This is a genomic window from Planifilum fimeticola (genome assembly GCF_003001905.1).
GTDB classification, from domain to species: domain Bacteria; phylum Bacillota; class Bacilli; order Thermoactinomycetales; family DSM-44946; genus Planifilum; species Planifilum fimeticola.
In genome coordinates, this window is the sequence record NZ_PVNE01000032.1 from 1 (window position 1) to 43,973 (window position 43,973).

41 protein-coding genes, 1 pseudogene and 2 riboswitches are annotated in these 43,973 nt (G+C 60.8%); of the genes and pseudogenes, 8 read left to right on the plus strand and 34 right to left on the minus strand.

Annotation, left to right across the window (positions count from 1 at the left end; all coding sequences use genetic code 11):
• Window positions 1-266: 266 nt before the first annotated feature.
• From CLV97_RS15570 to CLV97_RS15595, 6 genes and pseudogenes are all read right to left on the minus strand, one after another.
• A pseudogene (locus tag CLV97_RS15570) lies at window positions 267-1,863 on the minus strand (long-chain-fatty-acid--CoA ligase).
• A gap of 186 nt (window positions 1,864-2,049) precedes the next feature.
• A complete protein-coding gene (locus CLV97_RS15575; protein ID WP_106346455.1) occupies window positions 2,050-2,607 on the minus strand; it encodes a DUF1641 domain-containing protein in 558 nt (185 codons plus the stop codon).
• Window positions 2,608-2,619: 12 nt separating this feature from the next.
• Window positions 2,620-3,756: an NAD(P)/FAD-dependent oxidoreductase gene (locus tag CLV97_RS15580; protein ID WP_106346456.1), complete on the minus strand. Its 1,137-nt coding sequence runs from the start codon at window positions 3,754-3,756 to the stop codon at window positions 2,620-2,622.
• 173 nt (window positions 3,757-3,929) lie between these two features.
• Entirely contained in the window at window positions 3,930-5,582 is a 1,653-nt protein-coding gene (locus CLV97_RS15585; protein ID WP_106346457.1) for an FAD-dependent oxidoreductase, read from the minus strand.
• A gap of 58 nt (window positions 5,583-5,640) precedes the next feature.
• A complete protein-coding gene (locus tag CLV97_RS15590) occupies window positions 5,641-5,844 on the minus strand; it encodes a YgaP family membrane protein (protein WP_106346487.1) in 204 nt (67 codons plus the stop codon).
• 286 nt (window positions 5,845-6,130) lie between these two features.
• A complete protein-coding gene (locus tag CLV97_RS15595) occupies window positions 6,131-7,894 on the minus strand; it encodes an adenine deaminase C-terminal domain-containing protein (protein WP_170070570.1) in 1,764 nt (587 codons plus the stop codon).
• Between the two features lie 188 nt (window positions 7,895-8,082).
• Between CLV97_RS15595 and CLV97_RS15600 the strand changes: the two genes are divergently transcribed.
• Together CLV97_RS15600 and CLV97_RS18825 are read left to right on the plus strand one after the other, a co-directional pair.
• Window positions 8,083-8,349, plus strand: a complete 267-nt coding sequence (locus CLV97_RS15600; protein WP_106346459.1) for a YgaP family membrane protein — start codon at window positions 8,083-8,085, stop codon at window positions 8,347-8,349.
• Between the two features lie 12 nt (window positions 8,350-8,361).
• On the plus strand, window positions 8,362-8,487 hold the full coding sequence (locus CLV97_RS18825) for an EYxxD motif small membrane protein (protein WP_281257621.1): 126 nt from the start codon (window positions 8,362-8,364) through the stop codon (window positions 8,485-8,487).
• Window positions 8,488-8,525: 38 nt separating this feature from the next.
• On the opposite strand, the gene CLV97_RS15605 is transcribed toward CLV97_RS18825, so the two are convergent.
• From CLV97_RS15605 to CLV97_RS15625, 5 genes are all read right to left on the minus strand, one after another.
• Window positions 8,526-9,203 carry a Dph6-related ATP pyrophosphatase gene (locus tag CLV97_RS15605; protein WP_106346460.1) on the minus strand — a complete coding sequence of 226 codons (678 nt, stop codon included), beginning with the start codon at window positions 9,201-9,203 and terminating at the stop codon, window positions 8,526-8,528.
• Between the two features lie 55 nt (window positions 9,204-9,258).
• The gene (locus CLV97_RS18660) at window positions 9,259-9,456 is read right to left on the minus strand and encodes a sulfurtransferase TusA family protein (RefSeq protein ID WP_281257622.1); all 198 of its coding nucleotides are present in this window, start codon (window positions 9,454-9,456) and stop codon (window positions 9,259-9,261) included.
• Window positions 9,457-9,543: 87 nt separating this feature from the next.
• The gene (gene yedE, locus CLV97_RS15615; RefSeq protein WP_106346461.1) at window positions 9,544-10,791 is read right to left on the minus strand and encodes a selenium metabolism membrane protein YedE/FdhT; all 1,248 of its coding nucleotides are present in this window, start codon (window positions 10,789-10,791) and stop codon (window positions 9,544-9,546) included.
• 124 nt (window positions 10,792-10,915) lie between these two features.
• A complete protein-coding gene (locus tag CLV97_RS15620; protein ID WP_106346462.1) occupies window positions 10,916-11,326 on the minus strand; it encodes a FixH family protein in 411 nt (136 codons plus the stop codon).
• Window positions 11,327-11,436: 110 nt separating this feature from the next.
• On the minus strand, window positions 11,437-12,468 hold the full coding sequence (locus tag CLV97_RS15625; protein WP_106346463.1) for a carboxypeptidase-like regulatory domain-containing protein: 1,032 nt from the start codon (window positions 12,466-12,468) through the stop codon (window positions 11,437-11,439).
• Between the two features lie 128 nt (window positions 12,469-12,596).
• Here CLV97_RS15625 and CLV97_RS15630 point away from each other — a divergent pair, with 128 nt between their 5' ends.
• The gene (locus CLV97_RS15630; RefSeq protein WP_106346464.1) at window positions 12,597-13,199 is read left to right on the plus strand and encodes a hypothetical protein; all 603 of its coding nucleotides are present in this window, start codon (window positions 12,597-12,599) and stop codon (window positions 13,197-13,199) included.
• 167 nt (window positions 13,200-13,366) lie between these two features.
• Here CLV97_RS15630 and CLV97_RS15635 read toward each other — a convergent pair whose 3' ends face one another.
• The 8 genes from CLV97_RS15635 to CLV97_RS15670 form a co-directional block, all read right to left on the minus strand.
• Window positions 13,367-13,714: a metallophosphoesterase family protein gene (locus CLV97_RS15635; RefSeq protein ID WP_245891644.1), complete on the minus strand. Its 348-nt coding sequence runs from the start codon at window positions 13,712-13,714 to the stop codon at window positions 13,367-13,369.
• Between the two features lie 130 nt (window positions 13,715-13,844).
• On the minus strand, window positions 13,845-14,513 hold the full coding sequence (locus CLV97_RS15640) for a hypothetical protein (protein ID WP_106346465.1): 669 nt from the start codon (window positions 14,511-14,513) through the stop codon (window positions 13,845-13,847).
• 445 nt (window positions 14,514-14,958) lie between these two features.
• Window positions 14,959-15,726 carry an SDR family NAD(P)-dependent oxidoreductase gene (locus CLV97_RS15645; protein ID WP_106346466.1) on the minus strand — a complete coding sequence of 256 codons (768 nt, stop codon included), beginning with the start codon at window positions 15,724-15,726 and terminating at the stop codon, window positions 14,959-14,961.
• A 23-nt stretch (window positions 15,727-15,749) separates the two neighbouring features.
• Window positions 15,750-17,120, minus strand: a complete 1,371-nt coding sequence (locus CLV97_RS15650; protein WP_106346467.1) for a glutamine synthetase family protein — start codon at window positions 17,118-17,120, stop codon at window positions 15,750-15,752.
• A 110-nt stretch (window positions 17,121-17,230) separates the two neighbouring features.
• On the minus strand, window positions 17,231-18,697 hold the full coding sequence (locus CLV97_RS15655; protein ID WP_146130524.1) for an NAD-dependent succinate-semialdehyde dehydrogenase: 1,467 nt from the start codon (window positions 18,695-18,697) through the stop codon (window positions 17,231-17,233).
• 179 nt (window positions 18,698-18,876) lie between these two features.
• Window positions 18,877-20,043, minus strand: coding sequence for a M20 family metallopeptidase (locus tag CLV97_RS15660; protein ID WP_106346468.1), 1,167 nt, complete (start codon window positions 20,041-20,043; stop codon window positions 18,877-18,879).
• Window positions 20,044-20,084: 41 nt separating this feature from the next.
• Window positions 20,085-21,623, minus strand: coding sequence for an amino acid permease (locus CLV97_RS15665; protein WP_245891641.1), 1,539 nt, complete (start codon window positions 21,621-21,623; stop codon window positions 20,085-20,087).
• A complete protein-coding gene (locus CLV97_RS15670; RefSeq protein ID WP_092035684.1) occupies window positions 21,586-21,771 on the minus strand; it encodes a hypothetical protein in 186 nt (61 codons plus the stop codon). Before CLV97_RS15670 ends, CLV97_RS15665 begins: the two co-directional genes overlap by 38 nt.
• Window positions 21,772-22,187: 416 nt before the next feature.
• Between CLV97_RS15670 and CLV97_RS15675 the strand changes: the two genes are divergently transcribed.
• Window positions 22,188-22,406, plus strand: coding sequence for a hypothetical protein (locus tag CLV97_RS15675; RefSeq protein ID WP_106346470.1), 219 nt, complete (start codon window positions 22,188-22,190; stop codon window positions 22,404-22,406).
• A gap of 175 nt (window positions 22,407-22,581) precedes the next feature.
• Here CLV97_RS15675 and CLV97_RS15680 read toward each other — a convergent pair whose 3' ends face one another.
• Both CLV97_RS15680 and CLV97_RS15685 read right to left on the minus strand, forming a co-directional pair.
• Window positions 22,582-22,788 (minus strand): hypothetical protein, encoded by a 207-nt coding sequence (locus CLV97_RS15680; protein WP_106346471.1) that lies wholly within the window; start codon window positions 22,786-22,788, stop codon window positions 22,582-22,584.
• Window positions 22,789-22,909: 121 nt separating this feature from the next.
• Window positions 22,910-24,076 (minus strand): aminotransferase class I/II-fold pyridoxal phosphate-dependent enzyme, encoded by a 1,167-nt coding sequence (locus CLV97_RS15685; protein WP_106346472.1) that lies wholly within the window; start codon window positions 24,074-24,076, stop codon window positions 22,910-22,912.
• A gap of 213 nt (window positions 24,077-24,289) precedes the next feature.
• A riboswitch (cobalamin riboswitch) is annotated at window positions 24,290-24,497 on the plus strand.
• 41 nt (window positions 24,498-24,538) lie between these two features.
• Here CLV97_RS15685 and CLV97_RS15690 point away from each other — a divergent pair.
• The 3 genes from CLV97_RS15690 to CLV97_RS15700 are packed head-to-tail and all read left to right on the plus strand — an operon-like array spanning window position 24,539 to window position 28,331.
• A complete protein-coding gene (locus tag CLV97_RS15690) occupies window positions 24,539-26,881 on the plus strand; it encodes a ribonucleoside-diphosphate reductase subunit alpha (protein WP_425440579.1) in 2,343 nt (780 codons plus the stop codon).
• Complete coding sequence (locus tag CLV97_RS15695) at window positions 26,869-27,306, plus strand: flavodoxin (protein ID WP_106346473.1); 438 nt, start codon at window positions 26,869-26,871, stop codon at window positions 27,304-27,306. Before CLV97_RS15690 ends, CLV97_RS15695 begins: the two co-directional genes overlap by 13 nt.
• Window positions 27,291-28,331 carry a ribonucleotide-diphosphate reductase subunit beta gene (locus CLV97_RS15700; protein ID WP_106346474.1) on the plus strand — a complete coding sequence of 347 codons (1,041 nt, stop codon included), beginning with the start codon at window positions 27,291-27,293 and terminating at the stop codon, window positions 28,329-28,331. The genes CLV97_RS15695 and CLV97_RS15700 overlap by 16 nt, the downstream gene beginning before the upstream one ends.
• A gap of 160 nt (window positions 28,332-28,491) precedes the next feature.
• On the opposite strand, the gene CLV97_RS15705 is transcribed toward CLV97_RS15700, so the two are convergent.
• The 13 genes from CLV97_RS15705 to purE all read right to left on the minus strand — a co-directional run bounded on the left by CLV97_RS15705 (window position 28,492) and on the right by purE (window position 42,290).
• A complete protein-coding gene (locus tag CLV97_RS15705) occupies window positions 28,492-29,061 on the minus strand; it encodes a GNAT family N-acetyltransferase (protein WP_106346475.1) in 570 nt (189 codons plus the stop codon).
• 170 nt (window positions 29,062-29,231) lie between these two features.
• Window positions 29,232-30,497, minus strand: coding sequence for a phosphoribosylamine--glycine ligase (gene purD, locus CLV97_RS15710; RefSeq protein WP_106346476.1), 1,266 nt, complete (start codon window positions 30,495-30,497; stop codon window positions 29,232-29,234).
• A 13-nt stretch (window positions 30,498-30,510) separates the two neighbouring features.
• Window positions 30,511-32,064, minus strand: coding sequence for a bifunctional phosphoribosylaminoimidazolecarboxamide formyltransferase/IMP cyclohydrolase (purH, locus tag CLV97_RS15715; protein WP_106346477.1), 1,554 nt, complete (start codon window positions 32,062-32,064; stop codon window positions 30,511-30,513).
• Window positions 32,065-32,275: 211 nt separating this feature from the next.
• Window positions 32,276-32,863 carry a phosphoribosylglycinamide formyltransferase gene (purN, locus tag CLV97_RS15720; protein ID WP_106346478.1) on the minus strand — a complete coding sequence of 196 codons (588 nt, stop codon included), beginning with the start codon at window positions 32,861-32,863 and terminating at the stop codon, window positions 32,276-32,278.
• On the minus strand, window positions 32,860-33,900 hold the full coding sequence (gene purM, locus CLV97_RS15725) for a phosphoribosylformylglycinamidine cyclo-ligase (protein WP_106346479.1): 1,041 nt from the start codon (window positions 33,898-33,900) through the stop codon (window positions 32,860-32,862). The genes purN and purM overlap by 4 nt, the downstream gene beginning before the upstream one ends.
• Window positions 33,897-35,312, minus strand: a complete 1,416-nt coding sequence (purF, locus tag CLV97_RS15730; RefSeq protein WP_106346480.1) for an amidophosphoribosyltransferase — start codon at window positions 35,310-35,312, stop codon at window positions 33,897-33,899. The genes purM and purF overlap by 4 nt, the downstream gene beginning before the upstream one ends.
• The gene (gene purL, locus CLV97_RS15735) at window positions 35,282-37,498 is read right to left on the minus strand and encodes a phosphoribosylformylglycinamidine synthase subunit PurL (protein WP_106346491.1); all 2,217 of its coding nucleotides are present in this window, start codon (window positions 37,496-37,498) and stop codon (window positions 35,282-35,284) included. The genes purF and purL overlap by 31 nt, the downstream gene beginning before the upstream one ends.
• A gap of 34 nt (window positions 37,499-37,532) precedes the next feature.
• Complete coding sequence (gene purQ, locus CLV97_RS15740; protein ID WP_106346481.1) at window positions 37,533-38,213, minus strand: phosphoribosylformylglycinamidine synthase subunit PurQ; 681 nt, start codon at window positions 38,211-38,213, stop codon at window positions 37,533-37,535.
• Window positions 38,213-38,464, minus strand: coding sequence for a phosphoribosylformylglycinamidine synthase subunit PurS (purS, locus tag CLV97_RS15745; RefSeq protein ID WP_106346482.1), 252 nt, complete (start codon window positions 38,462-38,464; stop codon window positions 38,213-38,215). Before purS ends, purQ begins: the two co-directional genes overlap by 1 nt.
• A complete protein-coding gene (gene purC / locus CLV97_RS15750; protein ID WP_106346483.1) occupies window positions 38,457-39,176 on the minus strand; it encodes a phosphoribosylaminoimidazolesuccinocarboxamide synthase in 720 nt (239 codons plus the stop codon). The genes purS and purC overlap by 8 nt, the downstream gene beginning before the upstream one ends.
• A 37-nt stretch (window positions 39,177-39,213) precedes the next feature.
• Window positions 39,214-40,515: an adenylosuccinate lyase gene (gene purB / locus CLV97_RS15755; RefSeq protein WP_106346484.1), complete on the minus strand. Its 1,302-nt coding sequence runs from the start codon at window positions 40,513-40,515 to the stop codon at window positions 39,214-39,216.
• A 16-nt stretch (window positions 40,516-40,531) separates the two neighbouring features.
• A complete protein-coding gene (purK, locus tag CLV97_RS15760; RefSeq protein ID WP_106346485.1) occupies window positions 40,532-41,674 on the minus strand; it encodes a 5-(carboxyamino)imidazole ribonucleotide synthase in 1,143 nt (380 codons plus the stop codon).
• A gap of 118 nt (window positions 41,675-41,792) precedes the next feature.
• Window positions 41,793-42,290, minus strand: a complete 498-nt coding sequence (gene purE / locus CLV97_RS15765) for a 5-(carboxyamino)imidazole ribonucleotide mutase (RefSeq protein WP_106346486.1) — start codon at window positions 42,288-42,290, stop codon at window positions 41,793-41,795.
• 162 nt (window positions 42,291-42,452) lie between these two features.
• Window positions 42,453-42,554: riboswitch (purine riboswitch) on the minus strand.
• 253 nt (window positions 42,555-42,807) lie between these two features.
• Here purE and CLV97_RS15770 point away from each other — a divergent pair.
• The gene (locus CLV97_RS15770; protein WP_245891643.1) at window positions 42,808-43,791 is read left to right on the plus strand and encodes an MBL fold metallo-hydrolase; all 984 of its coding nucleotides are present in this window, start codon (window positions 42,808-42,810) and stop codon (window positions 43,789-43,791) included.
• Window positions 43,792-43,973 lie beyond the last annotated feature (182 nt).

Here is a 43,973-nt window from a genome sequence, read left to right on the forward strand (position 1 = left end):
TGGGTTCGTCCTGAACATATAAAAACCTTCCTTCGGAATTGTTTTATTCCGAATTCAACAAAAAAGGCTGTTGACCCTTCTTTGTCAACAGCCTCAGCGCTCTCCCAAGAGAGAGCGCCAGGCTATCAAGCAAGTGACAGGCGAGGCGATTTTTCGCGTCAGCTCCGCAGAGGCGAGCCGCACGACGAATCCAAATCGTTGCTTCGCTTTCCGGGCTTCGGTTTGTCAGCGGTCTCGCGCCCTCCTTCGGGAGGACGTCCCCAGCTTCAGTTGACCCTTCGCTCCCGTCCCTGCCAATACTTCTCCCGGAGCTTGAACTTCTGCAGCTTTCCGGTGGCGGTGCGGGGGAGGGAGTCGACGAACTCCACCGATTTGGGCGCCTTGAAATGGGCCATGCGGTCGCGGCAGAACCGGATCAATTCCTCTTCGGTGAGGGAGGCTCCCTCCTTCAACACCACCAGGGCCTTCGGCACCTCCCCCCACTTGTCGTCCGGCACGCCGATCACCGCCGCCTCCAGGACGGAGGGATGTTGGTAGATCACCCCTTCCACCTCGGTGGAGGAGATGTTTTCCCCGCCGGAGATGATCATATCCTTCAGGCGGTCCAGGATTTCGATATACCCGTCGGGGTGGACCACCGCCAGATCCCCCGTGTGGAACCAGCCGTTCCGGATCGCCTTGGCCGTCTCCTCCGGCTGCTTGTAATATCCCTTCATCACCACATTGCCGCGGGTGACGATTTCACCGATCTCCTTTCCGTTCCACTCCACCTCCTTCTCCTCGTCCTCCAGCCGCACCACCTTCGTCTCGCCGTTGAAGGCCAGCTCGATCCCCTGGCGCGCCTTGATCTTGGCCTGCTCTTCGGGGGAAAGCTTCTCCTTCTCCCGGGTCCACTCGCAGTACAGGATAAAGGGCGACACCTCCGTCAGCCCGTACACGTGCATCATTTCCAGCCCCAGCAATTTCTGGGCCCTCTCGATCAGCGCCGCCGGCGGCGGAGAGCCGGCCGTCGCCATCCTCCTTTTGAAGGAGGTGTTCACCCGATCGATCCCCTTGGCGTTGACCAGCATGTTCACCACCGTCGGGGCGCCGCAAAGAAGGGTGATCCCCTCCTCATCGAAGATCTTCAGAATCCGCTCCGGATCCACCTTCCGCAGACAGACGTGCGTCGCCCCCGCAGCGGTGATCGCCCAGATTCCTCCCCAGCCGTTGGCGTGAAACATGGGCAGGGTGTGCAGATAGACGTCATCGTGCTCCACCCGGAGATGGTACAGGAAATCCGCCGCATTCACCCAGTTGTTCCGATGGGTCAACATGACGCCCTTGGGGCGGGAGGTGGTGCCGCTGGTGTAGTTGATCGTCAGGGTGTCGTTTTCGTCCAGTTCCACCGCCGGCGGTGCTTCATCCCCCGCTCCGCTCAGGAACGCTTCATATTCCGTGAAGGAAAGGGAGGTCTCAAAACCGTCCCCGGAATTGGCCACCACGATCAGCCCGATTTGGGGAATCCGATCCCGGATCGCCTCGACCGGGACGACATATTCCGCATCGACGATCAGGGCCTTGCTGTCGCTGTGGTTGAGGATGTAGGCGATGTCATCGGCGGACAGCCGATAGTTCACCGGAACGGCCACCGCGCCGATCTGTCCGATGCCGTTCCAACATCTGATGGGTGTTGGTCATGATCAGGGCCACGTGGTCTCCCTTGCCGATCCCGGCCGAAAGGAGAGCGTTGGAGAGGCGGTTCACCCGCTCGTCAAACTGCTTGTAGGTCAATCGCTTCTCTCCGTCGATCACGGCCACCTTTTCCGGATAATACTTCACGGCTCTGCGCTTCCAATCCAGCGGGGTCAAAGGGGTGATCAAAAGAAACACGCTCCTTCCGGAATTGAATATTTTGTAAATTCCGATTACAAAGTGAAGCCTCCGGCGGTACTACTCTACAATTCTATTTTATACGGGAGTTTTCCGGGGCTCAATACTGCGCCGGGTTCGAAAAAGCGCACAAAAAAACCGCCTGCAAGCGGCGGGCGAAAAAATATCCGCACCTCGTCAGGATTGCCCGTCCTTCAGCCCCTTGGACAGGGCCTTGGCAAAGGAGAGCATGAAACGGATCCCTTCCCGAACCTCCGGATCCGACATCGAACGAAGGAGCCGGAAAAGAGAAGGGGAATCGCCGGCTCCCCGCAGTTCCTCGCGCGCCGACTCGACGGCCGTCAGGATTCCGTGCGCCAGCTCCGGAAATCCCTTCTGCACCAGGTCGTCTGCCGCTTCCACCGCCTTCCCCGCCTTCTCCGCCGCAGCCGCCGCCATCGGACCGGTCCAGGTGCTCCTCAGCCGGGCCAAAAGCTCCGCCAGTTCGGCCAGGGCGCTCAGCGCCCCGCTTTCCTCCAGCCGTTGCACAAGGTCCAAGACCCGGTGCAGGCTGTCGCTCGCTTCGGGCAGCCGGCGCAGAAGGGTCAGGGTTTCGGGCTGCAGGATGTCATCGAGCAGCTCCAGGGCGACAGCCCCCCTCTCGGCCAACCGGCCGACCATCTCCAGGGTCATCGACCGGAGGGCATCCTCTTCCCAGTCCCCTGCCCGGTCCCTTTTCCAAGTGATGTCTCCCATTTCTCCGCCCCCTCACAGGATTGCGCGGACATTCAGCCAGTACGCCGGCCCCTGCATGCCCTTGAACCACCGCAAAACTTCGGAGCTGGAAACGGATTTCGGAAAGCGGCTGTAATCAAAGGCGATGAAACCGGCATCCCGGAAGCTGTTTCCCAAAAAGAAGGCCCCTTTTCCGTCATAGACGGAAGTCTCCGGCAATCCCTTCAGCCGGCTGACCAAGTTTTGCACCAGGACCTCGCTCTGATAATAAGCCGAGCCGCCTTTCGGGAGCGGAAGATTGGTCGCATCCCCGAGGACGTAAACCCGGTCGTCGCCTTCCATCTTCAACGTGAGGCGGTCGGTGGGGACAAACCCCCTTTCGTCGCCGAGCCCGGAATCCGCGACGACGGGCGCTCCCCGATGGGCGGGAACGGCGACCAGCACATCGAAGGGATGCTCCTCTCCATCCGCGGTGAACACCCTTTTCCGAAGCGGATCCACCTTTTCCAGCCGGAAGAAGGGCTGATGGACGATGCCGCGCTGCTCAAATTGGGACAGGGCCCAATCGGCCACCGGTTGCATCCGGTGGAGCCGGCCGTCAGAATAGGCGTATTTCAGCCGGATCCCTTCCCGGATTCCCCGCCTCCTGAGATAATCGTCCAGCATCAAGGCGAATTCCAGGGGAGCTCCCGGCCCCTTGTGGGGCTGATCCACCGCGATGAGAATCCGTCCCTTTTTCACGGAAGCCAGCGCATCCCTCAGCCGCAGGGCACCTTCCAGGCTATAAAAATGGCGGGCGCTCTCCTTCAGCCCGGGGACACCGTCGAAATCCGGGCGGGACCCCGTGGCGATGACCAGGTAATCGTATGGATACTCCGTCGTCCGGGATTGCACGCAGCGTCGGTCCGGCCGGATTCTCTTGATCTCGTCGAAAACCAGCGTCACTCCCCGATGGACCAGGCTCTTTTCCTCCCGGACAATCTGTTCCGGAAATTTTTCGTTAAACACGACGGACAAAAAACCCGGCTGGTACAGATGCTGCTCGGAACGGGTGATCAACAGAATTTCCAACTCCCCGGACCGGATCGAATCCGTCAGCCGCCGCGCAAGCCGGTTGGCGACCATGGTGCCGGCCGCGCCTCCGCCGAGAACGACGATCCGCTTGCCCATGAATTCCTTTCCCTCCCCCCTGATGCCCTAATTCCTCCCAATTCCATTGTACCTCGTAAGGTTCCCGTCATTTTTGAAGTCCGTGGCAATCCATTGACGGAAACGGGAAGAAAAACGGACAAATAAAAAAAGACGCGGCCCTTGACCTGCCGCGCTTCTTCCGCCGCATAGCCTCAAAGTTTCCCGCCCTTGGCGTACGAATACAGTCGATACCCCCCGTCCAGGTTTTTCACCCGAAAACCGTTTTCCATGAGGATCCGGGACGCCAAATATCCGCGCAAGCCCACCGCGCACATCACACCAATCGTTTTGTCCTTCGGAAGCTCCCCCAACCGATCGCGCAGTTCATCCAGGGGGAGGTGAACGGCCCCGTCGATCCCCCCGCCTTCCACCTCCCGCGGCGTGCGCACATCGAGAAGGATGCCTCCGGAAGCGAGGTGGTCATCCAGCTCGTTCCACTGAAGGACCTCCACCAGCCGATCGAGGATGTTTGTCGCCGCATAACCGGCGATATTGACGGGATCCTTCGCAGAGGAAAAGGGAGGGGCATAGGCCAGTTCCAGGTCCGGCAGGTCCCGGACCGTGAGTCCCCCCTTGATCGCCGTTGCGATCACGTCGATTCGTTTGTCGACCCCCTCTTCTCCGACGGCCTGGGCGCCGAAGATCCTGCCCGTCTCCCGGTCAAAGATCAGTTTCAGCGCCAGCGGTGACGCGTTGGGATAATAGGCCGCGTGGCTGGATGGAAAGACGTGGACCGCTTCATGGGGGATCCCGAGCCGCTTCAGGGTTTTTTCGTTGTTGCCCGTCGCCGCGACGGTCAGCCCGAAAAGCTTCACGATGGCGGTGCCGAGGGTTCCCGCGTAATACACGTCAAAGCCGTGTATGATATCGGCCACCAGCCGTCCCTGCCTGTTGGCCGGCCAGGCGAGGGGGACATGGGTCGGAAATCCGTGAACATAGTCTTTCACTTCGACGGCATCCCCGATGGCATAGATGTCGGGATCGGAAGTCTGCAGGCGCGGATTCACCCGGATGGCGCCGCGGACTCCCAGCTCGAGGCCGGCCTTCCGGGCCAGCTCGTTTTCCGGTTGCACCCCGACCGCCAGGATGATCATGTCGGCTTCCAGGGTTTCTCCGCTGTGGAGGACAAGGCGTCGTCCCCCCTTTTCCAGGGCCTTCAGCCCGTCCTCCAGGTGCAGGCGGATGCCGCACTCCTTCAAATAAGCGTGAACCATGGCGGCCATCTCGCGGTCCAATGGCGGCAGCACCTGATCCGCCATCTCCACCAGCGACGCCTTCACGCCGCGCTCGACCAGATTCTCCGCCATCTCGAGACCCACAAACCCGCCGCCGATGATTGCGGCACTTGTCGGTTTTTCCCTCTCGACATAGGCTTTGATCCGGTCCGCGTCGGGAATGGTGCGAAGGGCAAACGCGGCCTTCGCCTGATCCATTCCCTCGATCGGCGGCAGGATCGGCCTGGCGCCGGGGGACAAGATCAACGTGTCGTAGGATTCTTCGTATTCCTCTCCCGTGCGGAGATCTCTCGCAGACACCGTTTTCCGCTCCCGGTGGATGGCCGTCACTTCGGTCAACATGCGAAGGTCGATCCGGAAACGCTTCGACATCCCTGAAGCGGTTTGAAGCAAGAGCCGATCCCGGTCCCGGATGACGCCGCCGACGTAATAGGGCAGGCCGCAGTTCGCAAAGGAAATGTGCTCCCCTCTTTCAAACAGGACGATCCGATACCGTTCGCTCAACCGGCGCAGGCGGGCCGCGGCCGTCGCGCCTCCCGCCACGCCGCCGACAATGACGATCTTTCGCATCGGTTCCCCTCCACCCCTTTTGACAAATCTTCATGCCCCTGAGCACCTGTTCGAGCGCTCACTTCGCTTTTTCCGAGGAACACGTTCGAATTCCGCACAAGGAATACAGGGGACACCGGCTCACCGCCGCCGTCAACAGCGGAACCAGGCCGAGCAGACCCAGCCACTTGAGGTTCCCTTCCGCAAACACCGGCAGGGACAGGAGAGCCAGGCCGATGATGACCCGAATCCAGCGATCGACACGCCCCACATTTTTGTCCATGCGCATTCACTCCCTCAACAGGAATAGCATACCCCCTACCCTATATGTTGAAGGCCGGCTTCACCCGTGTCAATCGGTGTCACCGTTTCTCAAAAGAGCTGTCACGCGATTTCATCAAAGCCTTCACAAAAAATCCCCAAAAAGAAAAAAGGCCGATGTGATCGGCCTCTCAAGTTTGGACAAAGCGCCGGGAAGAGGCGATTCCTTCGCCGAGCGCCCCCTCTCCAAACCGCCTTCCCGCTCCGGGTATGCGTTTTTCGTAGTCTCTGCCCGCAGTCATCCGCCTTTATTTCAACCGCTCCGCCGGGACCAGCACCCGCCCGTCCTTGATTCTCAGCAAGCCGCGGGCGGTCAGACGGACCTGCGGCAAATGGGTGGAGGAGAGGAACAAGAACGTATAAATCGGATCGTAGAAGGGGTGGCCGAAGGCCTTCAGCTCCCGGGTCAGCTGTTCCGTCAGGAATATCAGCTCGTCCACCGGCCGCTCGCTCATTCCACCGCCGATCGGCAGGGGAAGGTTGAAGCGCTCCTCGTCTCCCTGGATCCAGACGATCCCTCCCCCCTGTTCCAGCGCCCGGTTGGCGGCCTGGGCCATGGCGTCGGGCCTTTGCCCCAACACCAGCAGATCTCCGGAACCGTTGTAGGTGGAGGCCAGACCGTCGATTCCCCTGCCGAAGCCCCGCAGGACGCCCCGGGTGATCCAGGCGCCGTCCCGGTCGACCAGATGGGCCAACAGGCGATCATCCTCCGGCGAAAGCTGAACCCGCCCCCCTCGGACGGGCAGGGACTCCTCGGTGACCCGCGTGATCACCGGGTTGAGCAGTTGAATCACCGGGTAAGACCCGCCGGATGGGAGGGAGAGGGCAAAGTGATCCGCATCGGCCCGCCAGGAGAAGGAGGTGACGAGCTCTCCGTACCGGCTCCAGTCCATCCGGGGCAGGGGGATGAGCAGCTTGCCCTCTTCGGCGACGATCCGACCGCCGGCGATCACCTGCACCGGCGTCGGCTGGTCCAGGCCGGAGAGCACGTTGATGTCGGCCACCCGTCCCGGGGCGATCCCTCCCAGATGCTCATCCAGCCGGTAATAGACGGCGGGGTTGATGGTCACCATCCGGTACGCCTCCACCGGGTCGCATCCCGCTTCCAGGGCCGTCTTGATCAGGTAATCAACGAAGCCGTGGCGCAGGTAGGCCGGCGTCGGACCGTCGGTCGTCATCATCAGCCGGTGCCAGGGGACGTTATCCTTTTTCAACAGACCTTCCAGAAGGATCGGCAGGTCGGGGCGGAGAGAACTGTGGCGAAGGGTGGTCATGTAGCCGAGCCGCAGGCGATCCCACACCTCTTCCGGAGTAATCGGCTCGTGGTCTCCCGTCACCCCCGCCGCCGCCAGCCGGGCCAGGGTCTTGTACGAAGATCCCGGAGCGTGTCCTTCCACCCGCTTTCCCAACCCGCGAAGCTCTTCGATCCAGCGCACCATCCGCTCATCCCCCGCCAGCAGGGAGGGCCAGGCGGTCAGCTCCCCGCCCTGCAACACCCGCGGGTGGGATAGCAGATCCCGCACCCGTTCATGGGAGAACAATTCGTCTTCATTGGGCAACGTGGCCTGGGAATCGAACCGGGCCCACCAAAACAGATGGACCGGCAAACGGGCGAGATCGTCCGCCAGGGAAAGGAATTCCTCCGTCGCCATTCGGCTGAACAGAAACAGATTATCGCAGATCAGCACCGTCGTTCCGAGGGGCAGCACCTTTTCCGTCAACGTGACCGGATGATACAGTTGAAAAGGATGGGCGTGGGGCTCGATGTACCCCGGGACCAACACCCGATCCGTCACATCGACGATGCGGGTGCGATCGCCCGGCCCGATTTTCGCCTCCTCCAGGGAACCCACGTAGGCGATCCGGCCCGCGGCGATCGCCACATCCACCTCCTCCAGCCGGCCGGTATACACGTTGAGCACCCGTCCCCCGGTCAACAGGAGATCGGGGTCAGCCCTTCCCGAGGCGACGTCGATGATCCGGGACAAAACGCCGGAATTCTGCAGCATCATTTGCGCGTCTCCTCCTCCCTGGACGGTTGGGTGTGCCATCGAGCCTGCGTTGCATAATGGCACGGATCAAACAGATACTAACCTGAGAAAAAAGATGTTCCCATTCCGAAAAGCGATTTCCGCTCACCGACAATCGGCCGGAATCCGGATCGGAAGAAATCTTTGATGCTCGCAAAGGAGGGGTTTTCATGCGTAAAAACGTCGGCACGTGGGATGCCATCATGCGCATCACCATCGGTCTGGTCGGTCTCGCCTGGAGCACCGCCCGGATGGCTCGCCATCCTAACCGGGGATTTCCGATCTTGGTGGCGATGCTCTCGGGAATGAAGGTGGCCGAGGGAATCACCCGCTTTTGTCCCATGCTCCACCTGTTGGGAGCGCGGACGAATCATTCCGACCAGCACGGGACCATCGATGAGGCGGAGGAAACCACCGCCCATCACCCGGCCCATTGAGGAAGGATCGCGATGGACCCGGGACCGATCATCAGCGAAATTTTGACGGATTACGGCTTTGTCATCCTGATGGGAATCGGCGCACTGGTCGTCCTCGGCCTGGTCGCCGACCGCTTCCGCCGGCGACAACCGCGATGAGGCCCTGAAAGGGCCCTTTTTCGTAAGCATCATTTACGTCACGAGCCCTCGGCAGGCAAAAGGTCGAGGTAATAAAACCGACCGTCTCGCAGCACCTTTTCGCCCTCGATGAAGGGGACGGCCTCCCGGAAGACGGGGCCGTCGTAACAAAAGGTGTGAAATTCCCCCTTCTCGGCGCACCAATCCACGGTGCCGGGGAGGTCCCTCAACAGGGAGGCATCGTATTCCCTGCCGCAGAAGGAACCGTCCAGCTGCTCGGTGTCGACGCAGACGACGACCGCGCGAAACCCGTCGTCGATCAATCGCTCCGCCAGCTCCCGGGCGGGGACGCCCCAGAGGGGAAAGATGGATCCGAGGCCGACGGAGGCGTTCAACCGCTCCCGATACTCCCGGATGTCCTCCAGGTAGAGATCCCCGAAGGCGACCTGTTCAATTCCCTGCTTTTTGTACCCGGCAAGCATTTCCGCCATGCGGTTCTCGTAATCCCGGCCGTCCCCGCCCGCCTCCAGCCAGACGATGTCGAGGGGCAAGCCGAGGGACGCCGCCTGCCGCCGCAACAGTTCGATCCGAACGCCGTGCATGGATGTCCGCCGGTAATCCCGGGTGGCCGTGGTGAGCAGGCGGACCACCTGCCAGTCGGGATCTTGGTTCAGGACATGAAGGGCATAGGTGCAGTCCTTGCCTCCGCTAAAAGACATGACGACGGGTCGAGCCATGCATGTCCCACCTTTTTCTCAAGGTCACCCTTGGGTCACCGAGGGTGCCTCGTTTTTATCCGCTCCCCGGTTGCCCGCCGGGCACCCGGATGTAGAAATGGAGATCCTGCCCCTGTTGTTCCGGTTCACCCAACAGCTCGTACCCGTGTTTAACCACCTCTTCGGGCACGCTGCGGAAGGACTGCGGGCAGTCGGCGATCACCAACAACACTTCTCCGGGTTTCATCTGATTTAGCGCATCCAGCGCGTGAATTACCGGATAGGGTCACGGCTCCCCGCGGATATCCAGGAGAAAATCCACCAAATCCTCTTTGCGATCGCTCATCTTCCCGCACCTCCCTTATTGATGTTTTCCGGCCGCCTTGCCCGGAACCAGGCGGGGTTTTTCCACCTGGAGTCCCCGGCCGAACCGATAAAACTTCTCCCACCAGGAGGCGAGGAGGAACCAACAGAGCAACATCGCCAAGGTTCCGAACAGCGCCCCCCAGGAGCCCCACTCCTCAAGCAGGTTGATCGGCGCAAATCCCTTCGTCAACGCGTCGTACAGGCCCAGGTGGTCCCAGGCGTAGGCCAAAAACGTCGCCCCTGCGATGTTGCCCGCTCCCACCACCCAGAAGAGCACCTGTCCCTCCATGGCGCGGTACATCCAGCCCGTTTCGCAGCCGCCGGCGAGAACGATGCCCAGTCCGAACAGAAGCCCGCCCAGCGCCGTGCTGGGGGCGGCCACTTTGATGATCGGCGCCATCCCGGACTGGATGAGCCAAAAGGTCAGCACCACCGACAGCATCATCCCCACGGCCAGGGCCTTGGTCATCACGGCGCGCCCGCTGACCCAGAGGTCCCGAAAGGCGGAGGTGAAGCAGATCTGCCCCCGCTCGATCAGGATCCCGAAGCCGGCTCCGAACAGGGCGGCCACGGCCAGCAGCGGTTTCCCCGCAAGGAGGTAGTGGACGACAATGGCGGCGAAGACGATCAACACCAGCAACCCCAGCACGGGCTGCCATGTCCTCCGCGACGCCTTCTTCCCTGGCAGGGCGCTTTTTCCCGCCGAAACGCGCTTCAGATTGGGCTTTCCCCTCCACCAGGAGGTCTGCACCACTTTGACGCCGAGGTAGGTCCCCGCCGCCGTAAACACCATGAAGATCCACGAATGGAAGGAAAACTGCGGTACACCGGTGAAAAAGGCCGCCAGGTTGCAGCCCAGCGCCATCCTCGCTCCGAACCCCGCGATCGCTCCGCCGATGAACCCCTGCACGAGGCGGCGCTTCAACTGCGGAACGCGAAGCTTGAAATGATTGCCCAACAAGACGGTGATCAGCGCACCGAACAACATGCCGAAAACGATCCAGCCGTCGGTGCGCATCCAGGGAATTCCCTCCATCTTCACCATCTCAAAATAGGCCCAGCGGGAAATGTCCACCCCCATCCCCTCCAGCAGGTGGCCGCCGAAGCGCGTAAACTCGCCGGTCACCGCCCAGACGGTGCCGGTGGCGCCGAAATAGAGGGCGCTCAACACCCCCGCCAGGCCGACAGCCAGATACGGGTTCCAATAAGTGCCGAACAATTTGTGGTAAAGGCCCTTTGGCATCCTCTCCCTCCTTGCCAGCGAAGTGTCGATCATGAACTTTCATTCGATCCAATCGGAAAAAGGAATCTGGATTCATTTTAACAAATGCACTCCGAACCCGACAGTGGGCCCGGAGGGCTTCCGACTACTCGACGATCAGGTTTTTCGTGGCAATCGCGGACAGACCGGGTTTTTCGGCATAAATGGTCAAATGGTAGACGCCGGGCTGGTGAAACGTCTTCTTCACCAGATACTTGCCCTTGGCCACGGATTTGGCCTCGACCCGCTCTGTATGATCCCCTTCTTCATGTTGAATGCCGATTTCCACCTTTGCTTCATCGACAGGGCGATCCTTCGCGGTGACGTAGACAACCAGTTCAGCCTTTTGATGGGTTTTCGCCGGATGGGGAGTCGATTCCACCCGCAGGGACAACCCGGTATGCTCCTCGGCGGCGTCTCCGCCTGCCGTGCAGGCACTGACGGACACACACACCGTGATCAGCAAGATCAAGCGACACACATGAGCGATCCTGGAACCAAGGCCTTTTCGTATCATGCATCACGCTCCTTATCGGCAAAAAAACCGGCCCATCACCCATCATGGTACCAAACTGGGGTGCATCCCCCTTTCGTCCCCCATAACGAAACCTTGGGTGACGGTTTTAATCAATGGGTGTGCAACTCTTCGGTGTGTCCCACTCCGTTAAACCAGGAGCAGTTCCAGCGGCCATCCGCCTTTTTTTCCCAATTGCAATAGGCGGCATAGCTTTTATCCTTTTCCTCGGTCATTACGTGGTTGATCGATTCAATCACGCAATATTCACTCATCCTGTACCTGTTGAAAAGCCAGGAGTTCATGTTGTACAACATTCCCAGCGCGATGGACCTGGAACAATCCGAACCGTTGGCGGGAAAACGCCCGGTATCCGAGGTCCACTCCTCCTCGGCGTTGGGATCAAAAGGTTTCTTGCCTTCGGGAGATTCGTGGGAGCTGGCCTTGTTGCAGCTGACGACGTTTTTCTCTTCGTCGGACAGGATATGCATCTTACCTGCCCCCGTGCCGACAGCCGTGCCTTTTTCCAATTTGGGGTAGGTGGTAATCTCTTGCGTATGAACGTCCTCTTTCCCCGAATGCATGGCTTGATGCATCCGATCGATATTGGATTGGAATTCCTGATCATAGATCTGCAGATCGATATCCATGCGGGGGTGGCCGCGCTTCACCACCACATCCATCTCGCGAACTGTTTTACCGTCTTTGCTGATGCGCAGCTTTTGCTCGCCCAACGGCACTTGGGGAATGGTAAATTTCCCGTTGTGCCTTGTGGTGGCTTTCCGCCCGCCGATTTCGATCTGCAGGTCGGTGAGCGGAATCTGCAGCTTTGCCGAACCATCGGTCCGCTCCTCGAACCACTTATCCGCGCTCATTTTGTCCAGCTTTTTCAAGGCCTTTTTCAACCTTTGCTTCTCTTTTCCTTTGGCCTTTTCCATCTCGGTCTCCAAATCTTTTTTGGCCAGCGCGAGGGTTTCATCAATCCACTCCTTGGCTCCCTGGACATTTTCCTCATCAAATTCAATTGTCGTTGTCAAAGTTCCATTGATCGCGGTTTTTGCATCCGCATGGGCCCGTGTGATTCCCATCGCGCTCATGGACAAAACCATTGCCGCTAAAACCAAAACTTTTAGCCATTTTCCCACGAATCTCTCAGCCTCCTAAAGGGGAGAATTTTTGTACTTTTGAATCGTATCATGGAAATTATTGTCTTGTAAACAGCTGGCATTTATTATAGAAATAAGAAGAGCACATCACTTGGGAGAGAATAATGATGCCCAAAAGATACATCCCAGTTCTGTTACTCGCTTCACTGCTGTGGATCGCCGGCTGCTCTCCGTTGCCGGAGGTTCCCCTTGACGGGCGGACGTTTCTTTACAACCGCGCCGAGTACAACCTGCACCCCCAATTGGAAGTAAAAGAAGAGGCGACCGGGAAAGCGGTCGCCGAAACGGATTCAGGGGACGCCATTCAGACCATCAAAGGATTGCCTCAAGACCGATGGCTGGCCATTCGCAACGGCCATACCAACCGATGTTCGGTGTACACGGAAAAAAGCATCGGCGAGATCAGCCTGGAGGAATTTGCCCCGACAAAGATGATCCTGCTTGAGTACACCCCGGAGGAAAAGAAACTCGCCACGATCCGGGACGAAGGAAAAATCGGCCGTCTGGTCCGGGTGATGTCGGAACAACCCCCGGCGAAATTGCCGGAAAAGCTCAAACCTGCCCACGTCCAATACATTCACTTGACATCCGACAAGTACCAGCCGGTTGTGTACGTGCTTCGTTACGAAACATATCCCGGCGGAAAACGCTATCTGATCGGAAAAAAGGTTGTCGAACTGGATGAAAACTTCCCGGACATTCTTCAATGAATCGGAATGACATGTGAGAACGGGTCGGTGAATACATCTTGTGGACCTTCCAGGACCTGCTCTCCAGGGCTTAGAAAGAACCCTCGCCGTTCTCGCCAAGGATGAACTAATGAAGAAGAAGTGCTTCAACCCCCTGCTCCCCACGGATCAGATGGTCTGCGAATCGCTCATTTACTCCTGGAAAAAGTACCACCAACTGAATCGGTATACCCTACGAAGGCCGCCATGGCCCTCTCGAGAGTGGTGCCCTTCCTCCCTTCCCCGTGCACCAATCCGATCCGATAACCCCCGAGCCGGGCGATGCGCTTCTCCCCCAATCGCCGGCGAATCTCCGGGGGATCGCAATTTCCGGCCACCCCGTACACCGGCGCATATGCTTCCAATTCCTCGATGACCGACTCATCCACCCAGTCGCCGGCGTGCAGGATGGCGTCCGCCCGCTCGAGCCCCCGGATCAACGCCGAAGGCAAGCGCTTCGCCCGCTTGGGAATGTGCGTGTCGGAAACGATCACCACGCGCAAAAAAATCACCTCACAAAAACCGCTTCCCTGAAACTTGTATTCCGTCGCCTTATTCAGGTTTCGCCGGCCCCCATTGCAGGGAATCAAACCGCGGCGACGCCCGGAGAATATCAACTTCCCATCATCATTTCATGGAAATCTCAATCCTTTTGGATTCGCCGTGCCAGCGAGCAGCATCCAGGTTATAAACTTTTCCGGTTGTCAGCCGAACGGATCGGACGTTCCCGGGTTTTCGATCCAAAACAAACCGGATGACCTGATAGTTTTTCTTCCCTTTCCCCTCCAACCTGTGATCGGCATAACTTCGGAATTGCCGCCCGGTTGCCTGTCCGCCGCCGGACAGGACGAGGGACTGAAAAGGAGCCGGTTCCAGCCGGAGGGTGTCATCCCCCGAATTTTCAATGGAATACTCGATTTGAACAATATATGCGGTTTTATTCCCCTTCCAACCAAACGCCTTCAGATCTTCCCGAAACGGAAGGGTGATGTCAGTCACTTTGAAGATTTTGATCCTATCCAGATTGATTTTCAGGGAAGACAGATGGACCTCCTCAAAGGGATGAGCGATGTACAGGAGCTCAAAGGTGCCGAACCCGTTGATCTTCGTGATCTGTCCGGGACGAATCAACGGCTCGCTCGGGTGAATTTCTTTTTTCTTCCGGGGCTCGGGTCGATTCCCGATTTCGATCGATTGTTTTGGAAGCATCTGCGGCGTCATCGGTTCTACCTGAGAACATCCGAGAAGTGCAAAGATCAGGACAACGGAGAGGGGCAGGATCCAACCTTTCTTCATCCGATCACCTCAAGACGGGGTTCTTAACAAGGATTGTGACACATCAGGAATCCCGTGACAATCAAAGGAAAACAAGGAAATGAAGTCCCTGGCTGGTTGTGCCGCGTTGGAAGGAATACCGACCCTGTCGTCATAAAGATGAAATACCCAGACGTCGGGGTTGCAAACGGGCAGAGAAAAACCATTCAAAATCCCCGAGATCCGGATAAACCAATCCCATCCTTCCATCAAAAAAAGAAAAATCGGCGGCGAAACTGATAACGAACGGAAAAGATGTGATTAAAGTGTCGTCGCAACCGGTCAGTCAAAGTTAAACAACGTGGATAGCGGCAAAAAACCCGAGATCGGGAAAAACACCCGCAAAGATCAAAAAGGACAGCAAAAAAGGGAATCCCTCCGGGTGGAATTCCCTTTCACGTCATCTGTTCCGCATAAAAAAGCCCCTTTAAAAATAATTGCTGGTGATTCCCCCGTCGATGGTGATGATGGCACCGTTGGTCCAGTCGGACTCGTCGGAGGCGAGATAGACGGCGCAGTAGACGATGTCCTCCGGCCGTCCGAAGCGGCCGCTGGGCTGTCGGCTGAGGCGAAGGTTGCGGGCCTCCTCGTCCCGGAGGAGCCACTCGGTGAGCAGAGGGGTCTCGATCGGCCCCGGACAGATGGCGTTGGAGCGGATGCCCTTGGGCCGAAACTGGATGGCCAGGGATTTGGTCAGGGAAACGACGGCTCCCTTGGAGGCCGTGTAGGCGTCCTGGGGCACGCTGCAGCCGACGAAGGCGACGAAGGAAGCGATATTGATGATGGAGCCCTTTCCCTGTTCGATCATGGCCGGAATCACATATTTGCAGGTGAGGAAGATCCCACGCACGTTGACGGCCATCACCCGGTCCCACACCTCGACGGAGGTGTCGATCACCGAGTGATCCTCCTCGGGCATGATCCCCGCGTTGTTGTACAGGACATCCAGGTGTCCGAACCGCCGGCGGGCCTCCTCGACGGCGGTTCGGACGCTGGCCTCATCGGAAACGTCGCAGGGAAAAAAGGCGGCCTCGCCTCCGGCGCGGGTGATCGCTTCCGCGACGGAGCGCCCCGCGGTCTCCTTCAGCTCAAACACCGCCACCTTGGCCCCCTCGGCGGCGAATATCTCCGCGGCCCGCTTCCCCATGCCGCTTCCGGCACCGGTGATGATGCAGACCTTATCCTTCAAGCGCATGAATGCTTCCCTCCAATCCCCGGTTAGATCCGCTCAAAATACCGCTGCTTTTCCCAATCGGTGACCGTTTGGTCATAAACCCGCTGCTCCACCCGGGCGGCGTTCAGATAATGATCGGACACCGTCTCGCCGAAGGCCTTTCTGACGAAGGCGCTGCCCGCAAAGGCTTCGATCGCCTCGGCCAGGGATGTGGGCAGGGATTCGGACCCCGGCCGGGCGTAACCGTTGCCGTCGCAGGGCTCCTCCAACTCGTAACCGTTTACGATCCCCTCCAGGCCGGAGGCGATCATCGCCGCGTAGGCCAGATAGGGGTTGGTATCCGCTCCGGGGAAGCGGTTCTCGATGCGCAGGCTCTCCCCGCTGCCCACGATCCGCAGACCGCAGGTCCGGTTGTCCCAGCCCCACACGATGTGGGTGGGCGCCCAGCTTTCCGTGATGTACCGCTTGTAGGAATTGACGTTGGGAGCGAACAGAAGCGCCGTTTCGCGCATGTGGCGCATCACGCCGGCGAGGAAGCGGCGCATCGTCTTCGACATGCCCCCCTCCTCCGCCGGATCGTAAAAGGCGTTCCGCCCGGTTTTCCTGTCCCGAAGGCTCAGGTGGATGTGACAGCTGGACCCGGTCCAGGAATGATCGGGTTTGGCCATGAAGGTGACCGACACGCTGCTTTGGATGGCCATCTCCTTCATCCCGTGCTTCAGCAAGACGTGCCTGTCGGCGGATTCCAGCGCGTCGGCATAGCGCACGTTGATCTCGTGCTGGGCGATGCCGGCCTCGCCCTTGGTGCATTCGATGGGGATGTCCGCCCGGGAAAACTGCTCCCGGAACAGCCGGTACAGCCCTTCGTTGCGCATCCCCTGGAGCAGATGATAATCCTCGTTGTAATGTCCTCCCAGTTCCAGCCCGGCATACCCCTTCCGGAACGCCTCCTCGTAGGAATCCCGCACCAGGTAAAACTCCAGCTCGCTGGCCATCATCACCTCGAAGTCCATCGCCGCCGCCCGCCCCACCTGCCGCTTCAGCACCGATCGCGGGGCGACCGACACCGGTTTCCCCCCCTCATCCACTACATCCGCCAATACGCAGGCGGTCTTCTCCAGCCACGGAATCACCCGAAGGGTATTCCAGTCCGGTTTAGCCGTCCAGTCGCCGTAACCCTTTTCCCAGCCGACGACGGAAAATCCCTGGGGGGTGGTCATCTCCATGTCGGTGCCCAGGAGGTAGTCGCAAAAATGACTTCCCTCATCGGCGATGCGCAGGAAATGCTCACCGGTGAACCGCTTTCCCATCAACCGCCCCTGCATGTCGCAAAACCCGACGGCGACGGTATCCACCTCTCCCGCTTCAATCAGCTCCTTCAGCCGGTCCAGCGTCACCTTCCCGGCTTCCGCCATGCTCCCTCCTCCTTCGCAGTGGGTTCATCGCTTTTCCCGGACGGGATCCCCGGCGAAGCCGCCTTCGGTCCCCGTGCCGAAGCCTCGGCCGCTGAAAGTTCGCCCACACCTTACAAATTCAGAGAAATGTACTTCAAATGGAGAAACTCCTCCATGCCGTGCCGGCCTCCTTCCCTCCCCTGCCCGCTCTCCTTGATGCCCCCGAAGGGAGCCTGGGGCACGCTGAGGGAGGTGCCGTTGACGGCCACCATTCCGAACTCCAGGTTCTCCGCCATGCGGAACACCCGGCCGACGTCCCGGGTAAACACGTAGGCGGCCAAGCCGTAGGGGGTGGCATTGACGCGCTCCATCACTTCCCCCTCCTCCCGGAAGGTGACGACGGGGGCGACGGGGCCGAAGATCTCCTCATGGACCAGACGCATCGCCGGGGTGACGCCGCCGATCACCGTCGGTGCGAAAAAGGTCCCCGAACGGTGGGATTCTCCGGTGAGGCGTGATCCCCCGGTCAGAACACGGGCCCCCTTCCGGACCGCGTCCTCGACAAAGGACTCCACTTTACGCAGATTCCGCTCATCGATCAACGGCCCCATTCTCACCCCCGGTTCCGTCCCCCGCCCGACCCGGAGCCTTTCCACACTGCTCACCAGCCGTTCGGAAAAGCGGTCGACGATCGACTCGTGCACGTACAGGACGTTGATGCCATTGCACATCTGACCCGCGTTTTCAAATTTGTTCCCGAGCGTCGCCTCCACCGCCCGCTCCAGTTCGGCGTCGGGGAAGACGATCAGGGGGGCATTGCCTCCCAATTCCATGGAGAGACGCTTCACCCGATCCGCCGAAGCGCGGATCAGCACCTTGCCCGTCTCCGTCGAGCCGGTGAAGGAAACTTTGCGAACCCGCGGATCGGCCATCACTTCCCGGCCGATGGCCCCCGCCTCGCCGGTCACCAGGTTGGCCGCGCCCGGCGGAAGCCCCGCCTCCTCCAGCAGCTTCAGCAAAGCGACGGCGGTGAGGGGGGTCTGGCTGGCCGGTTTCAGCACGACGGTGCATCCCGCCGCCAGGGCCGCGGCCATTTTGCGCGTCACCATCGTGGCGGGATAATTCCAGGGAGTGATCAGAGCCGCCACCCCGACGGGCTGTCGGATCACCAGAATGCGCTGATTCCCCCTGGATCCGGGCAAGGTCTCGCCGTAGATCCGCTTCGCCTCCTCGGCGTACCATTCCACGAAGTCGGCCGCACCGTCCGCCTCCTCCAACGACTCGGCGAGGGGCTTTCCCTGCTCCCGGGTCAGAATTTCGGAGATCTCCTCCCGATGTTTTCGGATCGCCTCCGCCCAGCGTTTCAACACTTCCGCCCGCTCCGCTCCCGTGCTCCGGGACCAGCCGGGAAAGGCCGAAGAGGCCGCGTCGATCGCCCGGGCGGCGTCTTTTCCGCCGCCCTTGGGAACCCGGCCAACCACCTCCCCCGTGGCCGGATCGGTCACATCGACAAATTCACCCGAGACGGCCTCCACCCACTGACCACCGATCCACATCCGGCTTTCGCCGCCCAGGACGGCGGATGCCAACTCGCCCATTGTTCTCCCCCCTTCTCCCTGTCTACCATGCCGCGGCACACCCAAACGCTTTTCGCGGTGTCTCAAGGAACTGCAGACTCCGGGGGGCGGACCGGGAAGTTCCCGCCCCTGCTCCATGCTTATGCTTGTCTCCAGTGAAATAGTCGCCCCCGCCGGCTTCCCGTCTAAAACCGTGATCATCACTCCGCGGCGTCACCGGCGACCTCCGCCATCAGAAGGGCCAAAAGGGCGATGCGCGGCACCATGCTGACCGCTTCCAGGTACTCGCCGGGGCTGTGGTCCGATCCGCCCACCGGACCCAGTCCGTCGAGACAGGGGATCCCCCGGGAAGAAACCCAATTGGCGTCCGAACCTCCCCCCGTCCAAACATCCTCGACGGAGAAATTCAGGGATCGGGCGCACCGTTTGGCCAGTTCGGCGAGACGCCGGTTCCCTTCCGTCTTCTCCATCGGCGGAAACCACAGGGTGCGCTCCACCCGGGCTTCCCCGCCGGTCACGGACGGGAGGGCGGCCACCTCTTCCATGAGCCGGATCACCGCCTGCAGCCCGCCGGCGCTGAAGAGGCGGACATCGATCTCCGCCCGGGCCCGGTCCGGAACCACGTTGGACACCGTCCCCCCTTCGATTCTCCCGATGTTGATGCGAAAGTCCTTTTGGCCGGCGGACCGCTCCCGCAGGGCGGAGAGGCGCTCGACCAGGTCGACGATGGCATTTCTCCCCTTTTCCGGCTCCACCCCGGCGTGGGCCGCCTTGCCGAGGGATTCCAGGACAAAGGCGGCGACGCCGGCGCGGGCGCTGACGAGGCTCCCGTCGGCCCGGGCCGACTCCAGCACAAACACCGCATCGGAACCTTCCAGGGCCTCCAGCATCGCCTCCTTCGTGTGGGGGGATCCCCTCTCCTCCTCGCTGTTGAGGACGAAGCGGATCTCCCCCCACGCGCCGGGCAAAACCTCCGAGAGGGCGCGCACCGCGTAGAGGCCGACGAGCAATCCGCCCTTCATGTCGGAAACGCCGGGGCCGAGCAAGCGGCTTCCCTCCCGGCGGAGGGGACGCTCCGCCGCCGTGCCGTCGGGATAAACCGTGTCCAGATGTCCCAGGAGGCCGATCCTCCCCTTTCCCCTCCCGGGGAGCCGGCCCACCCACACCCCGGCGCATCCCGGAACGGGAAGGTGCTCCACGGTGAAACCCGCTTCCCGAAGCCAGGAAGCGAAGCGTTCGCCGACGACGGTGACGCCGGATAGGTTGTGCGTCCCGCAATCCACTTCCACCAGCCGCTGCAGGCGGTCCTCCCAATCCCGGGAAATCCGCTCCGCCGCATCCCTCATCTGTTTCGCCAAGGATTCCATCTCATCGCCTCCCGTTCTTTAACCGGCGTTCCGGCAACGTCTCACGAGCCTTCCAGCTCCGCTTCCCGGCGCCGGAGCTCCTCCTCCGTCGTGCCGAGGGCGGCCTGCGGTCCCCGGAAATGTTTGCGATAATAGGAGAAATCCATGATGAGCAGCAGGAGCATCATGCCGGCGAGGGCGTAACCGGCATTTTGATTGGGCGGAATCACCATGATGATGCTGATGAAGGCGATCCACAGCAGGGCGATGACCGAAATGGGCCGGCCCCATTTCCCCAGATTCCACGGGCCCAGATGCCTCCGGGAAAATTTCCCCTTCGCTTCGGCCGTAAGGCGCAGCAGCATCGGAATGCCGTAGGCCACATACAGACCGACCACGCTGACTCCCGTCAAAAAAGTGAGGGTGGTGTAGGATGTATCCGGATGGATCCGCTTGATGACGTAATCGATCAGAGCCAGACCGAAGGAAAGGATGACCGACAGCCAGATGGCGTGGGCAGGCGTGCGGTATTTTTTGCTGATGCGGGCCCACAGGTCGCTCCGGGGCATTCCCCTGTCGCGGGAGAAGGCGAACATCATCCGCGAAAAGGAGGTGACCGAGGAAAGGCCGCAGAACCACATGGCAAGGGTGATCAGCCACAGGAGCGTATGCCCGAACACGCCGCCCAAGGCCTGGCTGATGACGTAGATGAAGGGATTGTCCGCGGCGACCGCCGCGCCGACATCCTTGATGGCCAGCGTCACGAAGGCGAGCATGATCATTCCGGTCACGAAGGAGAAAGCGACGGAGGTGAAGATCCCCCAGGGCGCCCGGACCCGAGGATGGAGGGTCTCCTCGATCGTGTGGGCGGAGGCGTCATAGCCGGTGAAGGTCCACTGCGCCTGCAGGAGGCCGATCAGGAAGGCCAGGGCGTAGGGTTTGTCGGAAAAGGTCTCCCCGACTCGGAACAGCGTCTCCACCGGCTGCAGTCCTCCCCTGGTGAAAAAGGCGAGGCTGAACACCAGGATCAGGACGACCCCGATGTGGTACCAGGCGGAAAAATCGTTCAACCGCGCGACGATGCGGATTCCCATGTGGTTGAACAGGCCGTGGGAAAGAAGGACCAAAGCGAAAACGATCAGGGTCGAGGTCTCCGTCATCCGGTAGCCCAGCACCGGCGACAGGAGACCGTCGAAGAAAATGGCCGCCGAATAGTCGATTCCTGCCACGATGCCGATCTGACCGATCAGGTTGATCCAGGCCGTATACCAACCCCATCGCTTGTTCCCGAGAAGGGAGGCCCAGTGGTACAAAGCGCCCGCGGTGGGGATCGCCGATGCCAATTCCGCCATCGCCGCCGCCACCAGCAGGACGAACAGGGCGACCAGGGGCCAGCCGAAACCCATCATGCCGGTGCCGCCGTAGGTGAGACCGTGTCCGTAAAGGGAAACGGCACCGGTCAGGACCGAGATGATCGAGAAGGAAATCGCGAAATTGGAAAACCCCCCCATATCCCGGAACAGTTCCTGGGCATACCCGAACTTGTGCAGATCCTTTCTGTCCTCATCCCGTTGTTTCTCCCTGGCGAAGCCCCTCTTCACCGCCATCCCCCTCCTTTCCGTCTTCCCGCCCCAGGAAATCGACGTGTTCCCTCTCATCAAAGCGGCGAACATTTTCATTGGCCACATATCCGATGCCGACAGCCACCAGACAAGTGAAAAGTATGAGCAGGATGCCGAGTAGCGTCACGGGTTCATCCCCTCCCGCCGCGAAATATTGGTGGGAAAATCCCATTTTCAAATATACGATTGATATTTTTTCTTTTAGAACAAGCCGCGGTCATAATTGGACAGGCCCGCCATTGCAAGGAAAAGATGAACTTCATGATTTCAAAATAAAAATATGTTTACGCGATTTCTTTTTGTGGGATAGATACTTTAGACCATGTAATTACCCTATCGGTTATATACAGAAAATTCCGTTTCCTGCCCTTGTTCCGGGCCGACCGCCGAAGGATCGGACCGCTCAAGGGAAAAGGGCTTCCCCTCCTCCTCGGAAAAAAACCGAATGGAGGGTGGCAAACCGGAGGAAACATGGTAGAATAATAAAAAAGGGAACATACGAACGTATGTTTGGGATCATTTTCCATGCGGGAGTGAGGTACCATGGCGCTCACCGACGAAGAAAAAGAGACGGTCATCCAGTTTGATGAATCGCGGGACAAGGCCATTTTGTACACGGCCAGCTGGAACGTCGCCCGCAGGGTCAGGCGGGCCGGCTATCGGCCGATCAAGAAAACCCCGGGCGGCTGGTGGTTTGAAATCCCCCTCGATGCCATGAGCATTCAGGGAGAGAAGTTTACCCAAACCGCCAGCGGCAGTTAAAGGGGTGAAAGCTAAAAAAACGGGGCCCTTTCGGCCCCGATGAGATGGTTGACGCCAGAAAACCCGGGATTCGGGAGCGGTCTTCCGCCCCGGCTCCGCGCTGATGTCCCGACCCGGCGAAAATCGCTCCCGCCCGACCGCGCTGTCAACCACCCAGCCCCGCCACAACGCCCCGTCAAGGGTCGATGCCGGGGTTCTTTTTATTTGGGTCGGGATCGTCAGAGCGGCGAAACAGCTTCCGCCACAACCATTTGAAGAAGTCCCTGATCATATCGAAAAAATCGAGGATGGCTTCAATGATCTCCCCCACGCGCAACAGGGCGGACAAAAACCGGAAAAACCCCTTAATCAAGCGCCATAATCCTTCCAACAATTCTTCCATCGATCATCTCCCCCAACGCGGGTTCCGCCTCAAAAGGTTTTTTCCCCTCTTTCCGCTTCAATCCCGCTGAAAATCCCTATTTGAAGAAACCCTCCCTTTGGCGGCGACGGCGTGTCTCCCCCTAACGTTCCTCCAAAAACCGGCTGATCCGGTCGGCAGCCTCCCTCAGCCGGTCTTCGGGTTGGACGAGGGTGATTCGGACATATCCCTCCCCCTTTTCTCCGAAGGCCCTGCCGGGGGTGAGTACTACACCGGTCTCCTCCAGCACCCGGAATACAAAGGATTCGGAACTCCACCCCTCGGGGATCTTCGCCCACACGTACATGGTGGCGGGGGGCTTGGCCACCTCCCAGCCGCCCGAGGCGAGCCGCTCGACCAGCGCATCCCTCCGCGCCTGATATGTTTCCACCTGCCTCCGGATGAAGGTCTCCCCCGTTTCCAGGGCCGCCTCCGCCGCCTTCTGGATCGGATGGAAAATTCCGTACTGGGTGTGGGACATCAGCCGGCCGAGGGCTTGAAGCACTTCCGGATGCCCGACCACGTAGCCGATGCGGCATCCGGCCATGTTGAAGGTCTTGGAGAAGGAGTTGAACTCGACGCCCACCTCCTTCGCCCCCGGAACGGACAGGAAACTGACGGCCCTCCGCCCGTCGAAGACCAGCTCGGAGTAGGTGAAATCGTGGGCGATGAGGATTTCGTGTTTTCGGGCGAAACGGACCAACTCCTCGAAAAAGGCGCGATCCGCCATCGCGGTGACCGGATTGCCGGGATAATTGAGGATCATCATCTTAGCCCGTTCGAGAACCGCCTCGGGAATCGCCTCCAGCCGGGGCAAAAAACCGTTTTCCTCCTCCAGGGGCATCGGATGGGGAACCCCGCCGGCGATCCGCACGCTCGCCTCGTAGATGGGATAGCCGGGATCGGGAACGAGGACGACATCGCCGGGATCGATCACGGTCATGGCCAGATGGGCCAACCCGTCCTGAGACCCCATCAACTGCAGCACTTCGTCAGGATTGAGGCGAACGCCGTACCTCTCCTCGTAGAAGGCCGCCACTTTTCCGTTGAAGGTCGGTATCGCCTCCAGGGTGTAGCCGTACTTGCTCTCATCCATTGACCATTTTCGGATCGCCTCCATCACTTCCCGGGGCGGCGGCAGGTCCGGGCTGCCCACGCTCAGATCGATCACCGTCTTCCCGCTTTCCATCACCCGCCGCTTCGCCCGCAACAATTTGTTAAAGACGCCCAAGGGCAACTGTTGGATATTTTTTGACGGTTGAATGCGCATCGGAATCCTCCTTGAAAAGTGGCGTTCAGCCGCGTTTTTCACTCATCATAAACATTTGCAAAGGCGGTTGCAACGGGGAAATCAATTGCAACTCCGCTTCGTTTCCACGCTCTCCCTTTTTGTTCCGCAAGTGTTGACAACCTCCGTTACGCCGTGGTACTTTAAAACAAACACAATATTTTGTTGTTTATTTATAAACGAACAACAATATATCGGGTTTTGTCGGGTGAAGGTGCCTGTAAAGGCTGAAAAGGGAATCCGGTGAAAATCCGGAACTGTCCCCGCAACTGTGAATGCGGACGAACGGGTCATATCCACTGCATCGGAAGGGTCGGCGCCGTACCGCCGGCTGTCGATGCGGGAAGGGACTCCGGTAGGATGATGCATGAGTCAGTATACCTGCCTTCCCCGCCTGACACGACACTTCTTCGGGGGGTGAGAAGTGGAAGCGGGGGAACCCTTGTGCCTTTTTCCAGCCGTTCATCCGCTCCATCCCGGGCGGAATTTTTATTTGAATGGAAAGGAGAAGGAAAATCCGTGACCCAATCCATCCCGGCAAGCCAAAATCAAGCGCTTGACCAAAGGGAGGCGGAATCCCGCATCGACCGGGTCCTCTCGGGCCTTCAGCTGAAGGGACTTCCAGAGTTCAAAGAAAAGATCCTCCGGATGGTCTCCCAAAAACCCAGCCTTTCGGAGGATCAGCTGACGCAGCTCTTGGTTGCGACCGCCTTGGAAAACGTGGATGAAGCCAACGCCCCATGGAGTTTTGCCGCGGCGAGAATCTATCTGGACCATCTCTATCGCAAAGCGGGTAAAAACCGGGGCTATGCGGGGAAAAAATACGGCGATTACTATCAACTGCAAAGGACGTTGGTGGAAAAGGGGATCTACTCCCCCCACATCCTGGACAAATACACGGAGGAGGAGATCCGGCAGCTTTCCCGTCTCATCGACCCCGACAAAGACCTTCTGTTCGATTATCCCGGCCTGCACACGCTGGCCACCCGCTATCTGGCGACCGACCACGACAAAAACGTCTATGAGCTCCCCCAGGAGCGTTGGCTGACGATCGCTTTGCACCTGATGCAGGATGAGCCGAAGGAGCGCAGGCGCCTCCTGGTTCGGGAAGCCTATTGGGCCCTGTCCAACCTCTACATGACGGTGGCCACCCCCACCTTGGCCAATGCCGGGCTCTCCCACGGTCAGCTGTCCAGCTGCTTCATCGACACGGTCTCCGACTCCCTCATCGACATATACAACAGCAACACCGACGTGGCCCGGCTTTCCAAAGACGGAGGGGGCATCGGCGTCTACCTGGGAAAGGTGAGAAGCCGCGGCAGCGATATCAAAGGCTTCAAGGGGGCTTCCTCAGGCATCGTCCCCTGGACGAGGCAGCTCAACAACACCGCCGTCAGCGTCGATCAGCTCGGAAGGAGAAAGGGAGCCGTCTGCGTCTATCTCGACGTCTGGCATCCCGACATCCTTTCCTTTCTGGATCTGAAATTGAACAACGGGGATGAGCGGCAGCGGGCCCACGACATCTTCACGGGCGTCTGCATTCCCGATCTGTTTATGGAGCAGGTGGAAAAGCGGGGGGACTGGTATCTGTTCGATCCCCACGAAGTCCGGCAGGTCATGGGATTTTCCCTGGAGGATTATTACGACGAGCGCCCGGGCGGCGGAAGCTTCCGGGAAAAATATGAAGCCTGCATCCGGAACGACCGGCTGAGGAAACAGAAGATTCCGGCCATTCAAATCATGATCCGGATCATGAAGTCCCAGCTGGAGACGGGAACCCCCTTCATGTTTTACCGGGATCGGGTCAACCGCATGAATCCCAACAAGCACGCCGGCATGATCTACGCCAGCAACCTTTGCACCGAAATCGCCCAGAACATGTCTCCCACCGTTCAATACGAGGAAACGATCGACGGGGACACCATCATCACCTACAAGAAGGCGGGGGATTTCGTCGTCTGCAACCTGTCCTCGATCAATCTGGGAAAAGCGGTTCCGGATGGCGTCCTGGAACGTCTGATCCCCATCCAGGTCCGGATGCTGGACAACGTGATCGACCTGAACACGATCAGCGTCAAGCAAGCCTCCCACACCAACAAAAAATACCGGGCGATCGGCCTCGGCACCTTCGGTTGGCATCACCTGCTGGCCCTTGAGGGGATTCCCTGGGAATCGGAGGAGGCGGTCGAGCTGGCGGATCGGCTGTACGAAAAAATCGCCCGCCTGACGATCCGGGCGAGCGCCGAATTGGCGAAGGAGAAGGGAGCCTACCCGCTGTTTGAGGGGAGCGAATGGCAGACCGGTGAGTACTTCGAGAAAAGAGGATACCTCTCGGGGGACAGCGCCGAGGAGTGGGAAGAAATCCGAAACATGATTCGGCGATGGGGCATCCGCAACGGCTATTTGATGGCCGTCGCCCCCAATTCCAGCACCGCCATCATCGCCGGTTCCACCGCCGGCATCGATCCGGTGTTCAAGCCCTTCTATTACGAGGAGAAAAAGGATTACAAACTGCCCGTCGTCGCCCCCGGATTGGACCATCGCACCTACGCGGTCTACCGGCGCTCGGCCTATATCGTCGATCAGCGCTGGTCGATCCGGCAGAACGCGGCCCGGCAAAGGCATATCGACCAGGCGATCTCCTTCAACATCTACGTCCCCCACAACATCCACGCGAAGGTGCTGCTGGACCTTCACCTGAAAGCCTGGAAATCGGGGCTCAAAACCACCTATTACGTGCGGTCCACGGCGTCGGACATCGAGGAGTGTACCTGGTGCGCATCCTGATCAGTTACGCCAGTTTCAGCGGAAACACCAAGGAGGTTGCCGAAATCATCGAACAGCGGTTGGCGATGGAAGGCTGTTCCGTCGAGATGCACCGGATCAGCCGGCTGAACCGGACCATTCCCGACCCTTCGCAATTTGATCTCTTTCTTCTCGGGACCTTCACCTGGGGAAGGGGCGACACCCCGGACATCGTCAAGGATTTTGTCCTGCAAATCGGCTACAAGCCCCGCAACGTTTTCGTCTTCGGCACCGGTGACACCCAGTTCGGCGGGGACGATCTCTTCTGCAAAGCCTGCGACAAACTGGCGACCTTCTACGGTTCGACCTATGCGCCCCTGAAGATCGAACAGAGCCCCCGGGAGGCACAGGAAAAAAACGTGACAAAGTGGACGGAAGGAGTGCTGAAACATTGGATCAGCTCCTGAAAAAAGTGACCGTGCTGGAGCCGGAAAACCCCAACAAATCCACCGCCCTCTTCGGCGGCAGGGCGAGCGGCATCTTGAACTGGAACGATCTCGCCTATCCCCACTTTTACGATTTCCGGGAGCAGATCCGGTCGCTGTTCTGGCGGGCGAGTGAAGTGGACATGACCCACGACATCAAGCAGTTTCCCAACCTGTCCTCCGCCGAACGAAACGCTTTTCTGAAAATCATCGGCCTGCTGGCCACCCTGGACGGGCCGCAAACGGACATCGCCATGCGCATCGCCCATTTCTCCACGGATCCCTCGGTCAAGGCGATCATGGCCACCATCGCCGACCAGGAGAGCGAACACAATCACAGTTACGCCTATGTGCTCTCCTCCGTCGCCACCTACGATCAGCAGATCGAAACCTTTGAATACGGCCGGAAGGATCCCGTCCTGCTCAAGCGGAACGAACGGATCATGCAGGTCTACAATGAGCTCGCGAACCGCCCCACCCTCTTGAACGTTTTGAAGGCCATGGTTTACTCCGCCCTGCTGGAGGGGCTGTTCTTCTACTCCGGCTTCGCCTTTTTCTATCACCTGGCCCGGCATCAAAAGATGGTCGGCACGTCGACGATGATTTCCTACATCAACCGGGACGAACTGCAGCACGGCCGCTTCATCAGCGAACTGTTCCGGGCCACCCTGGCGGAACATCCGGAACATAACACGGAGGAGTTCAGCGGCTGGGTGTACGATCAATTCCGGCATGCCGTGGAGCAGGAAACGACCTGGAGCCGCTATATTTTGAAAGATATCGAAGGCATCGATCTCAGCGAAATGGAAGGCTACATCCAGTACCGGGCCAACAAGATGCTCCGCCTCCTCGGATTGAGCGATCTCTATGAAAACCGCACGGAAAATCCGATGAAATGGATTCGCGCGTACGTGGACAACTTCGACGGGACCAAGACGGACTTTTTCGAGCAGAAATCCCGTCAATACGTAAAGGTCGGGGACTTAAACGGCTTCGACGAACTGTAGGAAACCCAAAGAAAAAGGCGCGGAACCCATCCGCGCCGAACCTGAACCGGGAGGCGATTTCCACCATACGACTCGCCAGTGCGTGGAGCGAAGAGGGAAATCGCCTTCCCTCTGGTACTTTGTCCTATGGTCCCTGCCGCAACAATTTCATCTGCACCCTTCAAAGCCCCTGGCGGCGCCTATCCCCCGTCCTCCGCTCTTCCACATAGTCCCTCTGCAAGATCGCCATATGGATGATATCATGCCATGCACCATCCCGAAAAATCGCTTCCCTTGACCTTCCTTCCTGTTGAAAACCCAATTTCTCGTACAACTTGATCGCTCGGCTGTTGAAGGAAAAAACCCTCAGCGATATGCGATGCAGATTCATCTCCAGGAACCCGTAATCGAGCAGCAGTTTCATCGCCTCTGTTCCATACCCTTTCCCCCATGCCGCTTTTTCCCCGATATCAATGATGCACTCGGCATTTCGGTTTTTGTAATCGATATTGATCAAGGAAATGACCCCGATGGGTTTTTCGGATTGTTTCTCGATCATGAAATAGCACTTGGAGGAAGGGGATCCCAGAATCACCTGTTGAACAAACTCTTCCGTTTCCTCCATCCGATAAACATCCAACAACGGTGCAGTGGTTCTCATCACATCCGGATCATTTCTCCATTTGTGATAAATCGCCGCATCTTCGGTTGTCATTTTTCGCAAACGGATTCTCTCGGTTTCAAATCGCATCACAGCACTCCTCACGATGGATTGGACTCATTTTTCCAACACAAACGGGGTGCCCGATGCCGCCTTCCGCCAAGACACCCTGCTAACCCTTTCCCTACGACAGGAGAATTCTAACATGAAATCCCCGCTGATCCTTCAGGATCAACGGGGATTTTCCCTTCATCCCGCTTTCACCCCTTCAGCGCCCTGGCGGCGATATCCCGGCGGAAGTGGGCCCCTTCGAAGCGGATGGACTCCACCGCGTCGTAGGCTTTGTTCCGGGCTTCCGCCAGGTCGGAGCCGAGGGCGGTCACGCCGAGCACCCGGCCGCCGGCGGTGACGATCCGGTTCCCTTCCCGCCGGGTGCCGGCGTGAAAGACGAACCGGTCGTCGGCGGGTTTCGGCAATCCGCTGACGGGCAGCCCGGTGCGATAGGAGCCCGGATAGCCTTCGGAGGCCATCACCACGCAGACGGCGGCCTCCTCCTTCCATCGGATCTCCACATCCTCGAGCCGCCCCTCCGCCGTGGCCAGGAGGATCTCCGCCAGGTCGGACTCCAGCCGGGGAAGGATCACCTGGGTCTCCGGATCGCCGAAACGGGCGTTAAACTCGATCACCTTGGGCCCCTCCGGCGTGATCATCAGCCCCGCGTAAAGCACGCCGCGGTAATGAATCCCCTCCTCCGCCATCGCCCGGGCCGTCGGCTTCAGGATCTCGTCCACCGCCTGCCGGACCACCTCCCGGGAAATCTGCGGGACCGGCGAGTAAGCTCCCATGCCGCCCGTGTTCGGCCCGCGGTCTCCGTCGAACACGGGCTTATGATCCTGGGCCGGCTCCATGGGCCGGACCGTCTCCCCGTCGACGAAGGCCATCAGGGACATTTCCTGTCCGAAAAGGCATTCCTCGATCACCACTTCCTCGCCGGACGCACCGAAGACCCGTTCCTCCATCGCCTGCCGGATGGCCTCCTCGGCCTCCTCGACGGTGCGGGCCACCACCACGCCCTTTCCCGCCGCCAGTCCGTCCGCCTTCACCACGATGGGCGCCCCCTGCTCCCGAACGTATCGCTTTGCCTCCTCCGCATTCGTGAAAGAGCGGAAACGGGCGGTGGGAATGCCGTGCCGGACCATCAGCTCCTTGGCAAACCGCTTGCTCCCCTCGATGCGCGCCGCTTCCCGGCGCGGTCCGAACACCTTCAGACCCCGTTCCTCAAACCGGTCAACCAGACCGGAAAGCAGCGGCGCCTCGGGGCCGACCACCGTCAGGTCGATCCCCTCCTCCTCCGCGAAACGCGACAGCTCATCCACCGCCGTCGCCGAAAAGGGCAGGCATTCCGCCCCGTCAGCCATCCCTCCGTTGCCCGGGGCGGCGTAAACCCGGGTAACCCGCGGGCTCTGCCGGAGTTTCCACACCAGCGCATGCTCCCGTCCGCCGCTTCCGATAACCAGGACGCGCATTCCTCTTCCTCCCTCAATGCTTGAAATGGCGTATTCCCGTGAACACCATGGCGATCCCGTGTCGATCCGCTTCGGCAATCGACTCTTCATCCCGGATCGATCCTCCGGGCTGGATGATGGCCGTGATCCCGGCCCGGGCCGCCGCCTCCACCGTGTCCTTCATCGGGAAAAAGGCGTCGGAGGCGAGAACCGCGCCCCGGGACCGCTCGCCGGCCTGCCGGATGGCGATCTCCGCCGCGCCCACCCGGTTCATCTGCCCGGCGCCGATCCCGACGGTCCGTTGATCCTTGGCCAGGACGATGGCGTTGGACTTGACGTGCTTGACCACCTTCCAGGCGAAGAGGAGCTCCTTCCACTCCTCCTCCGAGGGAGCCCTCTTCGTCACGACCCGGCATTCGGAGCGGTCCAGCCCCTTCCGGTCCGCCTCCTGCACCAACAGGCCTCCGTCCGCCGCCGTGAAGCGCCAAGGGATGTTCTCCGCCCCGCCGCCTTGGCCTTCCCCCGCCATCCGGAGCAGGCGCAGATTTTTCTTCTGCTTGAGCACCTCCAGCGCCTCCGGGGTGAAATCGGGGGCGATGACGATCTCCAGGAAGATGCCTTTCATTTGCTCGGCCGTCTCCTTGTCGACGGGCCGGTTCAGCGCGACAATGCCGCCGAAGATGGAGACCGGGTCCGCCTCGTAGGCTTTCCGGTACGCCTCCGTCAGGGAGGACCCCACTCCGACGCCGCAGGGGTTGGTGTGTTTCACCGCCACAGCCGCCGGCTCCGCAAACTCCCGGACCGACTCCCAGGCGGCTCCGGCGTCCTGAATGTTATTGTAGGAAAGCTCCTTGCCGTGCAGCTTCTCGGCGGCGGCGATCCGCCCCGGACCCGCGAAGGGCTCCCGGTAAAAGGCGGCCTTCTGGTGCGGATTTTCCCCGTACCGAAGATCCTGGACCTTGTCGAAGGTGACCGTCAGCTTCTCCGGGAACGCTTCGCCCGCACGCCCGCTGAGGTATTGGGCGATCAGGGCGTCGTAGGCCGCCGTGTGGCGGAACGCCTTGGCCGCCAGGCGAAGGCGGGTCGCATCATCCACGCCTCCCCGCTCCCGGATCTGTGAAAGCACGAGATCATAATCTTCCGGATCCACCAACACCGTCACGTGGCGGTGGTTCTTGGCCGCCGCCCGGATCATCGCCGGACCGCCGATGTCGATGTTTTCGATCGCTTCCTCAAAGGAAACCCCCGGCCTTCCCAACGTCTCCCGGAAGGGGTAGAGGGAGATCACCACCAGCTCGAAGGGTTGAATCCCGTGCTCTCGGAGCTGATGGCGGTGCTCCTCCACATCCTGCCGGGCCAGCAGTCCGGCGTGAATCTTCGGATGCAGGGTTTTCACCCGCCCGTCCAGGATCTCCGGAAAACCGGTCACCTCGGAAACGCCGGTGACCGGAACCCCGGATTCCTTCAGCAGTCGGGCGGTTCCGCCCGTGGAGACGATCTCGATGCCCCTGTCGGCCAACTCCCTGGCCAGCGAAACGACTCCGGTCTTGTCGGACACACTGATCAATGCGCGTCGGATGGTAGGCATGGTTTCCTCCTTTATCTTCCGCTACGGGGTGGGATGAAACTTCTTGAATCCGGCTTCCGCCTTCACTAGGGCGGACGGGCGGCAAATCCGCCTTCCCGGATGGTGATGCTTCACAACCCGGAGGGGGCACTTTCGCTTTCTTTCACCCCCCGGATCCCGACAACCGACCGCCCCTTGCTCTTTTCGAGATGGAAGCCTGTTCGTCAGGGATTTATCGGCCGGCGGGCTCTTTGATCCGGCCGCTGATCCAATCGAGGATCACCGCCGGGTAAAGCCGGTGCTCCACCGCCTGGATCTTGCGGGTGAGCGATGCGCGGTCGTCCCCCTCGTCGACGCGGACCGGCTCCTGGGCGATGATCGGCCCGGTGTCCATCCCCTCGTCGACGAAATGAACGGTGACTCCGGTCCATTTCACACCGTAGTCCAGGGCTTGCCCGACGGCATCCTTCCCCGGAAAGGCCGGCAAAAGGGAAGGATGGATGTTGACGATCCGCCAACGGTAGGCGTCCAGGAGAGTCGGCCCGATCAACCGCATGTATCCCGCCAGGATCAGGCGGCGAATCCCCTCCCGCCGGAGACGGGACAGGATTTCCGCCTCGTATTCGTCCTTGGAGGCGAACCGCTTCGGATCGACCAGAAGGGAAGGCACCCCCAGCTTTTCCGCCCGCTCCAGCACCCCCGCCCCCGGACGATCGCAGACGAGCAGGCGAATCGGCTCCGGCCATCCCTTGGAGCGGGATGCCTCCACCAGGGCCTGAAAATTGCTTCCGCTCCCGGAGGCAAACACGGCGATGCTCATCGCAGATCCTCCTCTCCGGACCAGGCGACCCCGCGACTTCCTTCCGTCACCCGCCCGATGATCCAGGCCCGCTCCCCCAGCGACTCGGCTAGGGCTTTGGCCTCCTCCGCCTGTTCCGCCGGCAGACAGAGAACCATGCCGATCCCCATGTTGAAGGTGCGGAACATGTCCTCGTCGCCGATGCCCCCTTCCCGGGCGATCCGCCGAAAAATGGGCGGAACCGGCCAGCTGTCCCGGTCGATGACGGCCCGGCACCCCCCGGGCAACATGCGGGGGACGTTTTCGACGAGGCCGCCGCCGGTGATGTGGGCGCCTCCCTTCACGTCGAAGCGCCCCAGCAGGGAGAGAAACGTTTTCACATAAATCCGCGTCGGCCGGAGCAGCTCTTCCCCCAGGGTGCACCCCTCCTCGGGAAGTCTCTCTCCCAGCCGATCCAGGCCGCCCCTCAACAACACCTTCCGCGCCAGGGAGAAGCCGTTGCTGTGCAATCCGACGGAAGAGAGGCCGAGCAAGACGTCCCCGGGACGGATGGACGCCCCCGTGAGCAGACGCGCCCGTTCCGCGACGCCGACGCAAAAGCCGGCGATGTCGTATTCCCCGGGGGCGTACATGTCCGGCATTTCCGCCGTCTCTCCGCCGATCAGGGAGCAGCCCGCCTCCACGCATCCGTCGGCCACGCCCTTGACCACCGCCTCCGCCTGCTCGGGAACCAGCTTTCCGGTGGCCAGATAATCGAGAAAAAACAGGGGCTCCGCCCCCTGCACCACAACATCGTTGACGCACATGGCGACGCAGTCGATGCCGATGGTGTCGTGGCGGTTCAGGGCAAAGGCGATTTTCAGCTTGGTCCCCACCCCGTCCGTGGCGGACACCAGCACGGGTTGGTCATGGGATTTCAGGGCGAAAAGACCGCCGAACCCGCCGATGTCGCCGATCACCTCTTGGCGGTGGGTTCTCAGGACATGGGCTTTCATCCGCCGAACCGCCTCGTTGCCAGCGTCGATGTCCACTCCGGCCGCGCGATACGCTTCGCTCATCGTCTCCCCTCCATCACCATGGCGTCTTCGATTTCCGTCGGATACCTCCCGTCGAAGCAGGCCAGACAATGTCCGCGGTTCAGTTCGCCCGGGTGGCGTCCGATGGCCTCCAGCATCCCCTCGGCGCTCAGAAAGGCCAACGAGTCGGCGCCGATGATTTCACGGATCTCCTCCACCGAATGGCTGGCGGCGATCAACTGATCCCGGTCGGAGGTATCGATCCCGTAGAAACAGGGAAACCGGACCGGCGGAGAACTGATGCGAACGTGAACCTCCGTTGCCCCGGCCTCCCGGAGCATTCGGACGATCCGGCGACTGGTGGTCCCCCGGACGAGGGAGTCGTCCACCATGACCACCCGTTTCCCCTCCACCACCTTGCGCACCGCGGACAGCTTCATCTTGACCCCTTGTTCCCGCATCTCCTGGCTGGGCTGGATGAAGGTCCGGCCCACGTACCGGTTCTTGAGCAGTCCCAGCTCATAGGGGATGCCCGCCGCCTCCGCATAGCCGATGGCCGCGGAGATGCTGGAATCGGGGACGCCGGTCACCACGTCCGCTTCGGCGGGGGCTTCCTTGGCCAGCTGCCGTCCCAGCCGCTTCCGGGCCGCGTGCACGTTGATTCCCCCGATTTCGCTGTCAGGGCGGGCGAAGTAGATATATTCGAAGGAACAGACCGCCCTCCGGGCCGGCGGGGCGAAGGATCGGCTCCGCAACCCGCTTCGGTCCAGGACGATCAGCTCGCCGGGCTGCACCTCCCGGATCAGCTCCGCCCCGATGGCGTCAAAGGCGCAGGTTTCCGAGGAAAAGACGTGGGCGTCTCCCAACCGGCCGATGGAGAGGGGGCGCAGGCCGTGAGGATCCTGTGCCACCAACAGCCGGTCCTTGGTCAGGATCAACAGGGCGAAGGCCCCCGTCAGCTGCGCCAGGGCCTCGGCGACGGCATCCTCCAGCCGCTCCCGGCGGGAGCGGGCGATCAGATGAGCGATCACCTCGGTGTCGGTGGTGGTCTGGAAAATGGAACCCTCCCGCTCCAGTTCCCGCTTCAGGCGTCCCGCGTTCACCAGGTTGCCGTTGGTCGCCAGGGCCAACGGGCCGAAGGGATAGTTGAACACCAGGGGCTGGGCGTTGAGGAGGCCGCTCTCCCCGGTGGTGGAGTAGCGGACGTGGCCGATGGCGGTGTGCCCCGACAGCTTTCGCAGCGTGTCGTCATCAAACACCTCCGTCACCAGCCCCATGCCGCGGTGGTGCCGGAAAGCCCCGCCGTCGGTGGCGGCGATGCCGGCGCTCTCCTGCCCCCGGTGCTGAAGCGCGTGCAGCCCGTAATAGGTGAGCCGGGTCGCCTCCGGATGGCCGGCGATGCCGAACACCCCGCACTCTTCCTTCAGTTCGTCGAAGACAGACTCATCGCGCATGGTATCGCCCCTTCCCACACGTCGGAGAGCTCGCGCACGCCGGCGTCGATCACATCCCGGCCGTTCAGGCGCACCCGGAGGTGCCCGCCGGCCACCCGCCCGATCCGCTCAAAGGGAACTCCCCGCTCCCGCAAAAAGTTTTTGAGCTCCTCCGCCGCGTCCGGCGAAGCGCTGAGAAGCACCCGGGACTGGCTTTCGCTGAAGAGGAAGGCGATGTCCGACAGATCCGTCCGGACATCGATCTCCGCTCCCCGTTCGCCGCTGATGCAGGACTCCGCCAGCGCGACGGCCAACCCGCCCTCGGACAGGTCGTGGGCCGACGAAACCCAACCCCTTCGGATCCCTTCCAGCACCGCTTCCTGAAGGCGCTTTTCCTTTTCCAGGTCGATCGCCGGCGGCCGTCCGGCGATCCGGCCGGTGATCACCTGCTGCAGTTCGCTTCCTCCCAGTTCCGCCTTGGTCTCGCCCAGGAGGAAAATCAGGTCGCCCTCCTCCTTGAAGGACTGGGTGGTGATGTGCCGGCGGCTTTGGATCAATCCCACCATGCCGACGACGGGGGTGGGAAGGACGGCCTGTCCCTTCGTCTCGTTGTACAGGCTCACGTTCCCGCCGACCACCGGAGTGCCCAGGGCGCGGCACGCTTCACTCATCCCGTCGATCGCTCCGGCCAGTTGCCAGTAAATTTCCGGCTTTTCCGGGTTGCCGAAGTTGAGGCAGTCGGTGATGCCCAGAGGCTCCGCTCCGGAGCAGACCACGTTGCGCGCCGACTCGGCGACGGCGATCGCCCCGCCCCGCCTCGGGTCGAGATAAACATACCGGCCGTTTCCGTCGGTGCACATCGCCAGCGCCTTGTCCGTCCCCCGCAGGACGATCACCGCCGCGTCGGAACCCGGCCGGACGGCGGTGCCGGTGCGCACCATGTGATCGTATTGCCGGTACACCCAACGCTTGCTGGCCACCGTCGGGGAGGCGAGCACCTTCATCAGCGCCTCCCGGGGATCGAGCCCCGAAAGCTCCGGCTCCGGATCAAAGGCGGCAAACTCCCGGTAGTAATCGGGCTCCTTACCTTCGCGGACATACACCGGCGCATCCGTCAGGGTCTGCACGGGAATGTCCGCCACTTCCTCCCCTTTGTGGAGGAGTCGCAGCCGTCCGTCCCCGGTCACCCGCCCGACCACGGCGAAGGTGAGGCCCCACTTGTCGCAGATGCGCTTCACGTCCGCCTCGCGCCCCGTTTCCACGACCAGGAGCATCCGCTCCTGGGACTCCGACAGCATCATTTCATAGGGGGTCATCTCCGCTTCCCGCTGGGGCACCCGGTCCAGGTCCAGCACCATGCCGACCTCTCCTTTGGCCGCCATCTCGGCGCTGGAACAGGTGAGGCCGGCGGCTCCCATGTCCTGGATTCCGACCAACAAGTTCTCCTTCACCATCTCCAGACACGCTTCAAGGAGCAATTTCTCCTTGAAGGGATCCCCCACCTGCACCGAGGGGCGCTTTTCCTCGGAGGCTTCGTTCAGCTCTTCGGAAGCGAAGGTGGCCCCGTGAATGCCGTCCCGTCCGGTGCTGGCCCCCACGTAGATCACCGGATTGCCCTCGCCGGACGCCACTCCCTTCTGCAGATCCCCGTGGTCGAGGATGCCCACGCACATGGCGTTCACCAGGGGATTGCCCTCGTAACGGGGATCGAAGCAGACTTCGCCGCCCACGGTGGGAATCCCGACACAGTTGCCGTAGTGGGCGATCCCGGCCACCACCTGGCCGAACAGATAGCGGACCCGGGGGTGGTCCAGAGCTCCGAACCGGAGGGAATTGAGCAGGGCAACCGGACGCGCCCCCATGGAGAAGACGTCGCGAATGATTCCGCCGACGCCCGTCGCCGCCCCCTGGAAGGGCTCCACGGCCGACGGGTGGTTGTGGCTTTCGATCTTAAACACCACCGCCTGCCCGTCGCCGATGTCGATCACGCCGGCCCCCTCCCCGGGCCCCTGCAGAACCCGGGGACCGTCGACGGGAAAGCGCCTGAGAAGCGGCTTGGAGTTTTTGTAACTGCAGTGTTCCGACCACATCACGCTGTAGATGCCCGTCTCCGTCCAGTTGGGCAGCCGGCCGAGGCAGCGGACCACCCGCTCGTATTCTTCATCGGTCAACCCCATCTCCCGGTACAGTTTCCTGTCGCGGATCATCTCCGGTCCCGGCTCCCGGGAAAGGGTCGTTTGCTTAGGCTGCACCGCTCTCCCTCCAATATTTCAGCATCGAAGTAAAGAATCGCACCCCGTCCGCCGAACCCATCCAGCTGTGGACCGCCCGTTCCGGATGCGGCATCATTCCGAGCACATTCCCCTCCCGGTTGACGATCCCGGCGATGTCGTCCACCGAACCGTTCGGGTTTTCCCCGGCGTAGCGGAAGACGATCTGATTGTTTCGCTTAAGCTCCGCCAGGGTTTCGTCGTCGCAGTAATAGTTTCCCTCACCGTGGGCGATGGGGATGCGGATCGTCTCCCCCTCCCGGTAATCCCGGGTGAAGGGGAGCCGGGCGTTTTCCACCCGCAAAGGCTGAATGTCGCAGCGGAACTGCAGGTGATCGTTCCGCCTCATCGCTCCGGGAAGCAGCCCCGCCTCGAGCAGGATCTGAAAGCCGTTGCAGATGCCGACGACCAGTTTTCCCTTCGCGGCCGCCTCCCTCACGCCTTCCATCACCGGAGAAAAGCGGGCCAGGGCCCCCGTCCGCAGGTAGTCTCCGTAGGAGAAGCCGCCGGGGAGGATGATGGCGTCATAGCCGGACAGATCGGTCTGGGTGTGCCACACCCGATCCACGGGCTGATCCAGAACGTCCTCCACCGCCTTCACGCAATCCACGTCACAGTTGGAACCGGGAAAAACGGGAACGGCGAAGCGCATCAGACCCCCTCCTCCAGCGAGAAGGAATAGGTCTCGATGACCGGATTGGCCAGCAGTTGCTCACACATCGCCTTCACCCGTTCCTCCGCCGGCGCCGGATCATCGGCATCCAGCCAAACCTCCATCGTCTTCCCGATGCGCAAATCGGTCACTTCACCGAATCCCAGGGTGTGCAGCGTCCCTTTGACCGCCTCCCCCTGCGGATCCAACACGCCCGGTTTCAGTTTCACGGTAATCGTGGCCTTAATCACGGGTTTCTCCTCCCAGCCGTCGCCAAATTTCGCGGTACGCCTCCACCACGTCCCCCAGGTCCCGGCGAAAGCGATCCTTGTCCAGCTTTTCTTCCGTACCGGCATCCCAAAAGCGGCAGGTATCCGGTGAGATCTCGTCCGCCAGCAGGAGCCGGCCGTCCCGGTCCAGGCCGAACTCCAGCTTGAAATCCACCAGAATCACCCCGCGTCCCTCCATCAGCTCCATCAGCAGCCCATTGACGCGCAGGGCGATATTCTTCATCTCCTCCAGCTGATCCGGAGTCGCCAGCCGGAGCACGGCGATGTGATCCTCATTGATCAGCGGATCCCCCAGTTCATCGTTCTTGTAATAAAACTCCACCACCGGCCGGGGCAGGGGCGTCCCCTCCTCCAGCCCCAGCCGCTTGGCGAGGGAGCCGGCCGCCCGGTTCCGTACCACCACTTCCAAGGGAAGGATCTTAACCTTCCGGACCAGCTGCTCCGTCGGCGAGAGCCGGCGGACAAAGTGGTTGTCCACCCCGTTCTTGGCCAAATAGCGGAAAAAGAAAGCGCTGATCCGGTTGTTCATCTCCCCCTTGCCCGGGAGATTCCCCTTCTTCTTCCCGTCAAAGGCGGTGGCATCATCCTTGTACACCACCCGCACCACATCCGGGTCCTCCGTCCTAAACAGCTTTTTCGCCTTCCCCTCGTACAGCAGTTCACCCCGGTTCATGTCTTTCCGACTCCTCTCCAAAGGTTTGACCGCCCGATCACTCGTCCAACAGGCCCAGCCGGCGGAACAGGGTATCCACGTGTTTCAGATGGTATCGGTAGTCGAAACAGTCGGCGATCTCCTCCGGCGTGAGAACCTCGGAAATCACCTCATCCGCCTCCACCAGCGGGCGGAAGGGCCGCTGTTCCTCCCAGGCCCGCATCGCGAGTCGCTGTACCCGGTCGTAGGCCTCTTCCCGCTTCAAGCCCTTGTCGATGAGGGTGAGGAGGACCCGCTGGGAATAGATCAGGCCGAAGGTGCGCTCCATGTTCCGCTTCATGTTTTCCGGGAACACGGTCAGCTCCTCCACAATCCCCGCAAAGCGGTTGAGGAGGTAGTTGAGGAGGATCGTCGCGTCGGGCAGAATCACCCGCTCCACGGAGGAGTGGGAGATGTCCCGCTCGTGCCACAGGGGGACGTTTTCGTAGGCGGAAACCATGTGTCCCCGGATCACCCGGGCCAGGCCGCTCACATTTTCCGAACCGACGGGATTCCGCTTGTGGGGCATGGCCGAGGAGCCTTTTTGCCCCTTCTTGAAGGCCTCCTCCACCTCGCGGGTCTCGCTCTTCTGCAATCCGCGGATCTCGGTGGCAAACTTGTCCAAGGAGGTGGCGACCAGGGCCAGGGTGGCCATGTACGCCGCGTGGCGGTCCCTTTGCAGGGTCTGAGTCGAGATGGGCGCGGGCTCAAGACCCAGTTTCCGGCACACATACTCCTCCACGAAGGGATCGATGTTGGCGTAGGTGCCCACGGCGCCGGAGATTTTCCCCACCCGCACTTCCTCCATCGCCCGGACGAACCGCTCCCGGTTTCGCTTCATCTCCGCATACCACAGAGCCATTTTCAGGCCGAAGGTGGTGGGCTCCGCGTGCACCCCGTGGGTGCGCCCCATCATCACGGTGTCCTTGTACCTGAGGGCCTTTTTCTTCAGCACCTCCAAAAAGCGGTCGATATCCTCAAGCAAGATCCGGTTGGCCTGAAGCAACAGATAGGACAAGGCCGTGTCCACCACGTCGGTGGAGGTGAGCCCGTAATGGACCCATTTGGACTCGGGTCCCAGGGTTTCCGCCACCGCCCGGGTGAAAGCCACCACGTCGTGCCGGGTCTCCCGCTCGATCTCGTGAATGCGGGCGACGTCGATCCGGGCGTTTTTCCGGATCTTCTCCACGTCTTCCCGGGGAATCACCCCCAGCTCCGCCCAGGCTTCACAGGCGAGAATCTCCACCTCAAGCCAGGCGCGGAACCGGTTTTCCTCCGTCCAGATCTCTCCCATCTCGGGACGGGTATAACGTTCGATCATGATGTCCCAACCCTTTCTACTTTTCCCAAAGGCCGATTTGATGAATGATTTCAAGCGCCTCGTTCGCGTCCGCCAAAACCGTCACATGTCCCATCTTTCTTCCGTATCGGGCCTCCCGCTTCCCGTACAGGTGCACCTTCACCTCCGGAGGCAGGTAGGGCAGCTTTTCCAGCAGTCCGGGCAGGTGCTGCCCAAGAACATTGACCATGACCGCGGGGGTGAGCAGCCGGGGTGAACCCAAGGGCAGCCCGCATATCGCCCGCAGAAATTGTTCAAATTGAGAGGTGGCGCAGGCGTCGTAGGTGTAATGACCGGAATTGTGCGGGCGCGGTGCCAGCTCGTTGATCAAGAGGCGTCCGTCCTCCAGAAGAAACATCTCGACGGCGATCAAGCCCACAACCCCCAAGTGTTCGGCGGCGTCCCGGGCCAGCTTCTTCGCCTGCCGGGCGATCCCTTCGTCGATGGGAGCGGGAACGATCGTCCGGTGCAAAATATGGTCCCGGTGGATGTTCTCCGCCACGGGAAACGAGGCCGTCTCCCCCCGGATCCCCCGGGCCACCACCACCGACAGCTCCTTCTGAAAGGGGACGAACTGCTCCAGGATCAACTCCCGGCCCCCGGCGGAAAGATCGGTCCAGCTGGACGCCGCCTCCTCGGCGGAGCGGATGAGCCGCTGTCCCTTGCCGTCATATCCGCCGGTGGCCGTCTTCATGACGCAGGGAAGCCCCAACTCCTCAGCGGCCCGCTTCGCCTCCTCCGGATTCCTCACCGCCCGGAAGGGGGTGACCGGAAGACCGCCCGCCGCGAGGGACTCCTTCTCCCGCAAGCGGTGCTGTGTCACCTCCAGCAGCCGGCTTCCCTGGGGAAGCGCCGCCCGCCGCTCTAAACGCTTAACGGCTTCCGCGCTGACGTTTTCAAATTCATAGGCGATCACGTCGGCAGCCTCCGCCAGGGCCTCCGCTCCTTCCGGATCATCATAGCCCTTGGCGATGTGCCGGTCGGCCACCTGGCCTGCGGGGCAATCGGCGGCGGGATCCAGGGTGACGAAGCGGTATCCCATCTTGCGCCCCTCCAGGATCACCATTCGTCCCAGCTGTCCCCCGCCTAGGATGCCCACCACGCTTCCGGGGAGAAATACCCGTCCGGTGGACCGCTTCATCTCCGTTGTCGCTTTCACGGGCGATCACTCACTTTGTATACTGGTGAAAAGTTTTTGTCGGACGCCGGAAGGGAGCCTCGTGCTTCCCATGGGAATCCCTCGGCACCCTCCCGTCCCGTCATCCCTTCGCCTCCGGATCGGCCGTCTCCAACACGCGCCGGCGGATCTCCTCCCGCCGGGCGTTCAGGCGCTTCCGGACGGACGAGTCTTTGACGCCCAAAATCTCCGCCGCCAGGAGGCCGGCATTGACGGCTCCCGCCTCTCCGATGGCCACCGTGGCCACGGGCACGCCGCCGGGCATCTGCACGATGGAGAGCAGCGAATCCAAACCGTTCAACGCCGATGTCTTGATCGGCACGCCGATGACGGGCAAGACCGTCTTGGCCGCCACCATCCCCGGAAGGTGGGCCGCTCCGCCCGCTCCGGCAATGATCACCTCGATCCCCCGGTCCGCGGCTTCCTCCGCGTAGCGAAACATCTCATCAGGCGTCCGGTGGGCGGATACCACCCGCTTTTCGTGGGGGATCTCCAGCTCCGCTAGCACTTCCGCGGCCCGTTTCATCGTCGGCCAATCCGACGTAGAGCCCATGATGATTCCCACCAACGGCTTTTCCATGCTCCTCCTCCCCTATCCGCAGTATTTTCAACGGATGAATCTTATATTAGCCGATAAATCGGCAAGACACAGGGGGTGGCCGTCTTCTCCCGGCACAAAAATGGCCCGGACAAGGATTTCGGGCCACCGAAAAATCCACCGTCCGGGCGCATTTGCGCACGCCGAAAGGAGGATTTCCCCCATAGTCCGGAAATTTACGGTTTCCGGGTAGAGACACTCGGGCCCTATTCCCGAGCATATATGAGAAAAATCCCATCACCCACAGTGTAACAGCCCCGGAGGGGGAAGTCAACGAAAAAGACGAACATTAAAACGGTAATTATATCTAAGCGTTCGTTTTTATGTGATCATCTCCCTTTCCGGGTTGCCGATTTCGGCGAAATCCATTATAATATGGATAAAATGTTATGAATGACCATTCATTCATAAGCGGATCAAGCCCCACACGCCGCTGCACGAAAGCGGCGACACCGCAGCAACGGCCCTCAACGATTTTACCGAACCGGAGGCGAAGGCGTTGAACACTTCGGCGAAGCTGAAAGGCATCCATCGAATCACCCTGCCCACGCCCTTCCCCATCGGCCCCGTCAACGTTTATCTGGTGGAAAGCGAATCGCTCACCCTGGTGGACGTCGGCCCGAAAACGGATGAAGCGTGGGAAAGCCTGAAAAACCAGCTGCGGGATCGGGGCTACTCCCCTTCGGACATCGAGCAGGTCGTGCTGACCCACCACCATATCGACCATGTGGGACTGCTCGACTACCTCCGGGAAAACGGGGACATCCGCCTCATCGGCCACCCGCGGAACCGCCCCTGGATCCGGCGGGACGAAGCCTTTTACCGCAAATGGTACCGGTACATGGAAGAGCTGTACCGCTCGGAGGGCGTGGAGGAAACCCTCATTGAGCCCAACATTCAGCTGTACCAACTGCTGCAGAGTTTCAATTGCCGGACGGATCTGGACTGGGAAGTCGCGGAGGGTGACGAGATCCCGGGGATGCCCGGATGGAGGGTCAAGGAGACGAAGGGGCATGCCCAAAGCCACATCTCCCTCTACCGGGAGGCGGACGGGCTGATGATCGGGGGAGATCATCTGATCGCTCACGTCTCCTCCAACGCCCTAATCGAACCTCCCTACCCCGGCGAAGACAAGCGGGCCAAACCGCTTCTCCAGTATCGCGAATCCCTCAGGAGCTGTCTCGAAATGGATTTGGCACGGGTCCTCGCCGGACACGGAAAAGAGATCACCCGGGCCCATTCCCTGATCGAAGAGCGGCTTGGCCAGCAGGAAAAGCGCGCCCGCGCCCTGCGCGACATCCTGTCCGAGGGGGATGCGCTGACTTGTTTCGAGCTCTGCAAAAGACTTTTCCCGACCAAGTATCTGGAACAGCTCCCCTTGGCCATGTCGGAAACCCTCGGCCACCTGGACCTGCTGGAGGAATGGGGAGCGGTGAAAAAAGAAGAAAACGGCGGCATCCGCTATTACAGGCTCGGGGATTAGTTCCCCGGGCCTTTCGTCTTCGGCCGGATACGGCTTGCCCCGCCCGACCTTCAAAATCAAAACCCGGCGCCCGTAAAGGCGCCGGGTGAGGCTGTTGACAAAGAAGGGTCAACAGCCTTTTTTGTTGAATTCGGAATAAAACAATTCCGAAGGAAGGTTTTTATATGTTCAGGACGAACCCA

Coding starts and splice junctions, on each gene's coding strand:
- CLV97_RS15630 (WP_106346464.1), top strand. CDS start 12,597: ATGCCCAAAAGATACATCCCAGTTCTGTTACTCGCTTCACTGCTGTGG.
- CLV97_RS15590 (WP_106346487.1), bottom strand. CDS start 5,844: ATGGACAAAAATGTGGGGCGTGTCGATCGCTGGATTCGGGTCATCATC.
- purK (WP_106346485.1), bottom strand. CDS start 41,674: ATGAAGCGGTCCACCGGACGGGTATTTCTCCCCGGAAGCGTGGTGGGC.
- CLV97_RS15575 (WP_106346455.1), bottom strand. CDS start 2,607: ATGGGAGACATCACTTGGAAAAGGGACCGGGCAGGGGACTGGGAAGAG.
- CLV97_RS15605 (WP_106346460.1), bottom strand. CDS start 9,203: ATGGCTCGACCCGTCGTCATGTCTTTTAGCGGAGGCAAGGACTGCACC.
- CLV97_RS15680 (WP_106346471.1), bottom strand. CDS start 22,788: ATGGAAGAATTGTTGGAAGGATTATGGCGCTTGATTAAGGGGTTTTTC.
- CLV97_RS15640 (WP_106346465.1), bottom strand. CDS start 14,513: ATGAAGAAAGGTTGGATCCTGCCCCTCTCCGTTGTCCTGATCTTTGCA.
- CLV97_RS15650 (WP_106346467.1), bottom strand. CDS start 17,120: ATGGCGGAAGCCGGGAAGGTGACGCTGGACCGGCTGAAGGAGCTGATT.
- CLV97_RS15660 (WP_106346468.1), bottom strand. CDS start 20,043: ATGGAATCCTTGGCGAAACAGATGAGGGATGCGGCGGAGCGGATTTCC.
- purB (WP_106346484.1), bottom strand. CDS start 40,515: ATGATCGAACGTTATACCCGTCCCGAGATGGGAGAGATCTGGACGGAG.
- purM (WP_106346479.1), bottom strand. CDS start 33,900: ATGAGCGAAGCGTATCGCGCGGCCGGAGTGGACATCGACGCTGGCAAC.
- CLV97_RS15655 (WP_146130524.1), bottom strand. CDS start 18,697: ATGGGCGAGTTGGCATCCGCCGTCCTGGGCGGCGAAAGCCGGATGTGG.
- purL (WP_106346491.1), bottom strand. CDS start 37,498: ATGATCCGCGACAGGAAACTGTACCGGGAGATGGGGTTGACCGATGAA.
- CLV97_RS15580 (WP_106346456.1), bottom strand. CDS start 3,756: ATGGGCAAGCGGATCGTCGTTCTCGGCGGAGGCGCGGCCGGCACCATG.
- CLV97_RS18825 (WP_281257621.1), top strand. CDS start 8,362: ATGGACCCGGGACCGATCATCAGCGAAATTTTGACGGATTACGGCTTT.
- CLV97_RS15705 (WP_106346475.1), bottom strand. CDS start 29,061: ATGCGATTTGAAACCGAGAGAATCCGTTTGCGAAAAATGACAACCGAA.
- CLV97_RS15585 (WP_106346457.1), bottom strand. CDS start 5,582: ATGCGAAAGATCGTCATTGTCGGCGGCGTGGCGGGAGGCGCGACGGCC.
- purN (WP_106346478.1), bottom strand. CDS start 32,863: ATGAGCATCGCCGTGTTTGCCTCCGGGAGCGGAAGCAATTTTCAGGCC.
- yedE (WP_106346461.1), bottom strand. CDS start 10,791: ATGCCAAAGGGCCTTTACCACAAATTGTTCGGCACTTATTGGAACCCG.
- purQ (WP_106346481.1), bottom strand. CDS start 38,213: ATGCGCTTCGCCGTTCCCGTTTTTCCCGGTTCCAACTGTGACGTGGAT.
- purH (WP_106346477.1), bottom strand. CDS start 32,064: ATGCCTACCATCCGACGCGCATTGATCAGTGTGTCCGACAAGACCGGA.
- CLV97_RS15675 (WP_106346470.1), top strand. CDS start 22,188: ATGGCGCTCACCGACGAAGAAAAAGAGACGGTCATCCAGTTTGATGAA.
- purF (WP_106346480.1), bottom strand. CDS start 35,312: ATGCGCGATGAGTCTGTCTTCGACGAACTGAAGGAAGAGTGCGGGGTG.
- purC (WP_106346483.1), bottom strand. CDS start 39,176: ATGAACCGGGGTGAACTGCTGTACGAGGGGAAGGCGAAAAAGCTGTTT.
- purE (WP_106346486.1), bottom strand. CDS start 42,290: ATGGAAAAGCCGTTGGTGGGAATCATCATGGGCTCTACGTCGGATTGG.
- CLV97_RS15685 (WP_106346472.1), bottom strand. CDS start 24,076: ATGCGCATTCAACCGTCAAAAAATATCCAACAGTTGCCCTTGGGCGTC.
- CLV97_RS15620 (WP_106346462.1), bottom strand. CDS start 11,326: ATGATACGAAAAGGCCTTGGTTCCAGGATCGCTCATGTGTGTCGCTTG.
- CLV97_RS15645 (WP_106346466.1), bottom strand. CDS start 15,726: ATGCGCTTGAAGGATAAGGTCTGCATCATCACCGGTGCCGGAAGCGGC.
- CLV97_RS15600 (WP_106346459.1), top strand. CDS start 8,083: ATGCGTAAAAACGTCGGCACGTGGGATGCCATCATGCGCATCACCATC.
- CLV97_RS15595 (WP_170070570.1), bottom strand. CDS start 7,894: ATGATGCTGCAGAATTCCGGCGTTTTGTCCCGGATCATCGACGTCGCC.
- purD (WP_106346476.1), bottom strand. CDS start 30,497: ATGCGCGTCCTGGTTATCGGAAGCGGCGGACGGGAGCATGCGCTGGTG.